Genomic DNA, 57,671 nt, shown 5'->3' with positions numbered 1-57,671 from the left:
TAAAGAGTTTGCTGCTCGCTTTAAAGACGCAGGTATTACCAAAATCATTACCATCGAAGCATCAGGGATTGCACCAGCAATCATGGCTGGACTAGAACTCGGTGTACCTGTGATTTTCGCTCGTAAATACCAATCATTAACGCTTAAAGATGATCTTTACCGTTCTAAAGTGTTTTCATTTACCAAACAAACTGAAAGTACTATTGCGATTTCAAACAAGCACATCAACTCAAGTGATAAAGCACTGGTGATTGATGACTTCTTGGCAAATGGTCAAGCTGCACTTGGTCTGATTGATTTGATCCATCAAGCGAATGCTGAAGTGGTCGGTGTTGGTATCGTGATTGAGAAATCATTCCAAGTCGGTCGTGATTTACTCATTGAAAAAGGCTATCGTGTTGAATCTTTGGCGCGAGTTAAATCTTTAGTCGATGGCAAAGTAACTTTTGTAACTGAATAAGATTCAATATCCAGAAAAAGCGGATGATCACTCATCCGCTTTTTTATTTAGCAACAGTCCCAGTTATAGAGGACTTTAGAAAAATCTCTTTTCTTTAAATCTTCTGGGTGAATAAAGAAATTGCCGACACCAGAATCCCCCCACATAATATCGTTTTCGGCATCATCCGTATCCAATTGAAATAGCAAAATATAGTCTTGAATATTTTCCTTATAGCCACGTGGATCGCTTTGTGTAAAAAATGGATAGCCACCTAATCGATGCCCGCTTGCAGAAAGCAATTCATGGTAAGGCTCAATAAAATCATTTTCGAAATCGCCCCCCTCGAATTGATCTTCAAAATCGTAAAGTTCATCAACATTGAGAATTTTCTTTCCAAAAGCAAAATCTTCCAGACTAATGACCTGCTCAGCATGCTGAAATTCAATCGAATACTGTCCAGTAAAAGGCAAATAAGCATCTTCATCAAATTCAAGCTCGGAAAAATCCTGTTTTAAGTGTGTTGAATCTTCAATAATCTGATCAAAATATAAAACTTTAAAGCTTGATTGCTGCTGTTGGTCATCAAAATTCATCCCATATAAATCATCGGCAGCAATATAGAACTGCAAAATTCCCGTGTCTGGAAAATGAGGTAAATTTGGAGTTTCAGCAAAATTGAACTGCGCCAATAAAACCAATGGATTGCCATCCGAGTCAACCGGATACGCGACCTCTAGCGGTAAATAAGGCTGCCCACCAATCTTACTTTGCCATAAAGTTAAATCATCACTTGGTGTTAGCTGCATGGTGACAGTCGGCAGCATAGTTGCTGAAATTTTTTCTAAGTATGGATGCAAAGTACTCGGTAAATTCTCAGGTTGAAGTTTCATTTTGTTGATTATCCATGTCGCTATTTATAGAACTTAATATAAAACAAGAAGCTAAATTAAAATAGAGAACAAAGTCTGTACTGCGACAGTTAGTGACGCTCAATTGCCCCATTATTTATCACATAAATTCTGATAAGATTAGCCCAAGCAAAATCTGCGATAGGAATGACGATGCGCACATACTTAGACCTTTTACAACATATTCTCGACAATGGCGGCGACAAAGGAGACCGCACAGGAACTGGGACACGTTCAGTATTTGGTCATCAAATGCGCTTTGACCTCTCCAAAGGTTTCCCCTTATTAACCACCAAGAAAGTCCACTTTCGTTCGATTGTGATTGAACTACTTTGGTTCCTGAAGGGTGATACCAATGTGCAATATCTAAAAGACCACAAAGTCTCAATTTGGGATGAATGGGCAACCGCAGAACAAACTGCTCGTTTTGGTCGTCCTGAAGGCGAACTCGGTCCTGTTTATGGACACCAATGGCGCAACTTTGGCGCGACTCAAAGTGACGACGGTAGCTATCAGCAAAATGGTTTTGATCAAATCAAATGGCTGGTAAATGAAATCAAAACCAATCCAAATTCACGTCGTCTAATCGTATCTGGTTGGAATCCAAACGAGGCTGGGAAAGTTGCACTCCCTCCTTGTCATACCCTGTTTCAATTTTTTGTACAAGATAACAAACTGTCATGCCAACTCTATCAACGAAGTGCCGATGTCTTCTTAGGTGTGCCATTTAATATTGCCAGCTATGCCCTACTCACTCATATGATTGCGCAGGTCTGTGGCTTAGAGGTTGGTGATTTTGTCTGGACAGGTGGTGATACTCATCTATATGCCAATCACTTTGAACAAGCGCAATTACAGCTTTCTCGTGAGCCATTAGCTTTATGTCAATTAAAACTCAATCCAGAGATCAACGATATTTTCGACTTTAAATTTGAGGATATTGAAATTGTAGGCTATGAATCACATCCTGCAATTAAAGCACCTGTCGCAGTTTAATTATTTTAGAGAGAACACCACATGGCATGGCAAGGAACTGAAGTTGTACACGTTGTGGCAATGGACCAAAAAAACTGTATAGGTAAAGGCAATGCACTACCGTGGCATATTTCTGCCGATCTTAAACATTTTAAAGCCATCACCCAAGGCGGCGTGGTGATCATGGGCCGAAAGACCCTTGAATCCATGGGACGAGCACTGCCAAATCGCGTGAACTGGGTGATTACTCGTGACCCATCTTGGCAGTTTGATGGGGTTAAGGTGGCGCATAGCATCGAAGATGCATTAAATGCTGCACTTACAGACGTACAACACTCTGAAAAAGCATCCTTATTTATTATTGGGGGTGGAGAGATTTTTAACCAAACACTTGCGATTGCCGATCGTCTGGAACTCACTCATGTGGATTTAGATGTACAAGGCGATGCTCATTATCCAAAAATCTCTGAGGACTTTCATAAAGTAAACTCAGAACAACATACTGATGAAAAATCAAATATCACCTTTGAGTTTGCAACTTATCAAAAATAAAAAATGGATCGCGAATTGTTATGCATAACATTGGATCACGTGAGTTTTTCATTGCGCTAGGGATAGGACTCTTACACAGTACTTTTACCCTATTCGTGATCCTTTCAAGTGCATGGTTGTGTCTTGCTTTATGGATTCAACAACCCCTTGGCAGTGTTTTTAGTCGTCTGATCATACTGCTTTGGGTCTTATTTGCACTCAGCTTAATTGGTTTTTATATCAGTGGTCATATTTTTAGTCGGCGCACTGACATTATTCTTTATTGTTGTGCATTTGCTTGTTCACTGCTTTGGTATTTCTCATTAGATGCAAGACAAGATCGTGAATGGGATCCTGAGGTTGCAGAACAATTCAATTATGAGAAGCATGGCGATATTGTTACATTACATCATGTTCGCAATTTTAACTGGCATGCCGACGGCAGTTATGATGTTCGTTGGGAAAACCGCACTGTTGACCTGAGTAAAATTACCGGCATTAATGTCATTGCATCATACTGGATGGGACCACAGATCGCCCATACGCTAGTAAGTTTCGATTTCTCAGACCAAAAACCCTTGGTCTTTTCGATTGAAATCCGTAAGGAAAAGGGCGAATCATTTTCAGCAATTGGTGGTTTCTTTCGTAAATATGAGCTGAGCCTGATAGCCTCTGATGAAAAAGATATTGTGTATACACGAAGTAATATTCGTAACGAACAAGTCTATCTATTCCCCATCAAAATGCCTGCTGATGAGCGCAAGGCTTTATTTATTGAATATCTAAATAAAGCAGATGAATTGCGTGCTGAAGCAAAATGGTACAACACGCTAACCAGTAACTGTACCACCCTCATTTTTGACATGGCACAGGCCATCAACCCACACAGATTGCCGAAAGATTACCGCCTTTTGGCTTCGGGCTATTTACCCAATTATTTACATGATCTGAAAGCACTGAATCAAAACTACAGTATGAAAGAGTGGTATCAACTGGCTCATATCAACCCTCGTTCAGAACAATACGCTAAACAACCCAATCAAAGTAGCGAGTTTTTTTCGGCCGTTATTCGTACTGGCCTGCCTAAAACTGAATAAACCTCATACTAGTTTTATTAGAAATGAATTAATATTTACAAAAGAATACGCTACATACCATCCTTCTACATCAATATTGATTTAAATCATAGCCATATAAACACAACGACTTGGATTTCAATTTTTATGTTAAAAACATTGTTAACTTCTAGTACTTTGGCGGTTGCGGTTGTCATGTCTGGTTGTGCAGGCACTGAATCGCTGCATACCTCATCCAATGCATCTCAAAAAGAAAGTATCGGCTTATATAATCGTACGTGGGTCGCGACACAGATTAATGGTGTTGAGATCGAAAGCAATGCGCTCTCTGGTAAACAACCATCGATCCAATTGGATGCTCAAGCAAAACGTTTCTCTGGTGCGGATGGTTGTAACAAGATTTTTGGTAGCTTTGAAAGTAATGCCAAGCAGTTACAACTTGGTCCAATTGCATCGACCAAAATGGCTTGTATCGGCAATGACAATGCAACCCTCTCACGTCAATATTCCGACGCCTTAACCAATACTGCAAGCTATAAGATCAAAGGACACGAACTTCAATTCTTAGACAGTTCTGGCAAAGCCCTCGTCAGTTTCATGACAGTGACTCAACCATTGCCTTAATGCTTTATTATAAAAAAGTAAAAGTTCGTTTCAAACACGGGCTTTTACTTTTTGAGCACTTGGTTTACTTTAGACACATTATTAAAAAATAAAAATTGGGGAACTTTATGCAACAGGCACTGTTTGGTGGTGGATGTTTTTGGTGTGTAGAAGCTGTATTTCTACAACTCAGAGGTGTTGAAAAAGTGGTCAGCGGGTATGCTGGCGGAATTGTTCAACACCCAAGTTATGAGCAAGTCTGTCAGGGCACGACACAACATGCTGAAGTTGTACTCATTGATTTTGATGAACAACAAATCAGCTACACTCAGCTCCTAAATGTATTCTTCACCACGCACGATCCAACCACATTGAACCGTCAAGGCAACGATATCGGTACACAATACCGTTCTGTTATTTATTACTTTAATGATGAACAGAAACAACTTGCAGAGCAGGTGATTCAAAGTTTGGAAGATGAAAGCTTAAATATTGTCACTGAACTGAGTCCTGCCCCGATCTTTTATCCTGCTGAAGATGAGCATCAAAATTTTTATGCGCGCAATCCCTCACAAGGCTATTGCAACTTTAGCATTCCGCCGAAGCTCTCTAAATTGCGGGCAAAGTTTATGGATTTACTCAAAACCGAGTAGACATAAAAAAAGCAACGCTTGGCGTTGCTTTCAATTTTTTATCAGGCTGAATTAAATTAATTTTCACTAACAAAAGCAATATTACTTAAGCCTGCTTCACTGGCACGAGACATCACTTGTGCAACTGTATCGTATTTTGATTCTTTGTCTGCGCGTAGTTGCACAGTCGGTTTATTCTCTGCTTGACCTGCCTCTTGGAAACGCTGTTCTAGCTCATCTAAACTAATAATTTGCGTATCCCAAGCCACCGCACCACTCGCATTAATACTAATGGTAATTGCTTTTGGTGGCGGATCTATAATTTCAGCCGTTGTCTTTGGTAAGCTCAATGGAATTGATGGGCTAGCAACCGTTGCCGTGACTAAAAAGATAATCATCAATACCAACATAATATCGATCAGAGGAATGAGGTTCATCTCATTCATGCCACTGTCGTGATCTTCACCCAATTGAAAGCCCATTTTAAGCTTGACCTCCAACTAAACTTTGTTGAGTCGCTTTAGTTTCAGTCTTTGCGGTGCTTTCTTGCTGCAACATGGTATCAATCAACAAGCCATGTGCCTGATCTTGTAAATCATGTGCCAAACCACGGTTGAAACGCATACAGATATTGTAAGCCAATACCGCAGGAATCGCCACCGCAAGACCTAGACCCGTCATGATCAACGCCTCACCGACAGGAATCGCAACTTGTGCTAAACCAGCCTGACCGCTTTTACCGACCGCCACAAGTGCATGGAAGATTCCCCACACTGTACCAAACAAACCAACGAACGGTGCAAGTGAAGCAATTGTCCCAAGTACTGATACGCCTTTTTCTGCTTGTGATTTCTCAGCAGAGATTTGGCGCAGTAGGGCTTGTTCAGCGACTGCTTTACGCTGCTCAAAAGTTAATGGTTGTAACTTCGCTTTAAGCGTCGTCAAAGCCTGAGCAAGCTGAGCATAAGCCTGTTGTTTTAATTGGCGTGTTCCTAAAATACGTAGAATAAAAATCGTCCACGTCGCAATCGACATTGCAAGAAGAATGAAATACAGCGTCTTACTCACTGCATCTGCATGTTGCCAATAAACTGAAAAGTTCATACTCGAACTCCTAATTAAAGTTAGCCGTTAAGGCTTAAATCTTTTAAAGGGTTAAATCTAATGGTAGCTCTGCTTTAATCGGATAAGCAACGCCATTTTCCATATACGGTTTGAATCTTCCACTTCGAACCTGCCTTACCAGCTTTTCATCTAATGCAGGTAATCCGGTACTACGTACAATACGAACACTAGTAATCTTTCCTTTCTCATCTGCTTCAATCGCGACCACAGCAGACCGTGGTTGGTTTTCCATGTCTTTTGCAGTTGCTGTTGGCTTCGGTGTACGACTCCATTGGATACCAGCACCACCAATTGATACACTTTTTGGTGATGGATCAGCAGCAGCTTGAGGTTTAGCGGCTTCTTGAACAGGTTTTGGTTTTTCAACCACCTTTTCCGTTACAGTTGTACTAACAACTGTCGTTTCAATCTTCGTTTCAACTTTTGGTTCGGTTTTTTGAATCACTTGCTTAGGTGCTTCAGCTTTTACTTGCTGCACTTTTTCAATTTTCTTCGGTGGTGGAGGTAATGGTTTTTCAACGATTTTAACCTCTTTCACTTCTTTCTTAGGTTCAGGCTTTGGTGTCTCTTTAGGTTTAGGGAGTTCAGCTTTTGGAGGTTCTTTAATTTTAACGAATTTAACCTTAAGCGGCTCTTTTTCGATTGGTTTCAACTCAATCGTTTTGATGTGGCTAACCGCCCACAAAACTCCCACATGTCCAATCACAACTGCAACTAAGGCAGTGATGATTTTCTTTTTCATCGGGCTTGACGTGTTGAATGCTGCAGGAGATGGACTCATAAAAATCAAAGTACCTAATAGATGGTGTTCGTAAAAAAACGATCACACACATCGGATAGAACAATTAAAGTGCTGCAATAATAAATGAGAAGTGTTTTCATTTGCAACTATTTTTTTGTGAATATGAATTAAATTAATAACTCAACCCATTTAAAAAGCAATATTATAACATAACAGTACCGTGTGGTAAAAAAACATGCCGATCGGCATGTTCTTTCTTATGACATAGAGCTTTAGGTCTATTAGAAAACGACGGTCTTATTTCCATCGACAATAATACGGTCTTCTAAATGCCATTTGACTGCACGTGCCAATACATTACGTTCAACATCTTCGCCTAACTCACGTAATTGTTCAACGTTATAATCATGGCTAACACGCTCAACATCCTGCTCAATAATTGGCCCTTGGTCCAAGTCCGCAGTGACATAATGCGCGGTTGCACCAATCAATTTCACACCCTTTTCATAGGCTTGCTTATATGGGTTCGCGCCAACAAAAGCAGGTAAGAATGAATGATGAATGTTGATGATCTTCATTTCCCATTTAGCGACGAAGTCTTCACTCAAAATTTGCATATAACGTGCTAAAACAAGTAAATCATTGCCTTGCATCATCTCATTGATTTGCGCATAAGCTTCCGCTTTATTGTCTTTGGTCACTTTTATCACGGTAAATGGAATACCAAAATTCTCAACCGCTTCTCGCAAATCTTCATGATTTGAAATCACATGGGTAATTTCACACTCCAATGAACCACGCGCATGACGCCATAACAGCTCAAGCAAAGCATGGTCAACTTTAGAGACTAAAATCCCGACTTTTTTCAATTCATTTACAAAGGCGAGTTTCCATTGCATCCCATAACGTTCAGCAACATTCGCAGCAAAGGTTTGCATCAAAGCTTCTTTGCGAGAATGCAAATGATCCAACTCAAACTCAACACGCATAAAATAACGTCCGCCTTGAGCTTCTGTTGCGTACTGATCAAGTGCGGTAATGTTTGCTCCCTGATGATACAAAAAGCTCGATACAGCTTGCACGATGCCTGGCTTGTCTTCACAAGTAATCAGTAATCGTGCTGTATGGGCAGTAGTCGTGTTCATGTGGTTAATATCACTTATTCAAATCAAATTAAAATCAAGCCGAGCATTCTAACGCTTTTTTGTCACGGACTAAATAGCTGTCGCCTACCCGCCATCATTTTTAAGCATTGACAAGCTTGCAAAAAGATCAGAGGGGCCAAGCGATTGAAGTAACAGCTCATAAGTCTGACGACTTTCACCCATTAAATAAGGTCCTTCTAAAAACAACATTTGTCGTAATGCTTGCCATACCCACTTTTCTTCTAAGTGGTTGTTGTCACTAATATGACCTGACATATAGAGGAAATTGGTCCAGTTGGTCAGCACGATCCATAAGTTGATAATCAACGCTTCAATTTCAGAATCAGTCATTTTCATCAACCCAGCATCAACGAATGCACGATAGATTCTTTGCCCTTGTTGCATGACCTGCCCCGCGAATCGGGGATAAATTTTCCTAAAATCATCATTGTTTTCAACAAGATGATAAACATCACGATGAATAAAACGATAAGCCCAAAGTTGATTGCTTAACACCTGAAAATAACTAATCTTGTCATTGGCATTGAGTTGACGATCATCAGGTAACGCCAACATACCTAAGGTCTCAGCCTGATATTGCAGCGCAAGTTCCTTAATGATTTCTTGCTTATTACGAAAGTGATAATACAAATTGCCTGGACTAATACCGAGTTCGGCCGCGATGTGATTGGTCGTGACGGAACGCTCGCCACGCTCATTAAATAGCTGCAAACTGATCTGCAAAATTTTGTCTTTAGTTTTGTTCGGTTTAGCATTCGACATCGTTTTCAACCATCTATAAGATTATCAATGAGTTATAAAACAAACCCACAAGGCGACTTGACACTTTAGAGTATTTACTCTAAAAATGAAAAAGTAAATAAGTTTTCTTTTGGTCTACTCCTATGAACAGTCAAACAAAAACAACCGCAATGACACCTCATGTTGATGTAAAACGGCTACATGATTTGCTTGAACAGCAAAGAGTTGCTTACCAACGTCATCCTGTCCCAAGCGCAAAAGAACGTATTGAGCGCTTGGCTCGACTTAAAAACATTTTGGTAAAGTACCAAGATGAATTTGCGAATGCAATTAGTCAAGATTATGGCAATCGTGCCATTATGGAAACCAAAATTGGTGAAGTTCTTACCTGCTTAGAACATATTAAATACTATAGCAAGAACTTGACCGAATGGATGAAACCATCTAAACGACATATCAGCATGTTACACCAACCAGCTAAAGGCTGGGTACAATATCAGCCCTTAGGCGTCATTGGTGTTATTGCACCATGGAACTATCCACTATTGCTCTCCGTTGGCCCACTGATTTGTGCATTGGCTGCGGGCAATCATGCCATGATTAAAATTTCTAGTGCATCATCAAACTTTGGTTATGCGCTCGAAAATGCGCTTTCAGAAGCCTTCCCTCAAGAATTAGTTGCCGTTGTAAATGGTGGCGGTCCTATTTCAGATGCATTTAGTCATCTTGCATTCGACAAACTGATTTTTACTGGCTCGACCTCTGTCGGTAAAACGGTCATGGCCGCTGCTGCTCAGAACCTTGTTCCGGTTATTTTGGAACTGGGAGGTAAGTCTCCAGCACTCGTTCACTCATCCATGAATATTCGTGATGTCGCTCAACGCATTGCGGTTGGAAAGCTTTGGAATGCAGGTCAAACCTGCGTTGCGCCAGATTATATCTTCTTGCCTAAAGGTAAGACGGCTGAATTCACGAAGCATTATCAAGACTTTGTGAATAGCATGTATCCAACTTTAGCTGACAACAATGACTACACCTCGATTGTCAATGACAAACAATATAACCGTCTACAAGGCTATCTTGAGGATGCACAAAAGCAAGGTGCTCATATTGTTGAGTTAAACAGCAAGAATGAGTCTTTGACTGAAGCTCGTAAAATAGCACCGACTTTATTGACTGGTGTCAGCACTGACATGGAAATTATGAAGAATGAGATCTTTGGTCCAATTCTGCCTATTTTAGAATATGAACACATCGAAGATGCGCTTCAATTCATTAATAGTCGTCCTCGTCCATTGGCTTTCTATTATTTCGATGTTGACAGTGCGCGTGCAGAATATGTTGCGGGGCGTACTCATTCAGGACATTTTGGTATTAACCAAGTCTTAACTCATGTCGCTCAAGACGACCTGCCATTTGGTGGTGTCGGTGCATCAGGTATGGGCAAATATCATGGTAAGGAAGGATTCTTTAGCTTCTCACACGAACGCTCGATGATGTCTAATCCTGTAAGCCCTAAACTTTATAGTTTAAAATTCATTCTTCCGCCATATAATAAAGCGGCGCACAAACTGCTTTTGAAAACACTATTTCGCTAGGCTGATCAAGGCATGACCTATCAAACAAGTTCATGCCTTGTTTTTACCAATTTCGCTTGTCTTTTAATCGTATTTTTGGTATAAAACGCCCCTTGAATGATTTCATCCGTTTACTTGAATGGCTAGTTGCACGAAACAGTGCTATAAAACTAGCAATGGAGTTCACCATGTCTAAGGTTTGCCAAGTTACCGGCAAGCGTCCTATCGTTGGTAACAACGTATCGCACGCAAACAACAAAACCAAACGCCGGTTCGAGCCGAACCTGCACCACCACCGTTTCTGGTTAGAAAGCGAAAAACGTTTTGTACGTCTTCGTTTAACCACTAAAGGTATGCGTATTATTGATAAATTGGGTATTGAGAAAGTTGTTGCTGATCTCCGTGCTCAAGGTCAAAAGATCTAAGGAGTCTGAACAATGCGTGATAAAATCCGTCTCGTTTCTACCGCTGGTACTGGTTATTTCTATACCACGACTAAGAACAAACGTACAATGCCGGAAAAAATGGAAATCAAGAAATTTGATCCAAAAATCCGTCAACACGTAATCTTCAAAGAAGCTAAAATTAAATAATTTTGGTTTCTTTAAAAAACGACTTCTTTTGAGGTCGTTTTTTTTGCTCTAAAAAAGTAGCAGCCCCACAGTCAACTGTGCTTATAGCAACATAATCGAGATTTACATGATTTTTTTTGATAATTAAAAAAATTGTCATCAACAATTTCTATTTTACTTGTTACAATTTATTCGATTTCTTGTTGGCATGTTTTATGCTGATTTATTTATACCTTAACCGCAACGATTAAGGAGTTCTAATGCCACATGATGTTGGTTTAATTATATTACTTGCTGTTGGTTTTGGTTTTGCGCTTATTTTTGGCTATATCGCAGCACGTTTACGCTTACCTCCTTTAATTGGTTATCTCATTGCGGGCATTATTATTAGCCCGAACACCCCAGGTTTTGTGGGGGATATCAAACTTGCCAATCAGTTGGCTGAACTTGGTGTCATGTTTCTCATGTTTGGCGTGGGCATGCATTTTTCCATCAAAGACTTACTTCAAGTCCGCCGTATTGCCATACCTGGTGCAATTCTGCAAATCAGCGTCGCAACCTTACTCGGTGTGGGTGTTTCCATGCTTTGGGGATGGAGCTTTGGTTCGGCCCTCGTCTTTGGTTTAAGCTTATCTTGTGCCAGTACCGTGGTACTGCTCAAAGCACTCGGTGATCGAGGCTTACTCGAATCCGTTAACGGTAAAATCGCTGTTGGCTGGCTCTTGGTTGAAGATCTGGTCATGGTGTTGGCATTGGTGCTTTTGCCTGCTATCGCCGTGCTACTGGGTGGACACGCTTTACATGGTACAGATACATCGCAAAGTATTTGGATGACCATTGGCATTACTTTATTAAAAGTCGTTGGTTTTATCGCCTTTATGTTAATCGTTGGCAAACGTCTTGTCCCAATGATTATACAATTTGTCGCTCGTCTAGGTTCACGCGAATTATTTACCTTAACCGTAGTAGCAGCCGCAGTATCGATTGCCTATGGGTCTTATGCCGTTTTTGGTGTTTCGATGGCACTCGGTGCATTCTTCGCAGGCATGGTGGTGAAAGAGTCTGACTTTAGCCATCGAGCCGAAGAAGAAACCCTACCCTTACGTGAAATCTTTGCAATTTTATTCTTCGTATCGGTCGGGATGCTATTTGATCCAAGCATTCTGCTAGAAGAACCATTACATATTCTGGCTGTGGTTGCGATTATTATGGTAGGTAAAACATTGGCAGCGATTGCCTTGGTTTTGTTCTTCCGTTACCCGATCAACACCGCTTTAACTGTAGGTGCAAGTCTGGCTCAGATTGGCGAGTTCTCATTTATTTTAGCCACGATGGGTGTTGCACTCGGTTTACTAACGCTAGAGGCTCAAAATCTGATTCTGGCAGGGGCATTATTTTCCATCACCTTGAACTCGTTTATTTTCTCCGCTATCGAACCAACACAACAGTGGATTCGCCAACGTTCGCATCTGGCACGTCTATTAGAGCGCAGTAGTGATCCACTGGCGATGCTACCTGATGAGGTCGATCAAGACTATTTACGCGATCAGGTGGTGATTATTGGTTATGGTGGAGTCGGTCGTCGCATTAGTGACAATCTAATACAACAAAATATCAAAGTAGTGATCGCCGAAGAAAATCGTGAGATCGTGGAACGATTACGTACTCAAGGCATCGCAGCGGTTAGTGGTGAAGCCACCGAACCAAATGTTTTGATTCAGGCACACATTCAACATGCGCGTTTGTTGGTCATTTCACCCATGGATATTTTGGATATTCATCGGATCGTCGACATTTCCAAACAGTTAAATCCTGAAATCCAAGTCTTGATTTGCGCTGAAAGCAAGGAAGAAGCGGCGGTGATTCGAGAGGAAAATATTGGTGAAGTCTTCTATGCGAAAGAGGAAATGGCAAAGAATATGAGCCATCTCATCCTAAGTCGGATCGAGCTGGCACACCAATCCACTGGCTATTAAACGCTTTAGATACCATAAAAAAAGCGTACTCTCAAGTACGCTTTTTTGCTTATAAATATTAGCTTAAATGAGGTGGCTGCTCATCCATAACTTCCGCTTGCCACTGATTCATTTGCTTTTCTAGCAAACCAAATAAAGCCGCCTGAATCATATGTTGAGCGACTGCGGGAGTTTGATCACCAAGAATTTCTTTCACTTCGTCACTAAATTGAATCTTTACTAAAGGCTCTTGTTCAGAACCAGCATTACGCAACGCGAGCTCACCACCTTCGAGTTGAACCAATTCTAGCACCGCTTCTTGGTTACCAAATAATTCTTTTAACTGCTGCATTGACATATATATTCTCCATGCTTCAATCATGGTGGCAAAGCACGTGTGCACTTTGCGATCTCACGTCTTATTTATATAAGTGCTGTTTGCATGAATTTCAAGTATCTCACTGGTTTAACTTAGAACTCAACCATTTCGTTACGAAAACCATCAATTAAGTGACTTAACTCGCGATGCCATTCACGCAAAATTTTGGCATCAGGTAACCATGCTTGTGGGCTTTGAGTCACTTTAATGATCAAATTAGATGAGGTTTCATTCTCTGGCTCTGGCGAAGTCGGCTCTGGCGCATATTGGCACATCCGATAAGCACGTTTTAATTCAGCCACAAAACCATCTTTTGCCAAATGCTGTAACACTGAAATTTCTGGAGAGACTTGACCCTTATCCGCCATATGCGCTTCAATGGATTTAAAGGTCGGTTGTAAATCATTGAGACGGTAGTAACGCACCAATTCTTGCAAGAACGCTAAAATCGCCCCATGCAAATGAAATACCGCAGCTTCACGATAAGCCTGTGCCTGTTGAATATGTTCAGTTTGCTCTGCCTGTTGACATGCAAGTCGAGCAAAATAAAGTTTTTGATTGGTACGATCGGCATGGTAGCGAGCAACACGAGACATCTTAAATCCCTATTTTATTTCATTTAAATCATGAGCAATTGTAAAGCGAATTGGCGATTAAACAAATAGTGATCATCACATCAATTCAACAGGATAAATTCTACGCTTTGCAATACATGCTACAGGTGCAGCAAAAGGACGAACATTGCTGATCACCCAAGCATAATAACCTTCAGCCCAACGAGATGCCTGTGCTGCTTCAACTTCATGTTGTTGCCAAGCATGCACAGATTCAATGTCAACCAAAGCAACCGATCTGCCCATTTCCTCATCGCCATCTTTCAACAGATAGCTTTGGTTTTCTACGATAACTAGATTTCTGAGCGGCAATTCCTCAGGTAACCATGAGCGAACTTCTAAAGTTTTAAGCCCTTGTGCAATTCGCTCACCGTTCGGTGCAACAATAGATAAAGCTGCATATTGCTTAAACATTAAGAATTAAGCTTTATCGTCCGCAGCTTTCACTCGGATGCCCACACCTTTGACACGTAAGGTATTTAAACCTTTAATCGCCTTGACACCCTCTCTTGGATTGGTCATTTCTACAAAGCCAAAACCTTTAGATTTTCCTGTTGCCTCATCCTTCACCACGACACAAGATTCGACTTTGCCATACTGTTTGAATAACTCAAGGACTTCTGCATCGGTCACGGAACGATCTAAATTACGAACTAAAATTTTCATGCTAAAACCTAAAAAATGATTCATTTTTAAAGAAATGAATCAAAATAATTGAATACATCTAGTTTAATCGAGATCAATACCAAAACCTAAACTTATTGCTGAGTTACGTTGCCAATTACTTTTATTAAATGTCGAAGGAACTTGACGATGAATCTGCACATCTAGCAAATGTTGAGGTAAATCATTAAGAAAATAGCTTTCTACTTTCCGCCCTAGCTCATCATATTGATCTTGTGACCATAGATTTAAATTTTGTTTGGTCAAAATCAATTCATTTTCGGCGCGTGTAAGTGCCACATAGAGCACACGGCGCTCCTCTTCTACATCATCAAAATCACCTTGCGCCCGTGCGTGCGGATATTGATTCGGCGAAACATGCGGGACATAACACACTTTTTGTTCCGTCCCTTTGGCGGAATGAATCGTAATCAAAGTCACCAAGTCTTGATCAGGGGTTTTATCTATTTCGGAAACAGAAATAGGATCAAGCACATATTCTTCCAAGAACTCGCCCAGCAACTGATGTTTCCGTGCCAGTTGTTTTACCAGATCAAAATCTTTGACCCGACGACTCCAATCTTTATTTTTATAGTTATTTTCTAATTGTTCACTTAAAGCATCCAGTGCCAAGCCAATACAGGCTTCGACATGCTGTTGCAACACATCGAGTTGCTTCAAGATTAAAATGGCTTGCTGTGGCACTTTGCCATGTCGCTCTAAACGCTGACAACGCGCATCAATGTCTGCGAGTTGGATCAACTCTTGCGCCAATTTACTCGCACCAACATCGCCAACACCATCCCATAAGGTCAGAAATCGCATCCAAGCCAAATCATCCTGCGGATTGACACTGACCCGAAGAAAACTTAAGACATCTTTGACATGTGCGGATTCGAGTAGTTTGACCCCACCGATAAAACGATACGGAATATTGGCAGCAATTAAAGCCCCTTCTAAATATCGACCACTAAACCCAGAACGAAGTAAAACCATGTGTTCAGCCCACGCTGCACCTTGGTAATGTCGTTGATTCAAATCTTGAATAATCCAATTGGCTTCTTCAAATTCATTGCCTAAAATATGTAGCTGTGGCTTCAATCCTTTACCACGATAAGCCAACAAGTGTTTGTCATAACGAATCTGGCTCTGCTCTAATAACCAATTAGATAAATCTAAAATTTCCTGCGTTGAACGATAATTCATTGCCAAAGTAAGCACCTCAGCATCAGGCACTCGTTCTTTAAAATGATGAATATTTTCAAAATCTGCACCACGGAAACCATAAATCGACTGAGCATCATCCCCTACGCAGAACAGTTTCACTTTTCCGACTAAGGGTTGCAGCAAAGCCCATTGCAGTGGATTGGTATCCTGCATTTCATCGACCAATAAAGCAGAACAGAAGCCTGTCACCCATTTCACCAACTCAGGTGAACTTTGTAAGTGCACTGCGACAATCGATAAAATATCATCATAATCAAGAAAGTTTCGTGCTTGCTTACGCTGTTCATAAGCCTGCATCAGTTCAGCAATTTGCGTTTTATATTCGACTGCCTGAGGAAGCTGTTGAATCAGTGCATCGGAAAGTTTGGTCTTGGTATTGCGTGCATAGGAATACAAATCACAAAGTTCAGCAGCTTTGGGTAGCACATTGCCTTTATCTTTGCCACGCAATAAACGAAACATCAACAACTGGTCATCACGATCAATAATACTAAATTGTGTTAAACCAAAAGCTCTAGGATTGCGACGCAATAAATACATGCAAAAAGTATGAAATGTTGATGCCCGTAAACCCTTGGCTTGTGCGCCCATATGCTGCTCTACACGGGTTACGATTTCACTTGCTGCACGACGAGTAAAGGTCAATATCTGAATCTGTTGTACTGCTAAACCCTGATCGATCAAATACGCTGCTCTTGCCACAATGGTTTTGGTCTTCCCACAACCCGCCCCTGCTAAAACTAAGCAGTTTTGTGCTGCCGTGGTTGCGGCTTGTTTCTGTTGTGGATTCAGTTCATCAATTAGCTTGGCAAGCGTCATAAAGTCGGTCAGTTTGAAGTGAAGTGGTATTTTAGCAGACTAAGGGAAATGAAACATTTCACGCTACAAAAACAAAAAGAGCATGCTCAACACATGCTCCTAATACCCAAACAACTCAGTTTAAACCACAGTCGAGCTATGTGGGAGTTGCTTAATTGCTCCAGCAAAGGTCAGATAATTGATGCCTTGAAATAAGATATCAATCGCAAGGAACATACCGAGTACCCAGAAAGGTGAACTTGGCGAGGATAAGATCAAAACCCCAGTGAATAACGTTACGACACCTGAAAAAAGCACCCAGCCCCAACCCGACATCGGTCTAAGGATAAAGGCGTTCACAGTCCGAATAATCCCTGCAATAATTAAAGCAATTGCTAAAAAACTAGTCAGAACCACGGCGGTAATCACAGGTGTGGTAAATGCAAAATAACCTGCGATGAGATACAACACACCAAACAATGCCCACAACCAGCGTGTACCACCTTTGAAGACCATAAATGCGGCAAGAAAATGTAAAGCCCCGCCCAACATCATGAGTACACCGAATAAAAGAACGGCTGAGAGCGTTGCGAAAGGCAAAGCAGCCAAAAGAACCAGACCAATAATAATCAATACCACGCCCAATAACAGATACCATTTACGATCAGCGTGTAGCTGATTGCGAATCAAGTCATTACCCACTGTTTTCATCATTATTTACTCTTTTATCATCAAGTTTATATTTATATTCTGAGCGTCTTTTATCCGAACTTCTGTATAAGGCATGTTGACAATTCATGATGTAATGTCAGGGAAACTGGTGTTTTATTTCATCATTTTTATTTAAGGAGTGTTTTGTTTATATGTGGGTAAATCGAGACTTATCCACACATTGTCCTCGCCATCCTTTTAAAGCCCCAACTTTACTTGATCCAACCTATTTCTTTTGCCGTAAGCATACTAACCATCGTTTGCTCTAGATCATTTGGCATTTTACTTTTGTGTTCTGAAAGTGGAATACGCCCACCCATAATCTCAGCCTTGGTTTGTGGGTACAATGGCTTCTGATCTGCTTGTGCATAACCAATGGGGAAAATGGGCTCACCCGTATCTAAAGCATATTTATCGGTGGCACCAAATCCATGAAGTAACTCATGTACAAGGACCACATTGTTTTGATCTACTTGTTTCTGTGATGCAAACAGATTCACCGAACCAATTCGACCACGTTGCAATGCAGTAGAGTGCTTTAACATATTGGTTTGCTTTGGATCATAAAAATTCAGATACAAGGTTAAACTTGGATAACCATCAATCGATTGACGTTGTTTCCATGCATAAAACCGAAACTTCAAACTCCATAAAATATTTTTGAAGATACTCTGCTGCTCTGACATTGCGGGGGGTGTATGGTAAAGCTCACGCCCAATTTGCAGCATAAAATAACTGCTTTGCCCTCGATAGTGCTGACTATTGCACTCTAAATATTGTTTTACTTCAATAAAGTCATCTAATCGTAATTGCTGAATATAGTGTTGCGTTGTGTCTAAACCATCGGCATTAATCGGATGTAAAAGGATGATAATCGGCTGATTCCAATCTTGATTTTGATCTCGATAAGCATTGACCGCAACTACCAAGAGCACCATCAATAAGCATGCCACTCGAATATTTTTCCACATTGCTTAACCCTAAGTAGAATTCAATTATTGCTTTTATTTGTTCTATAAAAAATGCTAGCAAATCGCTAGCATTTTTTATTTTATCAATGATTAAGCTTCAACCCATTTGCCGTTTTGGAAGACCAAACTCCACTTGGTTTGTTTACCTTCTGCTGTTTCAGAACCCACGTATTGCACTTGATTCTTACGGCTAAACTTCACCACTGTTGGGTTGCCTTCAGGATCTACATCAGGTGCTTGCAATAAGAATTGATACTTCTCGTCCAACTGCTCAGCCACGCTACGTAACTCAGCCACTTTTGGTGCACGTGTTTCACGAATTTTCGGGAATTTACTTGCTGCCAAGAACAACCCTGCTGCACCATCTCGTAACACGAAGAAATCATCATGTTTGGTTGAACGCAAATGTTCCATCTTGATCGGATCAACACGAGGCGGCGCAGGCTGACCACTCTTTAATACTTTACGGGTATTATCACAGCTTGAACACGCAAAATACGGACCGAAGCGACCTGTTTTAAGCTGCATCTCGCCATCACATTTATCACATGGAATGGTTGGACCGTCATAACCTTTGATCTTGAACTGACCTTCCTCAAGCTCATAACCATCACAGTCTGGGTTATTACCACAGACATGTAACTTACGCCCACCATCAATCACATAGCTATCCATGGCAGTGCCACATTTAGGACAACGATGTTTTGACATCAAGTCTGCTGTTTCAGCACCATCATCATCGGACAGCACAGCTAAAGACTCAACAGGTGTCAGATTCAATGTTCCTTTACAGCGCTCTTTAGGCGGCAAGTTATAACCTGAACAGCCGAGGAATACCCCAGTTGTACCAGTACGCACTTGCATCGGACGAGAACATTCAGGGCACTGCACGTCAGCCACTTCGACAGGCTGATTACGGCGCATGCCGCTTTCGCCTTGCGCATTGGTTAGACGCTTTTTGAAATCGCCATAAAACTCATCCAGTAACTCTTTCCAGTTCCGATCACCCATTGCCACTTTATCAAGTTGCCCTTCTAAGTCTGCGGTAAACGCATAATTCATAAGGTTGTTAAAGCTTTCATCGAGGCGATCTGTAACGATCTCACCCATCTTCTCAGCAAACAGACGACGGTTTTCAAGTTTGACATAACCACGATCTTGAATGGTTGAGATAATCGCAGCATAAGTCGATGGACGACCAATGCCACGTTTTTCTAATTCTTTAACCAAAGATGCTTCAGTAAAACGTGCAGGTGGCTTGGTAAAATGCTGGCTTGGATCAAGTTGTTCTAATTTCAGCACTTCGCCGACTTTAACAGCAGGAAGCAACACATCATCATCAGATTTATTGGCACCACGAACTTTGGTAAAACCATCAAAAACCAAGGTACGACCTTTGGCTTTAAGCTCTACATTTGCTGCTTCAACAGTTAAAGTTGAAGATAAATATTCGGCTGGTGTCATTTGACACGCAACAAATTGACGCCAAATCAAATCATATAAACGCTGAGCATCACGCTCTACACCAGCAAGTTTATCGCCCGTTAATACCACATCAGATGGACGAATCGCCTCATGCGCTTCTTGTGCACCCGCTTTATTGCCATAGCGATTTGGCTTTTCAGGCACATATCGATCGCCAAAGGTTTGCTGAATATGGTTACGTACCATATTGACTGCGTCATCACTCAAAAAGGTCGAGTCAGTACGCATATAGGTAATAAAACCACCTTCATATAACCGTTGCGCCAGCATCATGGTTTTTTTGACTGAGAAACCTAAACGTGTGCTTGCTGCTTGTTGTAAGGTCGAAGTGATATAAGGTGCACTTGGATTAACTTTGGTTGGTTTATCTTCACGCAATGCAACTTTATATTCAGCATCTTTTAATACACTGAGCAAAGCATCAGTTTGAGCTTTATTTTTAAGCTTGAGCGTTTTACCTGCTTGTCTCACCGCTTCTAAGCGAATGTCATCTTTTTTCGATTTAGTGTCTGCAAAGACTTGCCAGTATTCTTCTGGAATAAATGCACGAATTTCACGTTCACGCTCGACGACGAGCTTAACCGCAACTGACTGAACACGTCCTGCCGATAAACCACGGGCAATTTTTTCCCATAACAACGGCGAAACCATAAAGCCAACCACACGGTCAAGAAAACGACGTGCTTGTTGTGCATTAACGCGGTTTAAGTCCAAGCGTGTCGGCTGCTTAAATGCTTCTTGAATGGCATTTTTGGTAATTTCGTTAAAGACCACACGATGATAACGGCTATCATCGCCACCGATGACTTCTCTTAAATGCCAAGCAATCGCTTCCCCTTCTCTATCCAAATCCGTTGCGAGATAGATTGCATCAGCATCTTTGGCGAGTTTTTTCAGTTCGGCAACGACATTTTCTTTACCCGGTAACACTTCATAGTGTGCAACCCAATCATGTTCTGGGTCGACACCCATACGATTAATCAGTGCTGATTGTGCTTTCTCAGCCTTTTGTTCATCGGTGAGTTTAACGCGGGTAACAGGCTTCTTTTCAGTTGCCTTACTTCCCCCACCAGTCGGTAAATCACGAACGTGACCTACTGATGATTTCACGATAAATTGTGAACCTAAATATTTATTAATGGTTTTCGCTTTTGCAGGCGACTCCACAATCACTAAGGCACGTTTAGTTGCAGCAGAGGTTGAAGCTGCTGTGCTTTTTGCAGCAGAGCGTGGAGTATTCGCCATAATGAACCGTTTTTCCTGTGGTAAATCAAATAATTAGAGCTGAGCTAATTCATATAAATAAGCTTTCATAGCTTCGAGTTGTGTCGCTCTAAGATCAACTTCTTCATCCCAGTACATGCCGACACAGTTCGCCTGCATATCAATAGCATAAACTCCTTTTAATGCAATAGCTAAGTCATTAAATTTCTGCTCACCTTGCACGACTTGGAGTTTCCCATCGATCACTCTTGCCCGCATAAGTGGCAATCGAGCATCTGGGATCAGTACACTATAATAAGTCACCATACTGGCACGATGTTCTGTCGCCATTGGTATCTTGGTCCACTCTGGCGCAACGATGACGCGCGGATGCAATCCCATTTTTCGCGCTTGGTCACGCATTATACCGAGTGCTTTTTCTCGAGGGCTAACACGCAAACCAAAAATCGAGCCAAGTACAAACAGTACAATCGCTACCGTGATCCAAATTCCAACATTACTCATTAAAGTCGCCCAAAACGTCCTTTTATTAGCGTTACATAAGTTTGAGTTAAAAGGCAAGTTTTCCTTACAGTATGTGTTCAGGATGCCTGTTTCAATCAATAATGCGGTGGTTTATCACTCATTGGATCAAAAGTTGCAATGCCCTCTGACAAATCCGATGCTTCTATGCGACGATACAAGAACTGCATTTGTTTTTTTAAATCTGCAATTTCTTGTGTCTGAATCACCAATTGTTGGTTTAGTTGTTCAACTAAATCGTCTAAAAATGCAATTCGGACTTGCAAATCTTCAATGGGTGCGGACAATGACGCTTGATCATCAAAATTTTGTTGTTTAGTCATTTCAGACCTCATCTGAGCTTTTAGGAAACATTATGGCCTATATTACTTTAAGGGATGTCCACCTCGCATTTGGTGGGCCTGCCCTACTCGATGGCGCACACTTTAACCTAGAACGTGGCGAGCGAGTCTGTTTAATCGGTCGTAATGGTGAAGGTAAGTCTACTTTACTTAAACTGATTGAGGGAAGCTTATTGCCCGATAGCGGCGAAGTTTCGATTCAAAATGGTTTAACTGTTTCGATGTTAGCCCAAGATGTACCTATGGATTCAGGCAAGGTCGCTGACATTGTAGCTGACGGTGCAGGCGAAGCAGCAGCGGTACTTAAAGCCTATCACGAAGCCAGCGATAGCTGTGTACTGGGTGATATGGATGCCTGCGATCGGATGGGCATGTTACAGCATAAGCTTGATCAGTTAGATGGTTGGGCACTAGAAAATAAAGTGAACTCTATTCTGAGTAAAATGGGACTGGATCCACATGCGGATTTGGCAGATTTATCAGGTGGACGTAAACGCCGTGTGTTATTGGCACGTGCGCTGTTAACCCAGCCTGATGTGCTGTTACTCGACGAACCGACCAACCATTTAGATGTGGAAAGCATTGAATGGTTAGAGAAATTCTTGCTGGACCAAAATAATCTAACCCTGCTGTTCATTTCGCATGACCGTTCATTTGTTGACAGCATTGCCACTCGTATTGTGGAGCTTGATCGTGGCACATTACGCAGCTATGACGGTAACTACTCTCGCTATTTAGAGCTTAAAGCACAGCAAATGGAAGCCGAGGAAAAACAAAATGCATTATTTGACAAAAAGTTAGCTGAAGAAGAAACCTGGATTCGCCAAGGCATTAAAGCACGTCGTACCCGTAATGAAGGTCGTGTTCGTGCGTTGAAAGATTTACGTGAACAATCTAAAGCGCGTCGCTCGCAACAAGGCAAAGTCAGCATGGCAACTCAGGACGCGAACCGTTCTGGCAAGTTGGTATTTGATATTGAACATCTCAGTGTCACTTTTGGCGACAATGCACCGATTATTAAAGATTTCTCAGCATTGGTCTTACGTGGTGACCGTATTGGTTTGGTCGGTGACAATGGTGTCGGTAAAACCACACTTATCAAAGCGATTTTAGGCGCAATCGAGCATGGTGGTTCAGTTAAAACAGGCACACAACTCGAAGTTGCGTATTTTGACCAGTTACGTAACGCCTTAGATCTTGAAAAGTCAGTCATGGCAAACGTTTCAGAAGGCTCTGATTTTGTCGATGTGAATGGCAATCGTCGTCATATCTATAGCTATTTACAAGACTTTTTATTCTCACCAGAACGTGCCCGCACACCTGTAAAAGCGCTCTCTGGCGGTGAACGAAACCGTATCTTGTTGGCAAAATTATTGCTTAAACCATCGAACTTAATCGTGATGGATGAGCCAACCAATGACTTAGATATGGTCACGCTTGAACTGCTTGAAGAAATGCTTTCTGATTATAAAGGCACACTCTTATTGATCTCGCATGACCGTGCCTTTATGGACAATGTCGTGACATCTACTTGGGTGTTTGATGGTAAAGGTCATATTGATGAGTATGTTGGTGGGTATCAAGACTATTTAGAGCAGCGCCCTGATCAAACTGTGGTTGATCAGAAAAGTGATGTTAAAAAAGCTCAAGCCAAGGCTGAAGCCGCAACTGCACCAAAGAAAGTCAAACTCAGTTATAAAGATCAGCGTGAGTTAGAGCAGCTTCCAGCAGAAATGGAAAAACTAGAGGCCGAACAAACTGAACTATCAGAAAAGCTAGCTGATGGATCGTGGTTTCTTCGCGATGCCAATGCAGCGACATTGGCGAGCCAACGTCTCGCAACAATTGAAGAATTGTTGTTAGAAAAGTTAGAGCGTTGGGATATCTTAGAAAATATGTCGAAAGGCAATTAAGCTAAGTTCACTGAGCATCTATTCTTTATAGAGTAGATGCTCACTCAATTTAATTAACCGCAATTCCTTTGGCTATAAACTCACTTGCAAGCGATTGGTAAATTCTAAAATTTTCATCATCAAAACATACAAAAATAACTTCTTGAACAAAATCTGCTTTATCCAATTCATCACTTATGATTTCCAATGCAATTTGCGCTGCGAGTTGTTTCGGAAAACGATAAATACCTGTTGAAATATTTGGAAATGCTAGCGTCTTTAGTTGTAAACCTTCTGCTAACTTAAAACTATTTCTATACGCATTTTTTAATAATACAGTTTCATTATTTTGCCCATCAACCCACGTTGGACCAACAGTGTGAATGACATGTTTAGCTGGCAAATTTCCTGCGGTCGTAATAACAGCTTCGCCAACATTACAACCACCTTGCTTCGCACGAATCTTTTGACATTCTGCTAAAATTTCAGCACCACCTTTTCGATGAATTGCGCCGTCAACACCGCCGCCACCTAAGAGAGAGGTATTTGCTGCATTGACAATTGCATCAACGCTCATTTGAGTAATATCACCTTGTTCAATTGTTATTTTTTTCAAAATTTTTCCTTTCCGATTTACTTTCAAATATACACTCTACAATAGAATAGATTGATTCTGCAGTTACATTCGTGAATTAAAAACCCACTTCATGTTACACTTTTCAAAAATTCAACTTAATTCACATATCAAAGTTCTATGAGCCAACAACAGTCTTATATTCCTGGCGAATTTCGATGGGAATTTTTATTGCCTAAATACTGGAAGAATTGGATTGGCATTTTCTTTCTCGTGTCATTGGCAATCCTTCCTTGGGCAATACAATGGCGCTTGGCACATGGCTTGGCGCATATATGTTGGTCTTTACTCCGATCACGCCGTAAAACCACGCTAAGGAATTTGGAAGTATGTTTCCCTGAATGGTCGTCAGCGGAAGTTGAAACCAATGCAAAAAAAGTCTTCATTGACATGATGCTTGGCATGTTTGAAACCCTGAATGCGTGGTATAGCCCCAAATGGTTTAAGAACCGTCACCATATTGAAGGTCTGGAACACATTCAAAATGCCCAAGCACAAGGTCATGGCGTACTATTGCTAGGAACGCACAGTACCCTACTCGATGCAGGAGGCTATCTGTGTTCTCAATACTTTGAACCAGATGTGGTTTATCGCCCACAAGATAATCCGATGCTGGATATGTTTATTTATCGATGTCGAGCCACGATTTACAATCATCAAATTGATCACGATGATATGCGTGGACTCATTCGCAGACTCAAAAATGGCGGTGCGATTTGGTATAGCCCAGACCAAGATTTTGGTTTAAAACAAGGGGTAATGGCTCCTTTCTTTGGCGTACCCGCAGCAACCGTCACTGCCCATCGTCGTTTATTAAAAATTTCTAACGCTGTGGCAATCCCGCTTTATTTTTATCGCTACGGTGATATACGCAACCCAAAATATAAAGTGTTGATTGAACCTATTGTGGAAAATATGCCAAGCGAAGATGAAGTTGTTGATGCGATTCGCGTCAATAAAATTATTGAAGCACAACTCAGAATCGCGCCAACACAATGGATGTGGTTCCATCGTCGTTTTAAAACACGTGCTGAAGGGTATGAGCAGATTTATTAAAAATTAAAACCCGAGTTCTGCATCCTGCAAAACTCGGGCAAATGAGGTTGTGCTTTCGCTCTGTTTTTTATTATCTTGCATCCATCGCATGCATCATATCCATGATGACTTTTTCCATCTCAGCGTTGCTATCCTTAAGCGGAAATCCATTCCTGCGTCCTTGTGCTGATGTATTTAGAATAAACCTTTTAAACTTGTAGGACTATTCGCTACAGACCTAAATCATTGTACGATATTGCTTACACCGTTCATTGTTTATCTGGCGTCGCCATCATCGCCTTATGTGGTTGGGCAAGCTCATCTACCACCGCCTTTTCTTCTCGCTCCGCCTTTTCAATACCCTCTTGAATTGCTTGCTGTGCTTCTTCTTCATCGGCTTGCGTTTGCTCCAACTCTTGCTGCTGTTGCTCAAAAATCCGCCCCGTCTGCAATACAACATAGACAGGAAAGTGATCTGAACCAATATAAGGTAATCGCTTCATATCGACCAAACCAAAATCAGCACTATGGAAAATATGATCCAAAGACCACCGTAATAATGAATAATCAGCATGGAAAGTATTCATAAAGTAGCGACCTACTCGTGGATCGAGTAAACCACTGATACGCTGAAACAAGCGAGTCGTTCTTGACCAAGCCACGTCATTTAAATCCCCCATCACAATACAGCTTTGATCTAAGTCTTTAATTCGATCACCTACAATTAAAAGCTCAGCATCTCTCAAGGTCGAATCTTTGGCTTCAGTAGGGCTCGGTGGTTTAGGATGTAAACAATATAGTTGAACCTGAACCCCTGAACGTAACTGTAAAGTTGCATGAATCGATGGAATTTCATCACTTAAAATAAATTTAACTTCAGTGTTATTTAACGGCAAACGGCTATATAGATGCATGCCATAAAGATTATCCAACGGCACTGCCACTCGATAGGGATAATCTTGCTCTATCGGCTTTAATGCATCTTGCCAAGCAATATCTGACTCAAGTGTTAACACAACATCAGGTTTTAAATTTTCAATCTGTTGCAGTAATAAGTGATATTTATCATTGGGTGTTAAGACATTGGCAACAAGTAAAGAAATTTGCTGTTCAGGATTTAATTGATCCTGACCCACCTGTTGAACTTGTTTCTTCCATATCGGGGTATAAGGTAATACCATTTTTAATTGATAGGCGACTGCTGCGATCACACCTAAAAGTAATATTTCTCTTTGTAAAGTCCACTCAGCGGGTATAAAAAGTAAAGCAACTAAAGTCGCTATTCCAAACGCTAAGATCTGTAATCGAGGAAAGTCTGCTCCCCTAAACCACCATTCATCACGGGGAATCAAGGACCATACACTTAACCAAATAACCAATACTGCGCAAATCTCAATCCATATCATGTTCATTTTACTCTTGGAGATTTCGTGGATTTTCAATAAAGTTACGGCTTTATCAATTTTTCATCTAACACAAACAAATAATTCCACACAATAAATCAACTGTTTTATTCATGTAACACTTGCAGTTGCGTTCACTTTTGATACACTCAAGCCCCTTAAAAGTTTTTACATACCGAGGCAAATGACATGAAAGTAGGTCTGGTCGGTTGGCGTGGGATGGTTGGTTCTGTCCTGATGCAACGTATGGTTGAAGAGAATGATTTTGCTCATATTGAGCCATTCTACTTCTCTACCAGTAATGCAGGTGGCGAAGCTCCTTCATTTGGTGGTAAGACTGCCCCAGCACTTATGGATGCAACAGACATTAGCAGTCTGAAGCAAATGGATGTCATTTTAACCTGTCAAGGTGGTGACTACACCTCTGAAGTTTTTCCAAAACTGAAAGCAGAAGGTTGGAACGGTTACTGGATTGATGCAGCATCAACCCTGCGTATGGCTGATGATGCCATCATTGTACTTGATCCTGTCAATTTAAATGTGATCAAAGATGGTTTAGTCAATGGCACTAAAACCTTCGTTGGTGGTAACTGTACTGTTTCTTTAATGTTGATGGGCTTAGGTTCACTGTTCCAAAATAATTTGGTGGAATGGGCAACCTCGATGACGTATCAAGCAGCATCTGGTGCTGGTGCACAGAATATGCGTGAACTGATCACGGGTATGGGTTATTTGTATAACAACACCAAAACATTATTAGATGATCCAAAATCTGCGATTCTAGATATTGACCGTCAAATCGCTGACTTACAACGTGGCGACGATTTCCCTAAAGCAAACTTTGGCGTGCCATTGGCGGGCTCATTGATTCCATATATCGACAAACAACTCGAAAGTGGTCAATCAAAAGAAGAGTGGAAAGGTCAAGTCGAAACCAACAAGATTTTGGGTAATCAGCAAATCGTTCCAATTGATGGTCACTGTGTTCGTATCGGTGCAATGCGTTGCCATTCTCAAGCCATCACATTGAAACTCAAAAAAGATGTGCCACTTGATGAAATCGAAGAGATGATTCGCAACTCAAGCCAATGGGCGAAAGTTGTTCCGAATACTCGTGAAGCGTCGATGACTGATCTTACGCCTGTAGCGGTAACGGGTACTTTAACCGTTCCTGTCGGCCGTCTACGTAAACTCAATATGGGTAAAGAGTATTTAGGCGCATTTACAGTAGGCGATCAACTCCTTTGGGGTGCGGCAGAGCCATTGCGTCGTATGCTACGTATTTTAGTTGAATACAAGAACGCCTAAGCAAAATAACACCAAAAACCAAAAGCCGATCACACTTGATCGGCTTTTTATTATTATTAAATATGAACAATTTACAATTCATTTACATCACGGTAATGTATACTCAGACCTTGTTGATCTTTCACCATGGCTGAAATATCAGCAGGCTTTATGACCTAACTAAAACATCACTTTTCATGGATCGAGATGACTGTTAATAACAAATTAAAAATTGCCATTTTAGCCATTTTATCTTCGCAACAACTTTATGCGATTACCTTTGACCCACTGCAAATCAAGTCTGCACCGGGTGAGTTACTTTATGCAGAAATGAGCTTCCATCAAGCAGATCGAAATTCTAAATTTGACGTAAGTCTAGCCACACCTGAGGATTTACGCATGATGGGGGCTATGCATCAACCTCCGTCACAACTCAATTTTTTTACACGTCACAATAATCGAGGTGAAGGAGTCATTGTCATTACTTCATCACGTCCGATGATTGATCCTGAACTGAATATTATCCTTAAAATTAAAGAAGGCGAATCTGCACACTTAAAGCATATTCGACAACCAATACGTAAAAATACAATAACTGCATCAGAGACCAAAACCAGTAGTGAGAAATCACTGACACCCAAGTTTATTGTCAGTGAAAAAGATATTGCCTTAAATCTACCTGAAAGCACACGCTATATCGCAAGCACCCAGCCTGATTTAAAACATGAAAAACTGCTGAATGTGCCCTTTGCACTTCCGCCGGTATTGAATATTTCTGAGACCCGCGTTGCTACAACCACCAATACCACAGTGCAGCCGATCGAACAGACTACGAAGACTCAAGTGACCTCTGTTGCTTCCACAGCCCAAGACCAACAAGCAACAGCCGTGAAGCATGACAGCACAACATTCGCATCAGAAAATCAAACAGTAAGTACTCCAGCGCAAATGAAGCCTATAATCTCTGAGAGCGAGCTGAAGGGCACGGAGATTGAAAATGCGCAACAAAATAGTAAAACTCAACACCAAGCTAAAAATACCACTCCACCAGCAAAGAAAAAAACCGCAGCAGATCATTCAACACCCGCAAATAACCAACAACATGTTGTGAAACGCAATGAATCATTGTGGAGTATTGCTCAGCGGATTTCTGCTGAAACCCAACAACCCCTCCCACAAGTAATGAAACAGATTAAAATACAAAATGAACATGCCTTTATCGGAGGAAGTGCCAGCCGACTTAGACAAGGCTCACATTTAAACTTCGATCTTAATTCAATCCCTGCTCGCAAAAATCAAAATGCCAATCAAGTTGCAGCAAAAACTTTAGCTGCACCTGCCGAAAAAGCCAAATATCGCTTACAACAAGCAGAAATGTCTTTGGTCGCTGAAAGCAATCAAGATTCGAGCACAGGAAGTGCCAAAAAAGACACATTACAACAGAAAACCAGCGCTGACTTATCATTAAAAGTTATGACAGCACGGGAAAAAACCGTTACATTACAAAGAAACGTAACACAGTTGGAATTGGCCTTACGCCAGAAGGATCAACGGATTCAGCTTTTAAATGCTCGACTTGCTGAGCTGCAAGATCAACTGAAAGCGCAGCAGGAAACTAAAAAACCAACACGCTGAGTTATGGAAGAAGATTCTCAAAGATTTGGATAAAAGCGGTTCTATTTTTTAAGGGGTATGGATCATGTCAACGATAATAATTGTATTGCTCGTCATCGTATTGGTCGTTGCGATCGTTTTAAAGAAACGTGAGAACACTCAAAATCATGCGGCATCCAAGAAAAGTGCCAGCAAGACAGCAAAGAAAGCGGCGACGCGCACAGCACTCGCACGTGACGAACGAGAGTCTGCCCCTCCAGCAACGACTGCAATTTCAGAAAGCTTGCGTCAAAAACTTACGCAACAAATTCAAAGCGGTAACTATCAATCTGCCGAAGCACAAATCAATCAAGCTTTAAAACAAGATAACTCCCAACATGAGCTTTATCTATTTTTACTTGATATCCATTTAGCGCAAAAAGATGACTTTGCGATTGATCAACTGATTAAGCATGTACACGCATTAAAATTAGAGGATATTGCACGGGCGGCTGAAGCAAAGAACCAAGAGCGTATAAAGAACTCTCAATCATTTGATAGTATTGGCTTCAACTCGCAACCAACACAATCATCACGTATTGCAGAAGTTGAAGCTCAAAATAAAACGGCCGACTTTGATGCATTAGTCCAAACATCGGCCAAACCGACTTTTGAGGATATACAATCTGAATATACTGCTCCTGCTGAGCAAGAGAAACCTGCCGAAGCAGCGGCACAGGTTCAAGCTTTAGATTTCGACTTTTCCTTTGAACAGAAAGAAACCGTCAAACCGACAACGGAGCTACAACAGCAACCTGCTTTAGACTTTTCATCCGACTCAGCACCTGCGACTGAAGCATTATCGGGCAATGACGCAAAGCCTGAATTAGATTTTAATTTCTCTAATTTAGATGCAACATCTAGCCAAAGTGAAATCAAGACTGACAATATCACCGAAACGCCTGGCTTAGATTTCAATATTGATCAACCACAACATCATAGTGAAAAACAAGCAGCGACTGAAAAAACTGAGTTTTCTTTTGACCTTACACAACCTACCACAGCTACTGAACCAAGCCTAGAAGTCGCTGAGCCGATTCCACAAACACCAACTGTAGAACTCAACGATCCTTTAGCTCAATCATTCTCAGATTTACAACAGTTAGATGAAGTTGAACTTAACTTAGATCTAGCTGAACAATATATTGAGCTTGGTGCTTATACATCTGCCCGTGAACTATTACAAAACCATCAGCTTCAACTCAACCAAGAACAACAACAACGTTCAGAAAAATTACTCAATAAAATAGCGTCTTGAGACGTATCGGTCTAATATAAGCAGTCTCTATGACTGCTTTTTTTATGATGAAAAACTTTTTATTATGCAAAAGATCGCTTTAATTTATATGGGTGGAACTTTTGGCTGTGTGGGTGAACCACTGATGCCAATGCCAGAACAAAATTTTTTACCAGCACTCAAAAAAGTGATTCCACCTCACTTAGATGTAGAGTGTTTTGCCGCACCCAGTATTCAAGATAGTAGCGCATGTACAGCGACTGATTGGTTGCAGTTAGTACAACAAATTCAACAGTTACAACTCAAAAATTATCAGCATTTCGTGATTATTCATGGCACTGATACTTTAAGCTATGCGGCAGCAACGCTTGCACGCTTTTTGGGGCATTCTTGCCACGCGATTATTACGGGCAGCCAATACCCCTTACTCAATATTGAAGGCAATGATACCAGAGAGTTCACAGATGCATTGAGCAACTTATCTCTTGCACTTGAGCAAGTCATACAACGGCCTGCTGGGGTTTATCTGACATTCCATCAGCAAGTTTTCCACGCACAAACGACATTAAAGGTTCACACTACTGAACTTGATGCTTTTGCAGGTAAAGATGCAAATCAAACCTGTAAAACGACGGCTGATTATTTTATTGTTCAAAATGAACATATTGAACAAGCCACACAACTCAGTATGCTCAATCTTATGCTACAACCGATTGGCAAAGAGCAACTGTTATCGCAGTTAAATAATATCTTGGCTGCACCACCAAATTTCCTCGTGTTACAAGGATTCGGCACTGGCAATATCGCAGTGAATGATGAGATTTTAGCGTTATTTGATGCTCTGTATCACAAGCAATGTCTTTCAATTATCAGCACTCAAGTGACCTTTGGACAGCTTGATCAGCGCTATGCGGTGAGTGCTTGGATTAAATCAGCTAAAGTTTTGATCAATGACTGTCACTGCCATGCTGATTTATATGCAAAAGTGCTGCAAATGTATTTAAAATACCCGACCCATGATCAATGGTTTGAACATTGGCAGCAACACTAATCTGAGGTTAAGACATGCAACGTTATGCAATCGGTATTGAATTTTGCGGTACTCAATACCGTGGTTGGCAAACCCAACAAGCGGGCATTGCAAGTGTTCAAGAAACCATTGAAAAAGTCCTCAGCAAAGTCGCCAACGAAACCATTATTTTACATGGTGCAGGACGTACCGATGCAGGCGTACATGCCACCAATATGGTGGCGCACTTTGATACTGAAGCCATCCGCCCTGAACGTGGTTGGATCATGGGTGCAAATAGTCAACTTCCTAAAGATATTTCGATTCAATGGATCAAATGTATGGATGAAAATTTCCATGCACGTTTTAAAGCAATTGCGCGACGTTATCGCTATGTTGTTTATAACGCTCCAATGCGACCTGCGCTACTACAAAAACAAGTCACTCATCTCTATCAAAACTTAGATGTGAAAAAAATGATCGCTGCCGCAGCAAAGTTTGAAGGCACTCATAATTTTGAATCTTTCCGCGCCGCTGCATGTCAGTCCAATCAACCCGTGCGTCATGTCAAACATTGTCGTCTGTTTGAACATGGTCGCTATCTCGTCCTCGATATTCAAGCCGATGGTTTTTTACATCATATGGTCCGAAATATTATGGGATGTTTGCTTGAAATCGGACAAGGGCTCTATGAGATTGAACATATTGACACTATGTTTGCTGCTGAAGATCGCAAGGCGGCAGGTGTAACAGCACCAGCGGATGGGCTATATTTTATTCAGGCGTATTATCCAGAGCACTTTGATTTACCGCAGCCGCCATTAGGGCCGCAATGGTTAAACTTGGCTGAATAAAAAAGCCTTATCTTTTTGATAAGGCTTCGTTGAATCAGTTTAAATCACTGGCGCTGTTTACGTTTACGATATTCCACTGGGGTTTCGTTGGTCCAACGTTTAAATGCACGATAGAAAGTACTTGGTTCAGAGAAACCTGTTAAATACACAATACGCTCAACACTTTCAGTGGTATTTGCGAGTAATTTTTTCGCTAGACGACAGCGATAATCTGAAAGAATTTGCTGAAAACTGGTATTTGCTTCACTGAGCTGTGTTCTTAGGCGGCGCGGTGTAATATTGAGTTGCGCTGCAACAGTTTCCAATGTGGTCTCCCCGCTTTCCAAGGTCGAACCAATCGCACGACGAACTTCACCAACGAGATCATAGCGTGCAAGCTCTTGTAATTTTTCAATGGCAAGCTGTTCATGCAATTGTAGTAGCTCTGGTTCAGCTTGCCACAAAGGATAATCTAACACCGCAGCATCAAAATAAAGTCGGGTCTCTTTTTGTCCTAAGCTAACGGGGCAGCCAAATACTCTAAAATATTCGTCATCCTCAGCCCCTTCACTGAAATTAAAATCAATATAGATTGGCTGAAATTGACCTTCAGTAATAAACTTAAAGAAACGTAAAATACCAGAAAACACACATTCAGAAAAATGACGATTAACAAATTGGTCAGGCCATAATTGTTCACCGTTACTTAAATAACAGCGTCCATCTTCAACAATAAGTTTCGCATCAAAAGCATCACTAATCAGACGTTGGTAAGCCAGTGCTCGCTTTAAGCCCTCACCAAAGGTTTCACTACTGATAAATAAATGCTCAATCACTTGACCACGATATAGCGGTAAATATTCCCCTAAATGCAGCCCGATATCTTGATCATTACTCACATCCCGAGCAGCAATCCAAAATGCATGCTGTGCACTTAATGGCGTTCTCGCATTGGTATCAACTTGATTGAGTGCAACCCCTGCCTTTGTTAAAATCTCTTCGGTTGGTAATCCTGCTTTACGAATTGCCTGATAACCAAAGCGCAATACAACCGATGCATCTGTTAACTGACCCACGCAGTGCCCTTCCCTGTAGATACTTTATTGTGACAATGAACAATAATTTTAGATTAACGTTGATTGACCAAACTGACAACACTATTCTGCTTCTTTTGTTAAAAAAAATTTATAAATTGTCTGACAGTTCTTTTGATTAATATCTGACAGCCTTGCTTAGCTTATATCTTGTAAATTTTAAATAAATTGACTATAATTTGCGCCTTTCCAATTTGATCTCAGGTAGGCTATGGCCAATAAAGAGGAACTCATTGAGTTCGAAGGCGTTGTCACCGAAACGCTTCCTAATACGATGTTCCGTGTACGTTTAGAAAACGGTCACGAAGTTATTGCTCACATTTCTGGTAAAATGCGTAAACACTATATCCGTATTTTGACAGGTGACAGTGTAAAAGTTGAAATGACACCTTATGATTTGACAAAGGGTCGTATCACTTATCGTGCGCGCTAAGAATTAGTGAATGCAAAAAAGCCACATCTCGTGGCTTTTTTTACAAGCGATAAGCGAATGCTCTATTTAACGGTCTAACATTGACTTAAATGTTTAAGTCATTTACAGCGATATGTAATTATTGCTGTAATATAATATCGTCTCCGGAACGGATAGATTTAAATACGTCTCTCACGCTCGCTGCTCAAAAATATAAAAATTATTTATTCCAAAAATAAGGAAATAGTCACAATGCATTATAAATTTTTTATTATTTTCTTCGCATTACTATTACAAGGTTGCGCAACACCGGGATGGCAATCTGTTCAACTGCAAGATTACTTACAGCCTTATATTGGGCAGTCAGCCGATGACATTCAACACAAGCTCAATTTGAACGATTTAGGCTTTCAAACATTAAAACAACCTAAAAAAACTGATCGTTCTTTGATTTTCACCGTACTGCGTCCAATCAACATTCCAGTGCCGATGCCACAATCATTTGGTGAATCTGGTTCAGGCATGGGGAGTTCTGCACGTATAGGTGCGGTTCAAACGGGTCAACAATCCTACGATGTTAACTTTTATTGCCATATTATTTTTGAGCTTGATCAGCAACAGATTGCGCGTTCAATTCGCTATGAAGGCAAAGCGTGCTAAATCAATATACCAAATAAAAAACGCAGCCTTTTTAGCTGCGTTTTTTCAATATAGACTCTAGCTCAGTGCTGAAACAACCGCTTCACCCATCGCATCTGTACCCACTTTGGTCATGCCTTCAGACATAATATCCGCGGTACGTAAACCTTGATCCAATACTTGACCTACAGCATCTTCAATCGCTTTGGCTGCTGCTTCTTCACGGAAGGTGTAGCGCAACATCATTGCAACCGAAAGCACAGTGGCAAGTGGATTCGCGACATTTTGACCTGCAATATCTGGTGCAGAACCATGACATGGTTCATACATGCCTTTGCCCTTTTCATCCAATGATGCTGAAGGCAACATACCGATTGAGCCCGTCAACATTGCGGCTTCATCCGACAAAATATCGCCAAATAAATTGCCTGTGACAATCACATCAAACTGTTTAGGTGCACGGACCAATTGCATCGCAGCATTATCGACATACATGTGCGATAACTGAATATTTGAATATTGCGCTTGCTGTAAATCGGTTACTGTTTGCTTCCACAACTCAGTCACTTCAAGCACATTGGCTTTATCGACCGAACACACTTTACCACCACGTAAGCCAGCCAGCTCAAACGCGACTTTAGCAATACGCTTGATTTCGCTTTCGGAATAAACATCAGTGTTGTAGCCTTGTTTTTCACCGTTTTCGAGTTCACGGATACCACGTGGCTGACCGAAATAAATACCACCTGTCAGCTCACGCACAATCAGAATATCTAAACCTGCAACAATTTCTGGTTTTAAGCTTGAAGCGTCAGCCAATTGTGGGTACAGAATCGCTGGACGTAAGTTGGCAAATAAATTCAGCTCACTGCGGATTTTGAGTAAACCACGTTCAGGACGAATCGAACGTTCGATGCTGTCCCATTTAGGACCACCTACAGCACCTAATAAAATTGCATCTGATTTTTTGGCTTGTTCACTGGTCACAGCTGGATAGGGTTCGCCATGTGCATCAATTGCTGAACCACCGAGCAAACCATGTTCCCATGTCAAACCTAGATTAAATTTATGATTGACCTTGGTTAAAACTTTTTCAGCAGCGCCCACGATTTCAGGGCCAATACCATCACCCGCTAAAATTAAAATATGTTTAGACATCTATTTTTCCAGTTTGATATAAGCAGTTTACACTGCAAGCCAATTAAACTCTTCTTTCAACAAACTCGCCTAAGCCTTTACGGACATCATAAGATCGGCAAAAACGGCGAATCGTGCGTTGTTCCTGCTGCAAATCAACACATAGCGGGTCAGGTGCAGAGACATTTAATAAACTCCCCGAACCAGATGGCCTATCTCTATACATTTTAAAGGTATAGTTTAAATAAGGCTTGAATTCATGAATGACATGAAAAGTCTCCGCACGATCTAAAGAGATTGGATAAAAGCGAATCACGACTTCATATTCTTTGGCAGGAACACTCAGATAGACTTGTTGTTTTCGACTAAAAACCGAACCTTGTAGTCTCACAATGCCTCGCTCCATCGCCTCTCGACTGATGCGATGCGAGGTCGCATTAATCACCTCAGTATCATCGATACGTGCAAATTCACAATTTTCTACGCCTGAACAATATAAAGTTGCGTTATTCGCTCTCTGCTCTAAAGTATTTTGAGCAATACGAACTTGATCAACCACATTTTGTGTATTCTGACAGGCAGTTAAAGTCGTACCAACACATAAACACAGCAAAATATTGCGTGCTAATATCCTTCTCATTGTTCGGGCCCAGTCCTCATGTCATATCAACATGCAAGCAAATTAATCTTTGTTTGCATGTTAACAAGAGTTGTATCGCTATGCCATGATTATGTTCAAATTGTATTCAAACAATTAGGCTTTGATTTCATCAAATACCCAAGGACGCACTTGTTTGGCTTTCGCTTCAAAATCTCGAATCTCATCAGCAACTTGTAAAGTTAAACCAATGTCATCTAAACCATTCAGCAAACAATGTTTGCGGAATGGATCAATTTCAAAATTGAAGGCTTCACCTGTTGGCGTACGTACTTGTTGTGCTTCCAAATCAATGGTCAATTGATAACCTTCTTCAGCACATTCTTTAAATAACTGATCTACAATCTCTTCAGACAAGATCACAGGCAACATGCCATTTTTAAAACAGTTATTAAAGAAAATATCTGCAAAGCTTGGCGCAATCACGGTACGAAAACCATATTCATTTAATGCCCAAGGTGCATGTTCGCGGCTTGAACCACAACCGAAGTTAGTACGTGCCAATAAAATCGTTGAACCTTGATAACGAGGCTGATTCAAGACAAAATCAGGGTCTTTAGGACGTTTACTAATGTCCTGACCTAAATAACCTTCATCTAAATAACGTAATTCATCAAATAAATTATCGCCGAAGCCAGTGCGCTTGATTGATTTTAAAAACTGTTTCGGAATAATTAAATCAGTATCCACATTGGCACGATCTAAAGGTGCAACAATACCTTGCTCTACAGTATATTTTTCCATGATTTTGCTCCTTTAGAATGAACGAACATCAACGAAATGACCTGCAATCGCTGCCGCAGCTGCCATCGCGGGACTGACTAAATGGGTACGCCCACCATTGCCCTGACGACCTTCAAAATTACGATTTGAGGTTGATGCACAATGCTCACCTGGTTGTAACTTATCCGCATTCATTGCCAAACACATTGAGCAACCCGGTTCACGCCATTCAAAACCTGCTTCCAAGAAAATTTGATCCAAACCTTCTTGCTCTGCCTGCTGTTTTACCAAACCAGAACCCGGAACAATCATCGCTTGTTTGATACTTGAAGCGACTTTACGACCTTTCACGACTTCGGCAGCGGCACGAATATCTTCAATACGAGAGTTAGTACATGAACCAATAAAGACACGATCCAATTGGATATCAGACAAAGCCTGACCTGCATTTAAGCCCATATATTGATAAGCGCGTGTCCAATCATTACGTTGTACATCATCTTTGGCTTGCTCTAAAGTCGGTACTGCTTGCGTAACTGGAATCACCATTTCTGGAGAGGTTCCCCAAGACACTTGCGGCTCGATCTCTGCGCCATCCAATACAACGACAGCGTCAAATACTGCATCTTCATCAGAATGTAAGGTGTTCCAATAGGCGACTGCTTGATCCCACTGCTCAGCTTTCGGTGCATAGTTACGATCCTTCACGTAGGCAATAGTCTTGTCATCAACTGCAACCATACCCACACGGGCACCCGCTTCGATTGCCATATTGCACACGGTCATACGGCCTTCAATCGACATATCACGGAACACTTGTCCGCCAAACTCGATTGCATAACCCGTACCACCAGCCGTACCAATCTTGCCGATGATGGCCAAAACCACATCTTTCGATGTCACGCCTTTGCCCAATACACCATCCACACGGACTAACATATTTTTAGATTTTTTCTGTACTAAGCATTGTGTTGCCAATACATGTTCAACTTCTGATGTCCCAATCCCATGTGCCAAACAACCAAAAGCACCATGCGTTGCCGTATGCGAGTCACCACAAACCACGGTCATACCCGGTAAAGTTAAACCTTGCTCTGGGCCTACAACATGCGCAATCCCTTGGCGAATGTCATTAATCCCAAATTCAACGATATTAAATGTTTTACAGTTATCGTCTAAGGTTTGCACTTGGATACGAGAGGTTTCGTCCTCAATTCCTGCAATCCCCTGTTCACGCTCTTTTTTAGAGGTTGGAACGTTGTGGTCAGGTGTTGCGACATTGGCACTTAAACGCCATGGTTTACGCCCAGCAAGCTGTAAACCCTCAAATGCTTGAGGACTAGTGACTTCATGCAATAAGTGACGATCAATATAAATTAAGCATGAACCATCATCACGTTGCGTTACTAAATGGTCATCCCATAATTTGTCATACAATGTTTTGCCTGCCATGTCGTCGCTCTCCATCGTGCTTGTCATAGGACTGGGTAATTTAATCTTAGACTGATTATAACAATCGTTTTACATAAATCTAATTTATCATTTTTATAAATTAACAAACTTTTTGGAATGAGTTGGTTTTTCTGTCATTCATTCAAATTAAGGCGATTTTCGCAACCAATTCATAACGCGCAGTTGTTGAACCCTACAAAACTCCTTTTCATTATCTGTAATTAAATCAAGATTTAATGACAATGCTTGAGCAGCTATCATCATATCGTTTGGACCAATAATTTGCCCGCGCTGCTCCAAATCTGCACGAATTAACCCATATTGCTTTGCAGCCAAAGTATCAAATTCAACAATCTGAAATGATTGGATGATACTGTCAAAGACTTGTCGGTTATATTCACGTTTTTGGCTTTTGGCGATACCGTATTCAATTTCAGCCAACACCACCGAAGACAACACAATATCACTTGCAGGACAACGACTTAACCAATCATATAAGTGAGGTACATTTTTACTCATGGCAATCCAAATATTGGTATCCAATAAATAACGCATAAGATTTAATCCAAACTTATTTGATCCAATGGTGACAATTCCACATCAGATATTGAATCTAGCTGTAAACCACCCAAGTGCCATGCTTGTTGTAAAGCATCAGCAGCACTCATATTTGATTTTTTTTCTGGAACTAAACGAGCAATAATTTTTCCTCTACGCGCAATCGCAATTTCTTCTCCACTTTCAACACGTTGCAATAACGCTGAAAAATGAGATTTTGCATCGGTAATTTTCACCATTTCCATCAGATACTCCTTTAAACCGATCTGACCATAATAGTCTGATTGTAGGCTCAATACGTATAAAAAACAATCTGACATTGCGCTGTGTTTTCTAAATCAAGCCAAATCGTTTAACCGTGTACGGACGATTCTAAAACCATCATTTTTTTCATTGTTCTGTATTTAAAAACTTTTCAAGCATAAAAAAACAAATAGTGATTGCAATAACAGCACCCAGCATAAGATCAAAAATCAAAGCTGTTGTACTGTAAATAGACACTTGCAAACTACTCAGAATAATCATGGTAAATATCCACCCAAGCAAAGAACCTATTTGAGCGATGAATAGCATGAATGTTGCTTGATAAATTTTTATGCCTTTCATTACACCGAGAATAGCGATAAAAAAGGCAACAAAAATACTCGCAAATTGTGTAAAGAAAATATCCAACAACACATTAAAATTTTGGCTGTAAGCAACCACAAAAATAATAAAAAACAAGAATAAAAAACTGATAACCCCATAAGAAATAGTTTTCATATTTAACCTATAAACCGAATATTAAATTAAAAATTAGCAGATTCTGATTTCGCTTGAGCTGCTCGTTGCTGTGATTGGTAATCTCTTCTTTTTTGCTCAAAATCATCGGTAAAATATTCAACTTCGACTTTAAAACCGCCCATATGTGGTGCGCTGACCACCACAAACTCTTGGTTTGGCGTTTTAAATGTCGTACTACGATTCCCAACAAATGGATCTTGTTTATCAATCACTTTGTAATCATTCTCTTGAACATAGTTCACTACTTTTTTATAGGTCGTGTGATTCATATGATCGACTTCTTTGATCACCATACTGGCATAAGCCAATTTTTGATCTTGATCAAAGCCAAATTGTGTTCCCATCAAACCATCAATATCAAAACCTGAACCATCGTTAGCAAGAATCCCGCCACCTGCATACGACTCCCCTCCCACCTGATAATGACTCAGCCTTTTCTTCACTGACTCAAAAGTGGAATCCCTAAGTTTAAAGCCCAATACAGGTGTACCTTTCAAATTTGGGTTATCTTCTGGAGCAAGCATTTCTTTTGGTGGCATCGGGCTTTCTTTATTCGTAGTCACTGTTTCTTTTGTTGCAGATGATACGATATTATTTTGTGCAGCAGTTTCCTTTGAGCAACCCCATAACACGCCACTGCTCACGCAAAGCACAATGAAAATCTTAATATTCATGTTTTTCTCAACTCAACACTTATGATTTAAGGATAGGTCTTAAAACCCAATTTTTTACGGTTTTCATTTAAGCCATCAATATCACTTTGATTTATCGCAGATGTCGCTTCATTGATTGCACTCCATATAAGTGCATCTTGATTTTTGGTCGTTCTTAGTGGACTTGACCACATTGAAGATCGAGTATTACCACCTGGAATCGGCAATTTCGTATCTTGCAAACGAATCACGGCAACGGCTGTTGTTTGTCTCTCATTGATTGCTGAACCAGTCGTTATATTAATTCCAGCATTGGCTTGTTTGAGTTGCCGACAAACTCGATCATAACCTTTAAACTCAAATGAATTGTTATCTATAATTGTTTGAATTTTATCATCATAGATCATAAGGATTGAACAAGTTTCTGCATAAGTCGAGTTATTCAACAGCCCAAGTAAAAAAATAGAATAGAATAATTTTCTCACCATATACATACCTTTCCGTATTATTTTTAAGTTGCAAAACAATACTAAGACTCCCTTAGTAAAAGTTCAATACGAAAACTAAGAAAATCTTAGTTTTCATTGATTGCAAAAAATTATGCAGCCTCATACATCTAATGTATTTGCATTACGCCTGCGTCTTGCTCGGAAAGCACACAAACTTTCCCAAGAACGTTTAGTCATTTTGGCAGGAATTGACGAAGCATCAGCCAGCGCACGCATGAATCAATACGAACGAGGTAAACATGTTCCTGATTTTTTGATGGTGTCTAAGATTGCCCAAACTCTGAATTTACCAACTGCTTATTTTTATGCAGAAGAGGATCAACTTGCTGAAATGATTCTACAATTCCATCTACTGACGCTAGAACAAAAAGAACAAGTCTTAAATTTTATTCAGCAACTTTCTGCGAAGCTTCCTTAAAATCTCTCTGACTCCACTAACTGATCAATAAATCCAATCACCATAAATCAAAATTTCTTTTTTACTTTACAAACAATAATGATTATCATTTAAATAATTAAGTTTTTACGATGGTGCTTACAATGGCGAATATTCAACAATTCGTGATAAACAATCAACGGACGCTCAAAAAGACCTTGAGTTACTACATCTTACATATTAGTGTTGCTATGCTAGTCGCCTATGCGATTACAGGAAACTTACTCGTGTCCGCAACCTTGAGCTTACTTGAACCCACCGTACAGGCATTTGCTTTTTTCTTCCATGAAAAAGTGTGGAGTCGTTTTGGTTAAATGACATAAAGTAAATCAAGCTCTTGGTTAAATTTTTAAAATGTTCTTGGATACATCCCTATGAACCTTGCTGCATTTGAAGCATTTGTAAAAGTGATGGAAACAGGTTCTATTTCTATCGCGGCAGAACAATTATTTATAACTCAACCTGCGGTCACCAAACGGATTCATAGCTTAGAACAGTATTTTGATGTCAAGCTATTTGAATCCGCAGGACGGGGTATACAACCCACCTATGCTGCACACTCACTGTTGCCTAAAGTAAGGGGTTGGCTCAACGAACTTGGCGAAATTCACCACACCTTAAGCCATGAGCAAGCGCAGGTACAAGGTCGCTTAAAAATCGGAACCAGCCATCACATCGGCTTGCATCATCTAGCAGAACCACTCAAAAACTTTGTGCAACATTTTCCGAAAGTCACTTTAGATGTTCATTTTGTCGATTCTGAACAAGCGCATGAGCACGTACTCGCTGGAGAGTTAGAGCTTGCATTTTTGACCTTGCCGCCAATTGGAGATGATCGTCTGCGTTATGTGACGATTTGGAATGATCCTTTGGTTTTTGTTGCGTCGCCCTTTCACCCTTTAGCACAACAACAAAACCTGAAGCTCGAAGACCTTATTGCCTACCCAAGCTTACTTCCAGCAGCACACACTTATACCAGTCAAATCACACTTGCTGAATTTGAGAAAAAAGGCTTAAAACCGAAAATTAGCATGAGCAATAACCCGTTAGAATCCATCAGAATGTTGGTTTCGATTGGCTTAGGTTGGTCAGTGTTACCAAAGACATTGCTCAATCATGATTTACAACAATTAGATTTGAATCTAGATATGCAGCGCAAATTGGGCATGGTGTGGCACCCTGCCCGCATTCAGTCTAAAGCTGCTGAAGAGTTGATTAATATGATGACCTAAATCGACCAGTCTTGGATTTCCCATGCTTGATCTTGAGCGAGTGTTTCTAAGCGGTCATCGGGGTTCACCGCAATGGCATGGGTTGCATATTCCAATAAGAACCGGTCATTAATCGAATCCGAATAAGCCCAAGATTCATCAACTTCACGGCCTGCCAACCATTGATCCAAGCGCACCAACTTACCTTTTTGATAGCATGGCACACCTGTTACTTTACCCGTGTATTTGTCTGCAATCACTTCAGCATTGGTGGCAATAATTTCAGTAATGCCAAATTCACGGAAAATCGGTGCAGTAATAAAATCACTGGTCGCAGTAATCCCAACAATCGCATGCCCCAACGCTTGATGTCGTTGAATTGCCTCAAAACCTTTAGGGCGCATTTGTGGACGAATCACTTTTTGCATAAACAACTGATGAAGTTCCGTTAAATACTCATTGTCATGTTTGGTCAAAAACTCAAAAACAAATTCATTATAAGCAATCGGATCAAGTTGCCCTGCTTTATAGTCTTCATAAAACTTGTCATTCATTTGACGATGATGAACTGGATCAACCAAAGCTTCATTGACCAAAAATTCACCCCACGAATGGTCAGAATCGGTATTTAACAGGGTGTGATCTAAATCAAACAAAGCCAATTTCATATAAATGCTCATTTAAATGCAAATTAAAGAAAAAAAACGTAAATCTATTTCCGTAAGTCACTAAAAATTCGTTAAGATCATAGCAATTTTAAACATTTTACTTTGATCTTTTTCGAGTTGGACGTGCAAGCGTGACTGTCCCCGATATCAAAGTCAACGATATAGACAAAATTTAGGTAGCCAAATGATCGACTCAGAAGGTTTCCGACCCAACGTCGGGATCATTTTGGCAAACGATGACGGACACGTCTTATGGGCAAAACGCATTGGTCACAATGCTTGGCAATTTCCACAAGGAGGTATCCAGTTTGGAGAAACCCCTGAGCAGGCACTTTTTCGTGAACTGAGAGAAGAAGTCGGTTTATTGCCCGAACACGTCCAAATTATAGCGCAAACTAAAGGTTGGCTGCGTTATCGTTTGCCACATCGGTACATTCGGTCAGATTCAGATCCGATATGTATTGGACAAAAGCAAAAGTGGTTTTTACTGAAATTAACGGCTTCGCCCCATCATATTCAGTTAAACCTATCAGACCCACCCGAGTTCGATGAATGGCAATGGGTGAGTTACTGGTATCCATTGGGTCAAGTGGTCAACTTCAAACGTGATGTTTACCGTAAAGCCATGATGGAATTGTGCATACAATTACCTCAGCGTTAATTGTTATAGAATCATCATTTTAAGCAATGATTTTCAACAAGAGAGCTGTTATAAATAGGCATATAACGATTTATAAATTGGAGTAAACATCCATGTCAAACATGCAACTCGACACCCTCAGACGCATTGTGCAAGAAATCAATGCGTCCGTCAGTTTGCATGACTCTTTGGACATTATGGTCAATCATGTGGCTGAAGCGATGCACGTGGATGTATGCTCTATATATCTCTTAGATGAGCGTAATCGTCGTTATGTGTTGATGGCCTCAAAAGGTTTAAACCCTGAATCCGTTGGACAAGTCTCTTTAAGTGTCGGTACTGGTTTGGTCGGTTTAGTCGGTCAACGCGAAGAAATTGTCAACTTAGACAATGCGCCGAAACATGAACGCTTTGCTTATTTGCCTGAAACAGGTGAAGAATTATTTAACTCATTCCTTGGCGTACCTGTGATGTATCGCCGTAAGGTTATGGGTGTTTTAGTGGTTCAAAATAAGGAATCACAAGACTTTAGTGAAGCGGCTGAATCCTTTCTGGTCACGCTATGTGCACAACTATCTGGTGTGATCGCGCATGCCCATGCCGTAGGGAATATTGACGTTTTCCGCAAACCCAATGGCGGCTCTACCTATAAAACCTTTCAGGGTGTGTCTGGTGCGGGTGGCATCGCCTTAGGCCGTGCGATTGTACTCTACCCCCCTGCTGATTTAGCCGTGATTCCAGATCGCGAAGCTGAAGACATTAGCGATGAATTAGCATTACTCGATCAAGCGATTGCTTCAGTTCGTATAGAAATTCAGTCCTTAGATGAAAAAATGCAAGATTCCCTCATGTCGGAAGAGCGTGCTTTATTTAGCGTGTTCTTACGGATGTTGGATGAAAATGCACTGCCAAGTGAAATTAAAGACCACATTCGCTCAGGCAGTTGGGCACAAGGTGCGGTGCGGAAGGTGATTGATAAACACATTGCCCTCTTTGCACAAATGGAAGATGACTACCTACGAGAACGAGTTTCTGACCTTAAAGACTTAGGTCGTCGAATTCTCGCTTGCTTGCAGGAAAATGATACCAGTCATCGTGAGCTTAGCCCTGATAGCATCCTTATCGGTGAAGAAATCAGTACCGCCGCGCTCGTTGAACTTCCTGTTGATAATATTGCAGCGATTGTGACCTCCGAAGGTGCAGCCAATTCACATATGGTGATTGTGGCACGTGCACTCGGGATTCCAACGGTTGTGGGTGTAACCGAGTTACCGATTACTACGCTTGATGATATTGAGATGATTGTCGATGCCTATCAAGGACGGATCTTCGTCAATCCACCACGTCGATTACGCCAACGTTATAAAGAAGTCCAAAAAGAAGAAGAACAAATTGCCAAAGATTTAAAGCAGTATGAGACCAAAGATGCGATCACACCCGATGGCGTCGCAATCCCTTTATTTGTCAATACTGGTTTAATGATTGATGTGGTCCGTGGGGTACAACGCGGTGCCAAAGGTGTCGGGCTATATCGTAGTGAAATTCCATTTATGCTGCGTGAACGCTTCCCCGGTGAAGAAGAACAACGTGCGATTTACCGCCAACAACTCAGTCATTTCGCCAATAAGCCTGTGATTATGCGAACACTGGATATTGGTGCGGATAAAGATCTGCCGTATTTTAGTATTGAAGAAGAGAACTCTGCATTGGGCTGGCGTGGCTTGCGCTTTACGCTGGATCATCCTGAGATTTTTTCTGCACAAATCCGTGCGATGCTAAAAGCCAGTATTGGTTTAAACAACCTTCATATCTTACTGCCAATGGTGACCAGTGTCAGTGAAGTGGAAGAAGTGTTGTACTTATTTGAGCGTGACTGGATTGCAGTTCAAGAAGAAGAACAAGTCAAAATCACCAAACCCAAACTCGGCATTATGGTTGAAGTGCCAAGCGTGCTGTTTCAAATTGATGAGTTTTCGGAACTGGTTGATTTCTTTTCTGTGGGTTCAAATGATTTAACGCAATATTTATTGGCTGTCGATCGTAATAACCCGCATGTGGCCAATGTCTACTCACATCTACATCCCTCGGTTTTACGCGCACTGCGACAACTGGTACAAGATTGCCATAAGTATCAAAAACCGATCAGTATTTGTGGGGAAATGGCAGGTGATCCGTTGTCCGCGATTCTGTTGATGGCAATGGGCTTCGATACCCTTTCTATGAGCTCAAGTAATATTTTAAGGGTCCGAAAGGCGATTTGTCATATTCCAATGAGTGATGCAAAACGGCTATTAGATGAAGTTTTGCGTATGAATAATCCATTGCTGATTAAGAGCTGGCTAGAGCATTATTTTAGAACACATGGTTTAGCGGATATGGTTAAATCAAATCGTTTGGTCAACGCCTAGAACAGAGAAATCGAGCGTATCAACACTAATAAAAAAAGGGTGATCCTCTTCTGAGCGTCACCCTTTCTTGTTAGATATTATTATTTTAAATAAATCTGTTGCTTGCCGCTTCCCAATTTAACACGAGGGAATTTTCGGTCGTAGTCAATCACAATCGCATCTTTTCCTGTCAAATTCTGAGTAGCCGACTCCCATGTCACGTAATAAGTAATCTCAGCGTCCCCGCGGACCGTCGGTTGAATCAGCTTTTTATGATCTGCTGGCACTGTAAAATTCACAGTAAACGGAACTTGAGAAACCTGCACTTGCTTTTGTTGAATTAAGGTCGCAGGCGCATCGGCCAAACCTGTTTCCAAAGCATATAAACTGACTGTACCTTGCTGTTGCGGCACGCTATAGGTGGCATTCCCAACAAATTCGACCGTTACTGTGTTTGATTGAGTGGTTTTCAGGCCACTATTGTGAGCAACTGAGCTACAACCCGTCAGAAGAGTCAGTGACAAACCTAAACCATAAGTAATTTTTTTCATTTTTCTATCCCAAAACAGTTAAACTCAAAAATACCATGAAATAAAATCAATTCATTTTCACTTACATATTTCTAGCATTTAAGCTTAGAAATTCCATATCAATTGAATTTGCGAAATCACCTTATTTACACAACACCAACATGTATTTGCGCTATAACGTCTAAATATATTCATGCCATCTTCCTCTAAGCAACTTTTCATTCTGACCGCTACCATCTCAGAAAAATATAGAATAAACATCTATTTTTTAAATATTTTTTAACTTCCTTAACAATTCATATATCAACACAAGTTAAGTTAAAGTTTAAGATTTAAACAGCTTCAATCGAATAAAGCATTTAAGACATCAACTTTAATCCATTGGAGAAAAGAGTTTTATCCACCTAGAGTAAAAAGTACAAAGGCTACACCTAATCATGGTAAATATCATTTAGGCATCTATCACGATACCCAATCGAGCCATGATTAGGCTGTAACGGTCCAACTTTCATAACGGTCTAATAGTCAGGCTGATTTCATGCAGATCACCCTGATGGAGAAGAAACATGAGCCAAGATGACAAAAAATGTCCTTATAGCCAACTTACAACAGACTTTGGTGCGCCCGTCGTTGACAACCAAAATAGTTTAACTGCGGGCGCGCGAGGACCACTCCTTGCCCAAGATTTGTGGCTAAATGAAAAACTTGCCAATTTTGTGCGTGAAGTGATTCCTGAGCGTCGTATGCATGCCAAAGGTTCAGGTGCATTTGGTACATTTACAGTCACCCACGATATTACCCAATACACTCGCGCTAAAATTTTTAGTGAAATCGGTAAAAAAACTGAAATGTTCGCCCGTTTTACCACCGTTGCTGGTGAGCGTGGTGCCGCTGATGCTGAACGTGATATTCGCGGTTTTGCCCTTAAGTTTTATACTGAAGAAGGCAACTGGGATATGGTCGGGAATAACACACCTGTGTTCTTTTTACGTGACCCACGTAAATTCCCAGATTTAAATAAAGCAGTGAAACGCGACCCTAAAACCAATCTTCGTAGCGCAACCAATAACTGGGATTTTTGGACTTTACTGCCAGAAGCACTGCATCAAGTGACCATCGTAATGTCAGACCGAGGAATTCCTGCCAGCTATCGTCATATGCATGGCTTTAGTAGCCACACCTATAGTTTTATTAACGCAGCCAATGAGCGTTACTGGGTAAAATTCCACTTTAGAACACAACAAGGCATCAAAAACCTCACTGATGCAGAAGCAGGTGAATTGGTTGGTCAAGATCGTGAAAGCCATCAACGTGATTTATTTGATGCGATAGAACGTGGAGACTATCCAAAATGGACGTTGTGTGTACAAATCATGCCTGAACAAGATGCTGAAAAAGTTCCCTACCATCCATTTGATTTAACCAAAGTTTGGCCTCATGGTGACTACCCACTAATCGAAGTTGGGGAGTTTGAGTTAAATCGTAATTCAGAAAACTTTTTCTTGGATGTTGAACAATCCGCCTTTGCACCGAGCAACCTCGTTCCTGGCATTAGCGTTTCACCAGACAAAATGCTGCAAGCACGTCTATTCAACTATGCTGATGCCCAACGTTATCGTTTAGGTGTGAATTATCAACAAATTCCAGTCAACGCGGCGCGCTGCCCTGTTCACAGTAATCACCGTGATGGTCAAGGGCGTACCGATGCTAATTACGGTGCTTTACCACACTACGAACCAAATAGTTTTGGTCAATGGCAAGAGCAAGCGCAGTACAAAGAGCCACCATTGAAAATCAATGGCGATGCTGATTTTTGGGATTTCCGTGAAGACGATAATGACTACTTTAGCCAACCTCGTGCGCTGTTTGAACTGATGACACCTGAGCAACAACAGGCATTGTTTAACAATACCGCAGGCGCGATGGGTGATGCACTAGACTTTATTAAATATCGCCATATTCGTAACTGCTATGCATGTCATCCCGCTTATGGTGAAGGCGTCGCACAAGCATTAGGTTTAACGGTGGCCGATGCTCAAGCCGCACGTGCAACCGATCCAGCGAGACATTTACCAAGCTTTCTTTAATTTTTGAAGTACAAAAAAAGCCATCCTCGAATTAATGCCAGTCAGTTAAGAAATTGACTGGTATTTTCTTGGATATTTCTGAGGTTTCATTTTGACGACTCTAGGACACTACCTTTGTCTCTTTTCAGGTAAAAGGGGCTTTGTTTCACAAACCTATCTCTCAGGGCTTATTCAGCAATATAATTCCTAGATGAATAAGCCTGCTTCCAAAATATATCGTACAACGAATTGGTCTTCTTACAACCGAGCTTTGATCAATCGTGGAAACCTCACCATTTGGTTTGATCCCAAGACTCAGTGGTATGCGCAAGCAAATGGTAAACAAGGTCGAAGTCAAACTTATTCTGACGCAGCCATCCAGTGTTGCTTAATGATCAAAGTCCTATTTCCTTTAACTTTACGAATGACCACAGGCTTTGTTCAAAGCCTCATTAAACTCTGTGGATTAGATTGGACGGCACCAGATTATTCCACGCTGTGTAGAAGACAAAAGCATATTGATATTGCAATTAGCTATCACAAAAATAGTGATGAACTTTACCTGCTTGTGGACTCTACTGGCTTGAAGTTTTTAGGTGAAGGTGAATGGAAAAGGAAGAAACACCAGCCTGAATATCGTCGCCAATGGCGTAAACTCCACATCGGTATAGATGCCAAAACCCTGCAAATACGTGCAGTTCAGCTCACGACGAACAATGTCAGTGATTCACAGGTACTTGATGATTTTACTTGATCAAATTCCACTGGAGGAGCGTATAGATTCAGTGTATACAGATGGAGCCTATGACACAAAACGATGCCCTCAGGTCATTGCAGATCGACAAGCGCATGCGGTGATTCCGCCGAGAAAAAATGCGAAGCGTTGGAAAGGTAGGAAGCTGAGATCTTTAGAGAGAAATGAATTACTGAAAACGGTCAAGCACCTAGGAAGAACTATTTGGAAAAAATGGTCTGGGTATCACCTCCGAATTTTGGTAGAAACCAAGAAGCATTGCATCAAATTATTAGGAGATAAACTCAATGCTAGGAATTTTCAAAGCCAAGTGAACGAGATTCACCCACGTGTAGCAGTACTCAATAAATTTACTGAATTAGGTCGGCCTCATACCGAAGTTGTCACTTAGATTTGAGTCGCTTAGAGTAGTTCTATTTTTAAATCTTTGTGCAACAAAGCCGTCTCAAGTATCAAAAAAATTAAGAAAATATCAATTATTATTTCTTAATATCTAATCCAACTCTTGAGTTAAAAGGAATCCCTGCTTTACAAACACAGAAAACTCCTAAAACAAAAAATATAAATATAAATATAAATATAATATTAATATTTCTATTTTGCCTTTCCGTAATATAAACAATATCTCCATGATCATTCAATGGAACAGAATGCAAATCACTTGGATTCTTTAAACTGGTCTCTCTATATGACGTTGTCAAATATGATAAACTTATTAATAAGTTTAAAAATATCAAAAAACTTACTATACCAGTCCATAAAAAATTTTTCTTGATCATTTTCTTCTCCCAGGAGAGTTAGAGATTGCAGGTTTATTTATGTTTATAGATGGGGAAATATATGTATAGCCCCTATTGATTGATGCTCCCACTCCGACCCCCGCTCCAATACTTGCACCACCACCAAATACAGTTCCATGACTAGATTTACCAGTGAAATAATCAATGGTAGCATGAGGCCCCAAACCGCCTCCAATTGATGTACTGTACCCCCACCCACTTAAATCTTGTACACTTTTAGCATTTGAAAAATTGTTATTTACAGCTATAGATGCCCCTGATGTGCCAGTTACTGCACCTGAACCAGCTCCACCATAAAAAGAAAAATTACCAGAATCATCACTTGCTATACCAAAACTTATATTTCCACCAACACCCAATCCGAGAGCTAAATTAACGGATAAAGTAACTCCTGTTTGTCTAGTACCAGCCCATAAATTCACTGTATTCATTTGCTCTATTTGATCAGATGCCACTCTATCTAATGATAATGACCAGTCTCGATATATCGGCATGGAACCAACACTATCTTCCCAAGCACGAATCACATAATAATCATTACTTCCTGAATCTGACACAACTGTTTCTGATGGTCTAAATATTAACCCACTCGGGTCAACATTCATAACAGGATTACTTCCTGCATAAGCATATGGATTTAGACCACCCTCTAACCCAATTGGGTCAGGCTCCATATATCTGCCGAGTTCAGGATTGTAATAGCGATTATGATTGTAAAATTGACCAATAGTAGCATCATAATACTGTCCAGAAAAACGCAAGTTAAATACAATATTTCCTTGTGGTTGCCCTAAACCAAAGGCTGTTGAGTCCCAACCCCATACGATGGCTTGGGTTGAACTATCAACTAAACGTCTAGGAGTATTTTGAGCATCTGTGACAATATAGTAAATCTTGGTATTTACTCCGCTGCCATAAACCGCAGCAATAGGTTTATCGCCTAACCAAATATATTCTACGACTGGGGCACCTGACGCAGTGTATTCACCAAGTAAACGGCTTTTTTCATCATAAACGAATTGAATGGCTGAATTTATCCTTGCATTTGCAAGACTCGTTAGTGTTCGCTCATTGTTAGCGTTATAACTCATATAACGGTTAATGGTTGTAGATGTACCCTCACCTCGACGACGCCCAGCATAATCATAACTCGGCACGACTGAACCAATATATAACTCTGCATTTTCAGTGTAATTAATTGACTGAGCCATACCATTTTTTTTCAGCGAGGTGAGTTTGTTACCGGTATAGGCATAATCTACAGTTGCAGAGGGCTGTAAGTGATTGCCAGTAGCTCTTAAACTTAAACGATTACCATTTTTATCATAGTCATAGTTAATTGCATAAATAGGACTCGTACCATTACTTCGACTTTCTGTGAGCAAACGCCCTTGCTGATCGTAGCTAAAACCATCATTCAAGTTATTATTTCGACTAACACTAGTAATTCTTCCATCTCTGTCAAATCCATAATTCAAACTATAGGTAGTTACTCCACCACTATTCTTATTTAAAATTTGCTTAACAATACCATTTTTCGCCGTGTGATATGTCCATGTATAACTTCCGGCATTACTGCCCCATGTCCATCCAGTCATTTGACCGCTAGCGTCATAACCTATATTGCTAAGTATAGCAGCACCATCTAAAGTCAAACCTGTGATTTGACCTTTTAATATCATGTCATAGTTGTAGGTAAGTTTACGTCCTGAAGGTAATGTCAAACCTGTGAGCTTATTACCCATACTCCATGTATATGCAGTCGATAAAGTGTTACTGCTTGCCCCAAAAGCAGTTAAAGCTTTATTAGATTGGGTCTTACTAATCACACGATCATAAAGATCATATGCGTAATTACTATTTACACCATAAATCTTATTGGAAACAATCTTATCCAGTCGACCATAACGACTTGAGTCAAATGTATAAGTGTCATCATAACTAAGCATATCTGGTGTGCTGGAGCTACTATTTTGGCACTGAATATTTCTATTTCGTCCTATTTCATCAATATTCGAAAAACCACATTTACGACTACCATATAAGCTCTGAGTCAATTGATCAGCTTCATTATACGTGTAGCTTTTTGTACCATAATCACTATTCGTCTCTTGCGTCAGCACATTACCATTACGATAGCTATATGAGTTTGTCCCTGAACTCAGAGCATCCAAAACTGTCATCGTATTATCTAGGGCATCGTAAGTTTTAGTAGCTGTATTACCTGTACCATCAGTATAGCTAATGCCTCTATTCAATGCATCATACGCCCAACTTTCAGTGATTCCTTGTGCGGTTGTCGTTTGAATCAAATTACCATTTGCATCATAGATCAGGTTTTTCCAGTTTGATGTCGAATCTATTCCAATCTGAACCTTAGCAATTCGCCCATTTAAATCAAGCGTTTGATATAGCCCTTTATAAACTATAGTTGCTGAACTATCTTTTAACTCATCAGAGCTGATAATGTTATTATTAAAATAGCTTTTTGTATTAACACTTCCATCAGAATAAATTTTTTTAATACTCCGACCTAAATTATCGTAATAAAAACTTGTCTTTTCACCATCCTCATTTACAGTGCTTGTTAGTTGCCCGAGTGCATCATAATCATACGAAACAGTTTTACCTGTGATGGTTCCTGTAGTGGAACCACTTCCTAGAACAACTCTACTCAAGCTACCATCGAGATTGTAGTCGTATTTTTCAACCATACCATTTGGGTAAACAATTCGTTCAGGCTGCCCAAACGAGTTATACCCAATATATTGCTCAGTTCTTGTTACACCATTTACAATGCTTGAAACTGTTGCCAAATTACCATAATTGTCATAACTAAAATCCATTTTATCGACTGTACCTGACCGAGGGCCATCTTCACTACTGAGCAAGCCATTATTTGGCTTCGATGTATCTGAGTAATAAGTATAAGTTGTAACTTTCGTTGTACTTCCTATTTGATTAGAAGATAGGCTTTGTTTAACAATTTGCCCTTTATTATTGATCACGTTGGTTGTTGTGGTACTTGCTGTCCGAATCATGGTAGGTATATTAAATAAGTTAGTTGCTCCATTAGACAAGACGCCATATACATATGTTGTCTTGCGACTAATACTTGTCCCCGATGCCTCAACCACTTCTAAAATACGATTCAAGGCATCAAAAGCATAAGTAGTCGTATTACCATTTTGATCGGTTATCTGTGTGGGATGAATATCCGCAGGTGCATAAACTATGGATTTAATTGGTCGATTATCACCAGTTGTCAAACATGGAAAACCAGACACGTCTATATTAGTCTTTACAGAGTCAGGATGTGCTGTATTGATAATAGTACTTGCTAACTGGCTCCCATTTGGAGAGAAAATCATTGAAATTCTGCTGCTATTATAAGTGTCTTCATAAGTTGTCGTCGTATCCGCTGCAGTACTCCCTACACTTCCCCCTAAGTAAGATCGCAAAATAATTTTCACTGTCGAAATATATTTGAAACTTCCACTTGTAGTAATAGTTGTACTCGGATATTCAACTTGCCAGGTTTGTCTCACTTGACTCAGGTTATCTACAACAGTTTGTAAAACAGGACGTTGAGCAACCATTTCTGGATTCACAACATTATTGTTCAGTGCCGCTTCATAGTGAGATAATGATAGAGCTGAGCTATAGGTATAATTTTCTTCTTGACCATTTTTTACATTCTTGACCTGAATCAATTGTGTATAATTTGTTGAACCTGCCATAACAGAAGAATAAGTTAAATCATACTGTTGGGTATCAGCTTGTACACCACTGGTATATGAAACAGATGAAACCAAAGATCCATTACGAGTCAAATTTAATCTGTTATTTTTATTGTCTGTCACGATTGTTAAATTGAGATTACTATCATAGCTCAGGTTTACGACACGCCCATCAGGATAAGTAATTTTATTAAACCTAAACATAAGTTCATTATTCACTGACTTCGATACTGTTGCGCTGTATATAACACCCGCACGAATCACCGTCATTGAATTAGACTCAATTGTAAATCTAATCTCTCCAAAATTTTCAGAAGCATAACCACCAGATGTCCCATCACCTGGTAAACTTGATGCGGTCGGTTCAGATGAAGTATAGAGCCGATATAAAGCACGATTTTTCTCTTGCACCCAAGGTTCAGGAAAACCATAATCTACAAAATTCGTTGGGGCATTTTTAAAATAATAGCGATGACGATCATTCGGCAATTTAATCACATAGTTCGTCACAGGAATCAAATTATTTCTGGCTGTTCTATACGTGCCGTAATATACATTCACAAAACCATCATAGTTATCTGACCACGAATCTGCACCAATTGCATTTTCCTGATCTATAGTTTGATGTCTAGTTGCTTTACGATACGAGAGACTATATGGAAGAGCGCCTGAAATCAGGCTTTTTCTGTAATTAATTTGACCTGAGAGGAGATTATAACCTGCTGTACATGATTTAACGTTCGGGTCATATGAGACAACTGACTCTTTGTCAACCGTATACATATCAGCAAAACTATGTTGATAGCAGCAAATTAAAATCAGTAAAATTGTATATAGGAAATTCAACGATTTTAATTTAAAAATTTTTGACTCAAAGATATTTAGCATAGTATTTTCTCTTTCATCTCAAATCCAAGACGGAAATTATTCAATTTATTTATATTATTGATCTGATAGTTTTTTTAAGTACTTGCGATCCTCATTCAGCCTCAAATTATTACTTAGATCTGTATTTGATTCGACAAGCATAAGATTCAAGGCACTTTTGGCATTTATACAGTCATCTCTTTGAAAATACTTTGAGGTATTACGATCACAAGCTTGTTTTATGTTTTCACTTAATTCTGGTTTCGTTTTATACCAATTTACTGTTCTATCTTTTTCTTTTCTAGGGACACCTTCAGCATCATTTAAAACCCCTATAATTGGGTCAGAGCTACATGCAGCGAGTAGGATCGATATTCCAGCTATATAAAATAACTCCCATCGTAATTTATGCATCACAATTCCAAGATATACCATTCATTAAAATCATAAATGCATTAAACATGCCAAAATACAACTCATCACATAAATATACTTTTAACCAAATATTAAAAAAATACATACCATAATAAAACCCCAAGACGCCCCATTAAGATGCAAAAAACTATTTTTGACCAAAATTTAAAATTCATAGCGCCCATTAATAAAACTCTAGGCATAAAAAAACCATGAATTTTTCATCATGGAATCAGATCGATAAATCTTAAAGTTACACCCGTATAAAATGCCCTTCACGAATACAATAAAAAGGACTAATCAATCTTGAAGATGATTTCATTGCATGCATCAATTCATGTTCTGGCGTATCACGGTCTTCATCCGTCAACTGAAAAGTTCGATAATGAATCGCCAAAGAACGGTGGGCATGGAGATCTAAATGAGCGTGGAATGCATCCTGTGGATTCATATGCACATAATGCATCAATTTACGCGGTTCATATGCACCAATAGGCAATAATGCAACCCTTGCATCACCATAACGTTCATGAATTTGTTTGAAGTGTCCCCCATAGCCCGAGTCACCCGCAAAGAAACAATGCCCCGTTTTAGCTAAAAGTGAAAAGCCACCCCATAACGCCCGATTTTGATCTCTAAATCCTCGTCCAGAAGCATGCTGCGCAGGGGTATAAGCGATCTTTAATTCATCATGAAACGGGATTTCCTGCCACCAATCCATTTCAATGACATGAAAGTGTTTCGGCATGTAATAGCCATTGCCCAAACCTGTATAAATTGGCATTTCAAACTTCTGATGTAACCAATCCAGAGTTGCTAAGTCCATGTGATCATAATGATTATGACTCAGCAAAACCCCATGAATAGTTGGCAAATGCTCTAAAGCTATGCCTGCGGTACACACACGTTGCGGCCCTCGCCCTTGTCTTGGGCTGGCATATTCACACCAAACAGGATCAGTCAAAAAATTATAAGGGCCAATTTGAATCAAAACAGTCGCATGACCAATAAACCACATTTGCCAATCATTGAGATCTGCATGCGGACGGTTTTGTGGCAATTCCAACATCTGATTACGCAGATTCAATTCTTGCGCAGGATCAACACGCCATGTAAAAGACTTACGCGTCGCAAGCCATTTAAATAAAGCTTTACGACCCAACGATGTTAAAGGTCTTTCTAGATTATAAAAACGATCAATACCAGAATGCTCAGAAGCCTCGTGTGGAAATGGAGGTTTCTCCCAAGTGTGGCTCAAGCAAGATTGTGTCGGCAATTGATAGGTTAATGTCGGCTTATCTTTCATGTACGTCTTCTTTGGTGGAATCCAATCGCATGAGGCATCAGCGAATATGTATTAAATGATAAGAAGTCTTTCAATCTAAATTTTATCAAATCAATAGATTGTATAATTTTTAAAGGATTTTATTTCATCCAAATCATCGACTTCAATCCTCACATAAGGTTCTTAGTTATGCTGATTTTCTCTAGTCGAGTCAATATAATTTTATTGCTGATCCTCATTGTTTACTTAATTTATGTAAGCTGACGTAATCCATTTTTTCCAAAACCTAAAA

The 57,671-nt window shown here is 40.5% G+C and carries 59 protein-coding genes and 1 pseudogene (1 of these 60 running past the window's edge); 26 read left to right on the top strand and 34 right to left on the bottom strand.

Annotation, left to right across the window (positions count from 1 at the left end):
* On the top strand, positions 1-460 hold the 3' portion of the coding sequence (locus F903_RS04830; protein ID WP_034594882.1) for a xanthine phosphoribosyltransferase. Its footprint begins 116 nt before the window's first position; 460 of the gene's 576 nt are visible here — the last part of the coding sequence; its start codon lies beyond the left edge, outside the window; the stop codon is at positions 458-460.
* Between the two features lie 47 nt (positions 461-507).
* On the opposite strand, the gene F903_RS04825 is transcribed toward F903_RS04830, so the two are convergent.
* A complete protein-coding gene (locus tag F903_RS04825; RefSeq protein WP_005195013.1) occupies positions 508-1,332 on the bottom strand; it encodes a YwqG family protein in 825 nt (274 codons plus the stop codon).
* Positions 1,333-1,503: 171 nt separating this feature from the next.
* Between F903_RS04825 and thyA the strand changes: the two genes are divergently transcribed.
* The 5 genes from thyA (at position 1,504) to msrA (ending at position 5,188) form a co-directional block, all read left to right on the top strand.
* On the top strand, positions 1,504-2,346 hold the full coding sequence (gene thyA / locus F903_RS04820; protein WP_005195011.1) for a thymidylate synthase: 843 nt from the start codon (positions 1,504-1,506) through the stop codon (positions 2,344-2,346).
* Positions 2,347-2,367: 21 nt separating this feature from the next.
* Positions 2,368-2,877 (top strand): dihydrofolate reductase, encoded by a 510-nt coding sequence (locus F903_RS04815; protein WP_005195010.1) that lies wholly within the window; start codon positions 2,368-2,370, stop codon positions 2,875-2,877.
* A gap of 20 nt (positions 2,878-2,897) precedes the next feature.
* Positions 2,898-3,953, top strand: a complete 1,056-nt coding sequence (locus F903_RS04810; RefSeq protein WP_005195008.1) for an Lnb N-terminal periplasmic domain-containing protein — start codon at positions 2,898-2,900, stop codon at positions 3,951-3,953.
* Between the two features lie 126 nt (positions 3,954-4,079).
* The gene (locus tag F903_RS04805; RefSeq protein ID WP_005195006.1) at positions 4,080-4,556 is read left to right on the top strand and encodes an META domain-containing protein; all 477 of its coding nucleotides are present in this window, start codon (positions 4,080-4,082) and stop codon (positions 4,554-4,556) included.
* A 107-nt stretch (positions 4,557-4,663) separates the two neighbouring features.
* Positions 4,664-5,188, top strand: coding sequence for a peptide-methionine (S)-S-oxide reductase MsrA (gene msrA, locus F903_RS04800; protein ID WP_005195004.1), 525 nt, complete (start codon positions 4,664-4,666; stop codon positions 5,186-5,188).
* 56 nt (positions 5,189-5,244) lie between these two features.
* Here the strand turns inward: msrA and F903_RS04795 are convergent, their stop codons facing one another.
* The 5 genes from F903_RS04795 to F903_RS04775 form a co-directional block, all read right to left on the bottom strand.
* Positions 5,245-5,649 (bottom strand): ExbD/TolR family protein, encoded by a 405-nt coding sequence (locus F903_RS04795; RefSeq protein WP_005195002.1) that lies wholly within the window; start codon positions 5,647-5,649, stop codon positions 5,245-5,247.
* Position 5,650: 1 nt separating this feature from the next.
* Positions 5,651-6,271, bottom strand: coding sequence for a MotA/TolQ/ExbB proton channel family protein (locus F903_RS04790; RefSeq protein ID WP_004668569.1), 621 nt, complete (start codon positions 6,269-6,271; stop codon positions 5,651-5,653).
* Positions 6,272-6,314: 43 nt separating this feature from the next.
* Positions 6,315-7,073 carry an energy transducer TonB gene (locus F903_RS04785; RefSeq protein ID WP_005194992.1) on the bottom strand — a complete coding sequence of 253 codons (759 nt, stop codon included), beginning with the start codon at positions 7,071-7,073 and terminating at the stop codon, positions 6,315-6,317.
* A 242-nt stretch (positions 7,074-7,315) separates the two neighbouring features.
* Complete coding sequence (gene purU / locus F903_RS04780; RefSeq protein WP_005194991.1) at positions 7,316-8,179, bottom strand: formyltetrahydrofolate deformylase; 864 nt, start codon at positions 8,177-8,179, stop codon at positions 7,316-7,318.
* Between the two features lie 84 nt (positions 8,180-8,263).
* Positions 8,264-8,962, bottom strand: a complete 699-nt coding sequence (locus tag F903_RS04775) for a TetR/AcrR family transcriptional regulator (protein WP_004668564.1) — start codon at positions 8,960-8,962, stop codon at positions 8,264-8,266.
* Positions 8,963-9,084: 122 nt separating this feature from the next.
* Here F903_RS04775 and F903_RS04770 point away from each other — a divergent pair, with 122 nt between their 5' ends.
* From F903_RS04770 to F903_RS04755, 4 genes are all read left to right on the top strand, one after another.
* Positions 9,085-10,539 carry a coniferyl aldehyde dehydrogenase gene (locus F903_RS04770; RefSeq protein ID WP_005194990.1) on the top strand — a complete coding sequence of 485 codons (1,455 nt, stop codon included), beginning with the start codon at positions 9,085-9,087 and terminating at the stop codon, positions 10,537-10,539.
* Between the two features lie 167 nt (positions 10,540-10,706).
* Complete coding sequence (gene rpmB, locus F903_RS04765) at positions 10,707-10,943, top strand: 50S ribosomal protein L28 (RefSeq protein ID WP_004649871.1); 237 nt, start codon at positions 10,707-10,709, stop codon at positions 10,941-10,943.
* Between the two features lie 12 nt (positions 10,944-10,955).
* Complete coding sequence (rpmG, locus tag F903_RS04760) at positions 10,956-11,111, top strand: 50S ribosomal protein L33 (protein ID WP_003654787.1); 156 nt, start codon at positions 10,956-10,958, stop codon at positions 11,109-11,111.
* A gap of 239 nt (positions 11,112-11,350) precedes the next feature.
* Positions 11,351-13,066 (top strand): cation:proton antiporter, encoded by a 1,716-nt coding sequence (locus tag F903_RS04755; RefSeq protein WP_005194989.1) that lies wholly within the window; start codon positions 11,351-11,353, stop codon positions 13,064-13,066.
* Positions 13,067-13,124: 58 nt separating this feature from the next.
* Here F903_RS04755 and F903_RS04750 read toward each other — a convergent pair whose 3' ends face one another.
* From F903_RS04750 to F903_RS04705, 10 genes are all read right to left on the bottom strand, one after another.
* Positions 13,125-13,403 (bottom strand): hypothetical protein, encoded by a 279-nt coding sequence (locus tag F903_RS04750; RefSeq protein ID WP_004668558.1) that lies wholly within the window; start codon positions 13,401-13,403, stop codon positions 13,125-13,127.
* 113 nt (positions 13,404-13,516) lie between these two features.
* A complete protein-coding gene (locus tag F903_RS04745; protein WP_005194988.1) occupies positions 13,517-14,020 on the bottom strand; it encodes a DUF6586 family protein in 504 nt (167 codons plus the stop codon).
* Positions 14,021-14,095: 75 nt separating this feature from the next.
* On the bottom strand, positions 14,096-14,452 hold the full coding sequence (locus tag F903_RS04740) for an ASCH domain-containing protein (protein ID WP_005194987.1): 357 nt from the start codon (positions 14,450-14,452) through the stop codon (positions 14,096-14,098).
* 6 nt (positions 14,453-14,458) lie between these two features.
* The gene (locus tag F903_RS04735) at positions 14,459-14,704 is read right to left on the bottom strand and encodes an RNA recognition motif domain-containing protein (RefSeq protein ID WP_004668553.1); all 246 of its coding nucleotides are present in this window, start codon (positions 14,702-14,704) and stop codon (positions 14,459-14,461) included.
* Between the two features lie 63 nt (positions 14,705-14,767).
* Positions 14,768-16,747: an ATP-dependent helicase gene (locus tag F903_RS04730; RefSeq protein ID WP_005194984.1), complete on the bottom strand. Its 1,980-nt coding sequence runs from the start codon at positions 16,745-16,747 to the stop codon at positions 14,768-14,770.
* Between the two features lie 120 nt (positions 16,748-16,867).
* The gene (locus F903_RS04725) at positions 16,868-17,440 is read right to left on the bottom strand and encodes an HdeD family acid-resistance protein (RefSeq protein ID WP_004668549.1); all 573 of its coding nucleotides are present in this window, start codon (positions 17,438-17,440) and stop codon (positions 16,868-16,870) included.
* A 209-nt stretch (positions 17,441-17,649) separates the two neighbouring features.
* Entirely contained in the window at positions 17,650-18,408 is a 759-nt protein-coding gene (locus tag F903_RS04720; protein ID WP_005194979.1) for a hypothetical protein, read from the bottom strand.
* A gap of 90 nt (positions 18,409-18,498) precedes the next feature.
* Positions 18,499-21,138, bottom strand: a complete 2,640-nt coding sequence (gene topA, locus F903_RS04715; protein WP_004668544.1) for a type I DNA topoisomerase — start codon at positions 21,136-21,138, stop codon at positions 18,499-18,501.
* A gap of 33 nt (positions 21,139-21,171) precedes the next feature.
* Complete coding sequence (locus F903_RS04710) at positions 21,172-21,621, bottom strand: hypothetical protein (RefSeq protein ID WP_005194977.1); 450 nt, start codon at positions 21,619-21,621, stop codon at positions 21,172-21,174.
* A 95-nt stretch (positions 21,622-21,716) separates the two neighbouring features.
* Positions 21,717-21,962 carry a SlyX family protein gene (locus F903_RS04705; RefSeq protein WP_004668540.1) on the bottom strand — a complete coding sequence of 82 codons (246 nt, stop codon included), beginning with the start codon at positions 21,960-21,962 and terminating at the stop codon, positions 21,717-21,719.
* Between the two features lie 32 nt (positions 21,963-21,994).
* Here F903_RS04705 and F903_RS04700 point away from each other — a divergent pair, with 32 nt between their 5' ends.
* On the top strand, positions 21,995-23,893 hold the full coding sequence (locus F903_RS04700) for an ATP-binding cassette domain-containing protein (protein ID WP_005194976.1): 1,899 nt from the start codon (positions 21,995-21,997) through the stop codon (positions 23,891-23,893).
* A 49-nt stretch (positions 23,894-23,942) separates the two neighbouring features.
* On the opposite strand, the gene F903_RS04695 is transcribed toward F903_RS04700, so the two are convergent.
* Positions 23,943-24,488 carry an O-acetyl-ADP-ribose deacetylase gene (locus F903_RS04695; RefSeq protein ID WP_005194975.1) on the bottom strand — a complete coding sequence of 182 codons (546 nt, stop codon included), beginning with the start codon at positions 24,486-24,488 and terminating at the stop codon, positions 23,943-23,945.
* Between the two features lie 138 nt (positions 24,489-24,626).
* On the opposite strand from F903_RS04695, the gene F903_RS04690 reads away from it, so the two are divergent.
* Positions 24,627-25,562 (top strand): LpxL/LpxP family acyltransferase, encoded by a 936-nt coding sequence (locus tag F903_RS04690; protein WP_005194974.1) that lies wholly within the window; start codon positions 24,627-24,629, stop codon positions 25,560-25,562.
* Between the two features lie 248 nt (positions 25,563-25,810).
* Here the strand turns inward: F903_RS04690 and F903_RS04685 are convergent, their stop codons facing one another.
* Positions 25,811-26,947 (bottom strand): endonuclease/exonuclease/phosphatase family protein, encoded by a 1,137-nt coding sequence (locus tag F903_RS04685; protein WP_005194973.1) that lies wholly within the window; start codon positions 26,945-26,947, stop codon positions 25,811-25,813.
* A gap of 186 nt (positions 26,948-27,133) precedes the next feature.
* On the opposite strand from F903_RS04685, the gene asd reads away from it, so the two are divergent.
* The 5 genes from asd (at position 27,134) to truA (ending at position 32,984) form a co-directional block, all read left to right on the top strand.
* Positions 27,134-28,252, top strand: coding sequence for an aspartate-semialdehyde dehydrogenase (gene asd, locus F903_RS04680; RefSeq protein WP_004668535.1), 1,119 nt, complete (start codon positions 27,134-27,136; stop codon positions 28,250-28,252).
* Between the two features lie 186 nt (positions 28,253-28,438).
* Positions 28,439-29,866, top strand: coding sequence for a type IV pilus assembly protein FimV (locus F903_RS04675; RefSeq protein ID WP_005194972.1), 1,428 nt, complete (start codon positions 28,439-28,441; stop codon positions 29,864-29,866).
* A 64-nt stretch (positions 29,867-29,930) separates the two neighbouring features.
* Entirely contained in the window at positions 29,931-31,142 is a 1,212-nt protein-coding gene (locus F903_RS04670) for a hypothetical protein (RefSeq protein ID WP_005194971.1), read from the top strand.
* Between the two features lie 64 nt (positions 31,143-31,206).
* Positions 31,207-32,172 (top strand): asparaginase domain-containing protein, encoded by a 966-nt coding sequence (locus F903_RS04665; protein WP_005194970.1) that lies wholly within the window; start codon positions 31,207-31,209, stop codon positions 32,170-32,172.
* Between the two features lie 14 nt (positions 32,173-32,186).
* Positions 32,187-32,984 carry a tRNA pseudouridine(38-40) synthase TruA gene (gene truA, locus F903_RS04660; protein WP_005194969.1) on the top strand — a complete coding sequence of 266 codons (798 nt, stop codon included), beginning with the start codon at positions 32,187-32,189 and terminating at the stop codon, positions 32,982-32,984.
* Positions 32,985-33,028: 44 nt separating this feature from the next.
* On the opposite strand, the gene F903_RS04655 is transcribed toward truA, so the two are convergent.
* Complete coding sequence (locus F903_RS04655; RefSeq protein ID WP_004668526.1) at positions 33,029-34,039, bottom strand: AraC family transcriptional regulator; 1,011 nt, start codon at positions 34,037-34,039, stop codon at positions 33,029-33,031.
* A gap of 229 nt (positions 34,040-34,268) precedes the next feature.
* Between F903_RS04655 and infA the strand changes: the two genes are divergently transcribed.
* Positions 34,269-34,490, top strand: a complete 222-nt coding sequence (gene infA, locus F903_RS04650; RefSeq protein WP_001284370.1) for a translation initiation factor IF-1 — start codon at positions 34,269-34,271, stop codon at positions 34,488-34,490.
* A 231-nt stretch (positions 34,491-34,721) separates the two neighbouring features.
* Positions 34,722-35,129 carry a hypothetical protein gene (locus F903_RS04645; protein ID WP_004668524.1) on the top strand — a complete coding sequence of 136 codons (408 nt, stop codon included), beginning with the start codon at positions 34,722-34,724 and terminating at the stop codon, positions 35,127-35,129.
* A 57-nt stretch (positions 35,130-35,186) separates the two neighbouring features.
* Here the strand turns inward: F903_RS04645 and leuB are convergent, their stop codons facing one another.
* The 9 genes from leuB to F903_RS04600 all read right to left on the bottom strand — a co-directional run bounded on the left by leuB (position 35,187) and on the right by F903_RS04600 (position 41,560).
* A complete protein-coding gene (gene leuB, locus F903_RS04640; RefSeq protein WP_005194966.1) occupies positions 35,187-36,266 on the bottom strand; it encodes a 3-isopropylmalate dehydrogenase in 1,080 nt (359 codons plus the stop codon).
* Positions 36,267-36,309: 43 nt separating this feature from the next.
* The gene (locus F903_RS04635; protein ID WP_004668520.1) at positions 36,310-36,885 is read right to left on the bottom strand and encodes a hypothetical protein; all 576 of its coding nucleotides are present in this window, start codon (positions 36,883-36,885) and stop codon (positions 36,310-36,312) included.
* A gap of 114 nt (positions 36,886-36,999) precedes the next feature.
* Positions 37,000-37,647 (bottom strand): 3-isopropylmalate dehydratase small subunit, encoded by a 648-nt coding sequence (gene leuD, locus F903_RS04630; protein ID WP_005194964.1) that lies wholly within the window; start codon positions 37,645-37,647, stop codon positions 37,000-37,002.
* A gap of 12 nt (positions 37,648-37,659) precedes the next feature.
* Positions 37,660-39,078, bottom strand: coding sequence for a 3-isopropylmalate dehydratase large subunit (gene leuC / locus F903_RS04625; protein ID WP_005194962.1), 1,419 nt, complete (start codon positions 39,076-39,078; stop codon positions 37,660-37,662).
* Between the two features lie 147 nt (positions 39,079-39,225).
* On the bottom strand, positions 39,226-39,633 hold the full coding sequence (gene vapC, locus F903_RS04620; protein WP_005194960.1) for a type II toxin-antitoxin system tRNA(fMet)-specific endonuclease VapC: 408 nt from the start codon (positions 39,631-39,633) through the stop codon (positions 39,226-39,228).
* Positions 39,634-39,638: 5 nt separating this feature from the next.
* Positions 39,639-39,881: a type II toxin-antitoxin system Phd/YefM family antitoxin gene (locus tag F903_RS04615; protein WP_005194959.1), complete on the bottom strand. Its 243-nt coding sequence runs from the start codon at positions 39,879-39,881 to the stop codon at positions 39,639-39,641.
* 145 nt (positions 39,882-40,026) lie between these two features.
* Positions 40,027-40,398, bottom strand: coding sequence for a hypothetical protein (locus F903_RS04610; protein ID WP_005194957.1), 372 nt, complete (start codon positions 40,396-40,398; stop codon positions 40,027-40,029).
* 26 nt (positions 40,399-40,424) lie between these two features.
* Complete coding sequence (locus F903_RS04605; protein WP_005194955.1) at positions 40,425-41,093, bottom strand: hypothetical protein; 669 nt, start codon at positions 41,091-41,093, stop codon at positions 40,425-40,427.
* A gap of 26 nt (positions 41,094-41,119) precedes the next feature.
* Entirely contained in the window at positions 41,120-41,560 is a 441-nt protein-coding gene (locus tag F903_RS04600; RefSeq protein ID WP_034594846.1) for a hypothetical protein, read from the bottom strand.
* 112 nt (positions 41,561-41,672) lie between these two features.
* Between F903_RS04600 and F903_RS04595 the strand changes: the two genes are divergently transcribed.
* The 3 genes from F903_RS04595 (at position 41,673) to F903_RS04585 (ending at position 43,249) form a co-directional block, all read left to right on the top strand.
* On the top strand, positions 41,673-41,999 hold the full coding sequence (locus tag F903_RS04595; protein ID WP_005194951.1) for a helix-turn-helix domain-containing protein: 327 nt from the start codon (positions 41,673-41,675) through the stop codon (positions 41,997-41,999).
* Between the two features lie 122 nt (positions 42,000-42,121).
* Positions 42,122-42,331 carry a DUF2061 domain-containing protein gene (locus tag F903_RS04590; protein ID WP_212749344.1) on the top strand — a complete coding sequence of 70 codons (210 nt, stop codon included), beginning with the start codon at positions 42,122-42,124 and terminating at the stop codon, positions 42,329-42,331.
* A gap of 60 nt (positions 42,332-42,391) precedes the next feature.
* Entirely contained in the window at positions 42,392-43,249 is an 858-nt protein-coding gene (locus tag F903_RS04585) for a LysR family transcriptional regulator (protein WP_005194944.1), read from the top strand.
* Here F903_RS04585 and F903_RS04580 read toward each other — a convergent pair.
* Complete coding sequence (locus tag F903_RS04580; RefSeq protein WP_005194942.1) at positions 43,246-43,896, bottom strand: HAD family hydrolase; 651 nt, start codon at positions 43,894-43,896, stop codon at positions 43,246-43,248. The two genes, F903_RS04585 and F903_RS04580, sit on opposite strands and share 4 nt — an antisense overlap.
* A gap of 184 nt (positions 43,897-44,080) precedes the next feature.
* On the opposite strand from F903_RS04580, the gene F903_RS04575 reads away from it, so the two are divergent.
* On the top strand, positions 44,081-44,557 hold the full coding sequence (locus tag F903_RS04575) for an RNA pyrophosphohydrolase (protein WP_005194940.1): 477 nt from the start codon (positions 44,081-44,083) through the stop codon (positions 44,555-44,557).
* A 92-nt stretch (positions 44,558-44,649) separates the two neighbouring features.
* Positions 44,650-46,944 carry a phosphoenolpyruvate--protein phosphotransferase gene (ptsP, locus tag F903_RS04570; RefSeq protein WP_005194937.1) on the top strand — a complete coding sequence of 765 codons (2,295 nt, stop codon included), beginning with the start codon at positions 44,650-44,652 and terminating at the stop codon, positions 46,942-46,944.
* Positions 46,945-47,024: 80 nt separating this feature from the next.
* On the opposite strand, the gene F903_RS04565 is transcribed toward ptsP, so the two are convergent.
* On the bottom strand, positions 47,025-47,474 hold the full coding sequence (locus tag F903_RS04565) for a hypothetical protein (protein WP_005194930.1): 450 nt from the start codon (positions 47,472-47,474) through the stop codon (positions 47,025-47,027).
* A 545-nt stretch (positions 47,475-48,019) separates the two neighbouring features.
* Here F903_RS04565 and F903_RS04560 point away from each other — a divergent pair.
* Both F903_RS04560 and F903_RS04555 read left to right on the top strand, forming a co-directional pair.
* Positions 48,020-49,540 carry a catalase gene (locus tag F903_RS04560; RefSeq protein ID WP_005194928.1) on the top strand — a complete coding sequence of 507 codons (1,521 nt, stop codon included), beginning with the start codon at positions 48,020-48,022 and terminating at the stop codon, positions 49,538-49,540.
* 190 nt (positions 49,541-49,730) lie between these two features.
* Positions 49,731-50,664: pseudogene (locus tag F903_RS04555) on the top strand (IS5 family transposase).
* Positions 50,665-50,752: 88 nt separating this feature from the next.
* Here F903_RS04555 and F903_RS04550 read toward each other — a convergent pair.
* The 4 genes from F903_RS04550 to F903_RS04535 form a co-directional block, all read right to left on the bottom strand.
* Positions 50,753-51,052, bottom strand: coding sequence for a hypothetical protein (locus F903_RS04550; RefSeq protein ID WP_005194921.1), 300 nt, complete (start codon positions 51,050-51,052; stop codon positions 50,753-50,755).
* Positions 51,049-55,701: an RHS repeat-associated core domain-containing protein gene (locus F903_RS04545; RefSeq protein ID WP_005194919.1), complete on the bottom strand. Its 4,653-nt coding sequence runs from the start codon at positions 55,699-55,701 to the stop codon at positions 51,049-51,051. Before F903_RS04545 ends, F903_RS04550 begins: the two co-directional genes overlap by 4 nt.
* Before the next feature lie 54 nt (positions 55,702-55,755).
* Complete coding sequence (locus F903_RS04540; protein WP_005194917.1) at positions 55,756-56,094, bottom strand: EexN family lipoprotein; 339 nt, start codon at positions 56,092-56,094, stop codon at positions 55,756-55,758.
* Between the two features lie 253 nt (positions 56,095-56,347).
* Positions 56,348-57,400, bottom strand: a complete 1,053-nt coding sequence (locus F903_RS04535) for an MBL fold metallo-hydrolase (RefSeq protein ID WP_005194915.1) — start codon at positions 57,398-57,400, stop codon at positions 56,348-56,350.
* Positions 57,401-57,671 lie beyond the last annotated feature (271 nt).

Origin of the sequence: Acinetobacter sp. NIPH 298 (genome assembly GCF_000369505.1) — a bacterium.
GTDB lineage: Bacteria > Pseudomonadota > Gammaproteobacteria > Pseudomonadales > Moraxellaceae > Acinetobacter.
Note: the sequence above shows the minus strand (reverse complement) of the source record. Positions and strands in the feature narration are given on the sequence as shown.

Coding starts and splice junctions, on each gene's coding strand:
- F903_RS04825 (WP_005195013.1), bottom strand. CDS start 1,332: ATGAAACTTCAACCTGAGAATTTACCGAGTACTTTGCATCCATACTTA.
- thyA (WP_005195011.1), top strand. CDS start 1,504: ATGCGCACATACTTAGACCTTTTACAACATATTCTCGACAATGGCGGC.
- F903_RS04815 (WP_005195010.1), top strand. CDS start 2,368: ATGGCATGGCAAGGAACTGAAGTTGTACACGTTGTGGCAATGGACCAA.
- F903_RS04810 (WP_005195008.1), top strand. CDS start 2,898: ATGCATAACATTGGATCACGTGAGTTTTTCATTGCGCTAGGGATAGGA.
- F903_RS04805 (WP_005195006.1), top strand. CDS start 4,080: ATGTTAAAAACATTGTTAACTTCTAGTACTTTGGCGGTTGCGGTTGTC.
- msrA (WP_005195004.1), top strand. CDS start 4,664: ATGCAACAGGCACTGTTTGGTGGTGGATGTTTTTGGTGTGTAGAAGCT.
- F903_RS04795 (WP_005195002.1), bottom strand. CDS start 5,649: ATGGGCTTTCAATTGGGTGAAGATCACGACAGTGGCATGAATGAGATG.
- F903_RS04790 (WP_004668569.1), bottom strand. CDS start 6,271: ATGAACTTTTCAGTTTATTGGCAACATGCAGATGCAGTGAGTAAGACG.
- F903_RS04785 (WP_005194992.1), bottom strand. CDS start 7,073: ATGAGTCCATCTCCTGCAGCATTCAACACGTCAAGCCCGATGAAAAAG.
- purU (WP_005194991.1), bottom strand. CDS start 8,179: ATGAACACGACTACTGCCCATACAGCACGATTACTGATTACTTGTGAA.
- F903_RS04775 (WP_004668564.1), bottom strand. CDS start 8,962: ATGTCGAATGCTAAACCGAACAAAACTAAAGACAAAATTTTGCAGATC.
- F903_RS04770 (WP_005194990.1), top strand. CDS start 9,085: ATGAACAGTCAAACAAAAACAACCGCAATGACACCTCATGTTGATGTA.
- rpmB (WP_004649871.1), top strand. CDS start 10,707: ATGTCTAAGGTTTGCCAAGTTACCGGCAAGCGTCCTATCGTTGGTAAC.
- rpmG (WP_003654787.1), top strand. CDS start 10,956: ATGCGTGATAAAATCCGTCTCGTTTCTACCGCTGGTACTGGTTATTTC.
- F903_RS04755 (WP_005194989.1), top strand. CDS start 11,351: ATGCCACATGATGTTGGTTTAATTATATTACTTGCTGTTGGTTTTGGT.
- F903_RS04750 (WP_004668558.1), bottom strand. CDS start 13,403: ATGTCAATGCAGCAGTTAAAAGAATTATTTGGTAACCAAGAAGCGGTG.
- F903_RS04745 (WP_005194988.1), bottom strand. CDS start 14,020: ATGTCTCGTGTTGCTCGCTACCATGCCGATCGTACCAATCAAAAACTT.
- F903_RS04740 (WP_005194987.1), bottom strand. CDS start 14,452: ATGTTTAAGCAATATGCAGCTTTATCTATTGTTGCACCGAACGGTGAG.
- F903_RS04735 (WP_004668553.1), bottom strand. CDS start 14,704: ATGAAAATTTTAGTTCGTAATTTAGATCGTTCCGTGACCGATGCAGAA.
- F903_RS04730 (WP_005194984.1), bottom strand. CDS start 16,747: ATGACGCTTGCCAAGCTAATTGATGAACTGAATCCACAACAGAAACAA.
- F903_RS04725 (WP_004668549.1), bottom strand. CDS start 17,440: ATGATGAAAACAGTGGGTAATGACTTGATTCGCAATCAGCTACACGCT.
- F903_RS04720 (WP_005194979.1), bottom strand. CDS start 18,408: ATGTGGAAAAATATTCGAGTGGCATGCTTATTGATGGTGCTCTTGGTA.
- topA (WP_004668544.1), bottom strand. CDS start 21,138: ATGGCGAATACTCCACGCTCTGCTGCAAAAAGCACAGCAGCTTCAACC.
- F903_RS04710 (WP_005194977.1), bottom strand. CDS start 21,621: ATGAGTAATGTTGGAATTTGGATCACGGTAGCGATTGTACTGTTTGTA.
- F903_RS04705 (WP_004668540.1), bottom strand. CDS start 21,962: ATGACTAAACAACAAAATTTTGATGATCAAGCGTCATTGTCCGCACCC.
- F903_RS04700 (WP_005194976.1), top strand. CDS start 21,995: ATGGCCTATATTACTTTAAGGGATGTCCACCTCGCATTTGGTGGGCCT.
- F903_RS04690 (WP_005194974.1), top strand. CDS start 24,627: ATGAGCCAACAACAGTCTTATATTCCTGGCGAATTTCGATGGGAATTT.
- F903_RS04685 (WP_005194973.1), bottom strand. CDS start 26,947: ATGATATGGATTGAGATTTGCGCAGTATTGGTTATTTGGTTAAGTGTA.
- asd (WP_004668535.1), top strand. CDS start 27,134: ATGAAAGTAGGTCTGGTCGGTTGGCGTGGGATGGTTGGTTCTGTCCTG.
- F903_RS04675 (WP_005194972.1), top strand. CDS start 28,439: ATGACTGTTAATAACAAATTAAAAATTGCCATTTTAGCCATTTTATCT.
- F903_RS04670 (WP_005194971.1), top strand. CDS start 29,931: ATGTCAACGATAATAATTGTATTGCTCGTCATCGTATTGGTCGTTGCG.
- F903_RS04665 (WP_005194970.1), top strand. CDS start 31,207: ATGCAAAAGATCGCTTTAATTTATATGGGTGGAACTTTTGGCTGTGTG.
- truA (WP_005194969.1), top strand. CDS start 32,187: ATGCAACGTTATGCAATCGGTATTGAATTTTGCGGTACTCAATACCGT.
- infA (WP_001284370.1), top strand. CDS start 34,269: ATGGCCAATAAAGAGGAACTCATTGAGTTCGAAGGCGTTGTCACCGAA.
- F903_RS04645 (WP_004668524.1), top strand. CDS start 34,722: ATGCATTATAAATTTTTTATTATTTTCTTCGCATTACTATTACAAGGT.
- leuB (WP_005194966.1), bottom strand. CDS start 36,266: ATGTCTAAACATATTTTAATTTTAGCGGGTGATGGTATTGGCCCTGAA.
- F903_RS04635 (WP_004668520.1), bottom strand. CDS start 36,885: ATGAGAAGGATATTAGCACGCAATATTTTGCTGTGTTTATGTGTTGGT.
- leuD (WP_005194964.1), bottom strand. CDS start 37,647: ATGGAAAAATATACTGTAGAGCAAGGTATTGTTGCACCTTTAGATCGT.
- leuC (WP_005194962.1), bottom strand. CDS start 39,078: ATGGCAGGCAAAACATTGTATGACAAATTATGGGATGACCATTTAGTA.
- vapC (WP_005194960.1), bottom strand. CDS start 39,633: ATGCGTTATTTATTGGATACCAATATTTGGATTGCCATGAGTAAAAAT.
- F903_RS04615 (WP_005194959.1), bottom strand. CDS start 39,881: ATGGAAATGGTGAAAATTACCGATGCAAAATCTCATTTTTCAGCGTTA.
- F903_RS04610 (WP_005194957.1), bottom strand. CDS start 40,398: ATGAAAACTATTTCTTATGGGGTTATCAGTTTTTTATTCTTGTTTTTT.
- F903_RS04605 (WP_005194955.1), bottom strand. CDS start 41,093: ATGAATATTAAGATTTTCATTGTGCTTTGCGTGAGCAGTGGCGTGTTA.
- F903_RS04600 (WP_034594846.1), bottom strand. CDS start 41,560: ATGGTGAGAAAATTATTCTATTCTATTTTTTTACTTGGGCTGTTGAAT.
- F903_RS04595 (WP_005194951.1), top strand. CDS start 41,673: ATGCAGCCTCATACATCTAATGTATTTGCATTACGCCTGCGTCTTGCT.
- F903_RS04590 (WP_212749344.1), top strand. CDS start 42,122: ATGGCGAATATTCAACAATTCGTGATAAACAATCAACGGACGCTCAAA.
- F903_RS04585 (WP_005194944.1), top strand. CDS start 42,392: ATGAACCTTGCTGCATTTGAAGCATTTGTAAAAGTGATGGAAACAGGT.
- F903_RS04580 (WP_005194942.1), bottom strand. CDS start 43,896: ATGAAATTGGCTTTGTTTGATTTAGATCACACCCTGTTAAATACCGAT.
- F903_RS04575 (WP_005194940.1), top strand. CDS start 44,081: ATGATCGACTCAGAAGGTTTCCGACCCAACGTCGGGATCATTTTGGCA.
- ptsP (WP_005194937.1), top strand. CDS start 44,650: ATGTCAAACATGCAACTCGACACCCTCAGACGCATTGTGCAAGAAATC.
- F903_RS04565 (WP_005194930.1), bottom strand. CDS start 47,474: ATGAAAAAAATTACTTATGGTTTAGGTTTGTCACTGACTCTTCTGACG.
- F903_RS04560 (WP_005194928.1), top strand. CDS start 48,020: ATGAGCCAAGATGACAAAAAATGTCCTTATAGCCAACTTACAACAGAC.
- F903_RS04550 (WP_005194921.1), bottom strand. CDS start 51,052: ATGATCAAGAAAAATTTTTTATGGACTGGTATAGTAAGTTTTTTGATA.
- F903_RS04545 (WP_005194919.1), bottom strand. CDS start 55,701: ATGCTAAATATCTTTGAGTCAAAAATTTTTAAATTAAAATCGTTGAAT.
- F903_RS04540 (WP_005194917.1), bottom strand. CDS start 56,094: ATGCATAAATTACGATGGGAGTTATTTTATATAGCTGGAATATCGATC.
- F903_RS04535 (WP_005194915.1), bottom strand. CDS start 57,400: ATGAAAGATAAGCCGACATTAACCTATCAATTGCCGACACAATCTTGC.